Annotated in this window: 36 protein-coding genes and 1 pseudogene (1 of these 37 running past the window's edge); 24 read left to right on the top strand and 13 right to left on the bottom strand. The window is 55.9% G+C overall.

Annotated elements, in window-relative coordinates; translation table 11 throughout:
* Together C2E25_RS11340 and C2E25_RS11335 are read left to right on the top strand one after the other, a co-directional pair.
* A protein-coding gene (locus C2E25_RS11340) for a hypothetical protein (protein WP_103115849.1) crosses the window boundary here: on the top strand, positions 1-2,600 show its 3' portion. It extends 874 nt beyond the left edge of the window; 2,600 of the gene's 3,474 nt are visible here — the last part of the coding sequence; its start codon lies off the left edge, out of view; the stop codon is at positions 2,598-2,600.
* Positions 2,587-8,475, top strand: a complete 5,889-nt coding sequence (locus C2E25_RS11335) for a DEAD/DEAH box helicase (protein WP_103115848.1) — start codon at positions 2,587-2,589, stop codon at positions 8,473-8,475. The genes C2E25_RS11340 and C2E25_RS11335 overlap by 14 nt, the downstream gene beginning before the upstream one ends.
* 105 nt (positions 8,476-8,580) lie before the next feature.
* Here C2E25_RS11335 and C2E25_RS11330 read toward each other — a convergent pair whose 3' ends face one another.
* Positions 8,581-9,279: a helix-turn-helix transcriptional regulator gene (locus C2E25_RS11330; protein ID WP_103115847.1), complete on the bottom strand. Its 699-nt coding sequence runs from the start codon at positions 9,277-9,279 to the stop codon at positions 8,581-8,583.
* A 132-nt stretch (positions 9,280-9,411) separates the two neighbouring features.
* On the opposite strand from C2E25_RS11330, the gene C2E25_RS11325 reads away from it, so the two are divergent.
* Complete coding sequence (locus C2E25_RS11325; RefSeq protein WP_103115846.1) at positions 9,412-10,233, top strand: hypothetical protein; 822 nt, start codon at positions 9,412-9,414, stop codon at positions 10,231-10,233.
* Between the two features lie 3 nt (positions 10,234-10,236).
* On the opposite strand, the gene C2E25_RS11320 is transcribed toward C2E25_RS11325, so the two are convergent.
* From C2E25_RS11320 to C2E25_RS17700, 8 genes are all read right to left on the bottom strand, one after another.
* Positions 10,237-13,269 (bottom strand): site-specific integrase, encoded by a 3,033-nt coding sequence (locus tag C2E25_RS11320; protein WP_103115845.1) that lies wholly within the window; start codon positions 13,267-13,269, stop codon positions 10,237-10,239.
* On the bottom strand, positions 13,269-15,635 hold the full coding sequence (locus tag C2E25_RS11315) for a hypothetical protein (RefSeq protein ID WP_103115844.1): 2,367 nt from the start codon (positions 15,633-15,635) through the stop codon (positions 13,269-13,271). Before C2E25_RS11315 ends, C2E25_RS11320 begins: the two co-directional genes overlap by 1 nt.
* Positions 15,636-15,667: 32 nt before the next feature.
* On the bottom strand, positions 15,668-16,165 hold the full coding sequence (locus C2E25_RS11310; RefSeq protein WP_103115843.1) for a hypothetical protein: 498 nt from the start codon (positions 16,163-16,165) through the stop codon (positions 15,668-15,670).
* Between the two features lie 239 nt (positions 16,166-16,404).
* Positions 16,405-17,277, bottom strand: coding sequence for a DMT family transporter (locus C2E25_RS11305; RefSeq protein ID WP_269845111.1), 873 nt, complete (start codon positions 17,275-17,277; stop codon positions 16,405-16,407).
* Positions 17,278-17,449: 172 nt separating this feature from the next.
* Positions 17,450-18,184: an amino acid ABC transporter ATP-binding protein gene (locus tag C2E25_RS11300; RefSeq protein ID WP_103115841.1), complete on the bottom strand. Its 735-nt coding sequence runs from the start codon at positions 18,182-18,184 to the stop codon at positions 17,450-17,452.
* Positions 18,177-19,136, bottom strand: coding sequence for an amino acid ABC transporter permease (locus C2E25_RS11295; RefSeq protein ID WP_233189412.1), 960 nt, complete (start codon positions 19,134-19,136; stop codon positions 18,177-18,179). The genes C2E25_RS11300 and C2E25_RS11295 overlap by 8 nt, the downstream gene beginning before the upstream one ends.
* A gap of 10 nt (positions 19,137-19,146) precedes the next feature.
* A complete protein-coding gene (locus C2E25_RS11290; protein WP_103115840.1) occupies positions 19,147-19,941 on the bottom strand; it encodes a transporter substrate-binding domain-containing protein in 795 nt (264 codons plus the stop codon).
* Positions 19,942-19,981: 40 nt separating this feature from the next.
* Entirely contained in the window at positions 19,982-20,137 is a 156-nt protein-coding gene (locus C2E25_RS17700) for a hypothetical protein (RefSeq protein WP_199177419.1), read from the bottom strand.
* A gap of 190 nt (positions 20,138-20,327) precedes the next feature.
* Here C2E25_RS17700 and C2E25_RS11285 point away from each other — a divergent pair, with 190 nt between their 5' ends.
* The 9 genes from C2E25_RS11285 (at position 20,328) to C2E25_RS11245 (ending at position 31,014) form a co-directional block, all read left to right on the top strand.
* Positions 20,328-21,206: a DMT family transporter gene (locus tag C2E25_RS11285; protein ID WP_158247226.1), complete on the top strand. Its 879-nt coding sequence runs from the start codon at positions 20,328-20,330 to the stop codon at positions 21,204-21,206.
* 203 nt (positions 21,207-21,409) lie between these two features.
* Positions 21,410-22,519, top strand: coding sequence for a branched-chain amino acid ABC transporter substrate-binding protein (locus C2E25_RS11280; RefSeq protein ID WP_103115838.1), 1,110 nt, complete (start codon positions 21,410-21,412; stop codon positions 22,517-22,519).
* Between the two features lie 103 nt (positions 22,520-22,622).
* The gene (locus C2E25_RS11275) at positions 22,623-23,531 is read left to right on the top strand and encodes a branched-chain amino acid ABC transporter permease (protein WP_085010393.1); all 909 of its coding nucleotides are present in this window, start codon (positions 22,623-22,625) and stop codon (positions 23,529-23,531) included.
* A gap of 21 nt (positions 23,532-23,552) precedes the next feature.
* A complete protein-coding gene (locus C2E25_RS11270) occupies positions 23,553-24,773 on the top strand; it encodes an ABC transporter permease subunit (RefSeq protein WP_103115852.1) in 1,221 nt (406 codons plus the stop codon).
* Positions 24,766-25,569 (top strand): ABC transporter ATP-binding protein, encoded by an 804-nt coding sequence (locus tag C2E25_RS11265; protein ID WP_085010394.1) that lies wholly within the window; start codon positions 24,766-24,768, stop codon positions 25,567-25,569. Before C2E25_RS11270 ends, C2E25_RS11265 begins: the two co-directional genes overlap by 8 nt.
* Complete coding sequence (locus tag C2E25_RS11260; protein ID WP_103115837.1) at positions 25,562-26,269, top strand: ABC transporter ATP-binding protein; 708 nt, start codon at positions 25,562-25,564, stop codon at positions 26,267-26,269. The genes C2E25_RS11265 and C2E25_RS11260 overlap by 8 nt, the downstream gene beginning before the upstream one ends.
* 194 nt (positions 26,270-26,463) lie before the next feature.
* On the top strand, positions 26,464-27,750 hold the full coding sequence (locus C2E25_RS11255) for a GGDEF domain-containing protein (RefSeq protein WP_103115836.1): 1,287 nt from the start codon (positions 26,464-26,466) through the stop codon (positions 27,748-27,750).
* Between the two features lie 135 nt (positions 27,751-27,885).
* Positions 27,886-28,134 carry a hypothetical protein gene (locus tag C2E25_RS11250; protein ID WP_103115835.1) on the top strand — a complete coding sequence of 83 codons (249 nt, stop codon included), beginning with the start codon at positions 27,886-27,888 and terminating at the stop codon, positions 28,132-28,134.
* Positions 28,135-28,455: 321 nt separating this feature from the next.
* On the top strand, positions 28,456-31,014 hold the full coding sequence (locus C2E25_RS11245) for an ATP-binding protein (RefSeq protein ID WP_158247225.1): 2,559 nt from the start codon (positions 28,456-28,458) through the stop codon (positions 31,012-31,014).
* A gap of 106 nt (positions 31,015-31,120) precedes the next feature.
* On the opposite strand, the gene nikR is transcribed toward C2E25_RS11245, so the two are convergent.
* Complete coding sequence (nikR, locus tag C2E25_RS11240; RefSeq protein WP_103115833.1) at positions 31,121-31,540, bottom strand: nickel-responsive transcriptional regulator NikR; 420 nt, start codon at positions 31,538-31,540, stop codon at positions 31,121-31,123.
* 316 nt (positions 31,541-31,856) lie between these two features.
* Here nikR and C2E25_RS11235 point away from each other — a divergent pair, with 316 nt between their 5' ends.
* The 3 genes and pseudogenes from C2E25_RS11235 to C2E25_RS11230 all read left to right on the top strand — a co-directional run bounded on the left by C2E25_RS11235 (position 31,857) and on the right by C2E25_RS11230 (position 34,805).
* Entirely contained in the window at positions 31,857-33,848 is a 1,992-nt protein-coding gene (locus tag C2E25_RS11235; protein ID WP_103115832.1) for a ribonucleoside triphosphate reductase, read from the top strand.
* A gap of 124 nt (positions 33,849-33,972) precedes the next feature.
* A pseudogene (gene nrdD, locus C2E25_RS17325) lies at positions 33,973-34,095 on the top strand (anaerobic ribonucleoside-triphosphate reductase); the annotation flags it as partial.
* 14 nt (positions 34,096-34,109) lie between these two features.
* The gene (locus C2E25_RS11230) at positions 34,110-34,805 is read left to right on the top strand and encodes an anaerobic ribonucleoside-triphosphate reductase activating protein (RefSeq protein ID WP_103115831.1); all 696 of its coding nucleotides are present in this window, start codon (positions 34,110-34,112) and stop codon (positions 34,803-34,805) included.
* Between the two features lie 637 nt (positions 34,806-35,442).
* Here C2E25_RS11230 and C2E25_RS11225 read toward each other — a convergent pair.
* The 3 genes from C2E25_RS11225 to C2E25_RS11215 are packed head-to-tail and all read right to left on the bottom strand — an operon-like array spanning position 35,443 to position 37,086.
* Positions 35,443-35,709: a cytochrome c gene (locus tag C2E25_RS11225; RefSeq protein WP_103115830.1), complete on the bottom strand. Its 267-nt coding sequence runs from the start codon at positions 35,707-35,709 to the stop codon at positions 35,443-35,445.
* A 55-nt stretch (positions 35,710-35,764) separates the two neighbouring features.
* Positions 35,765-36,739, bottom strand: coding sequence for a 2-hydroxyacyl-CoA dehydratase family protein (locus tag C2E25_RS11220; protein WP_103115829.1), 975 nt, complete (start codon positions 36,737-36,739; stop codon positions 35,765-35,767).
* A 20-nt stretch (positions 36,740-36,759) separates the two neighbouring features.
* Positions 36,760-37,086: a hypothetical protein gene (locus C2E25_RS11215; protein WP_085010404.1), complete on the bottom strand. Its 327-nt coding sequence runs from the start codon at positions 37,084-37,086 to the stop codon at positions 36,760-36,762.
* A gap of 233 nt (positions 37,087-37,319) precedes the next feature.
* On the opposite strand from C2E25_RS11215, the gene murI reads away from it, so the two are divergent.
* The 9 genes from murI to C2E25_RS11170 form a co-directional block, all read left to right on the top strand.
* Positions 37,320-38,180 carry a glutamate racemase gene (murI, locus tag C2E25_RS11210; RefSeq protein ID WP_103115828.1) on the top strand — a complete coding sequence of 287 codons (861 nt, stop codon included), beginning with the start codon at positions 37,320-37,322 and terminating at the stop codon, positions 38,178-38,180.
* On the top strand, positions 38,180-38,803 hold the full coding sequence (locus C2E25_RS11205) for a GerMN domain-containing protein (RefSeq protein ID WP_103115827.1): 624 nt from the start codon (positions 38,180-38,182) through the stop codon (positions 38,801-38,803). The genes murI and C2E25_RS11205 overlap by 1 nt, the downstream gene beginning before the upstream one ends.
* A 103-nt stretch (positions 38,804-38,906) precedes the next feature.
* A complete protein-coding gene (locus C2E25_RS11200; protein WP_103115826.1) occupies positions 38,907-39,461 on the top strand; it encodes a hypothetical protein in 555 nt (184 codons plus the stop codon).
* Between the two features lie 78 nt (positions 39,462-39,539).
* Entirely contained in the window at positions 39,540-41,045 is a 1,506-nt protein-coding gene (locus C2E25_RS11195; protein ID WP_103115825.1) for a sensor histidine kinase, read from the top strand.
* Positions 41,032-42,402 (top strand): sigma-54-dependent transcriptional regulator, encoded by a 1,371-nt coding sequence (locus C2E25_RS11190; protein ID WP_103115824.1) that lies wholly within the window; start codon positions 41,032-41,034, stop codon positions 42,400-42,402. The genes C2E25_RS11195 and C2E25_RS11190 overlap by 14 nt, the downstream gene beginning before the upstream one ends.
* 227 nt (positions 42,403-42,629) lie before the next feature.
* Positions 42,630-45,671, top strand: a complete 3,042-nt coding sequence (locus tag C2E25_RS11185; RefSeq protein WP_103115823.1) for a PEGA domain-containing protein — start codon at positions 42,630-42,632, stop codon at positions 45,669-45,671.
* A 48-nt stretch (positions 45,672-45,719) separates the two neighbouring features.
* Positions 45,720-46,502: a cytochrome c3 family protein gene (locus tag C2E25_RS11180; protein ID WP_103115822.1), complete on the top strand. Its 783-nt coding sequence runs from the start codon at positions 45,720-45,722 to the stop codon at positions 46,500-46,502.
* A 230-nt stretch (positions 46,503-46,732) separates the two neighbouring features.
* Positions 46,733-54,772 (top strand): CxxxxCH/CxxCH domain c-type cytochrome, encoded by an 8,040-nt coding sequence (locus C2E25_RS11175; RefSeq protein ID WP_158247224.1) that lies wholly within the window; start codon positions 46,733-46,735, stop codon positions 54,770-54,772.
* Positions 54,773-55,540: 768 nt separating this feature from the next.
* Positions 55,541-57,671: hypothetical protein (locus C2E25_RS11170; RefSeq protein ID WP_158247223.1), on the top strand; the 2,131-nt coding region annotated here is incomplete at its 3' end.

Below are 57,671 nucleotides of genomic sequence, written 5' to 3'. Positions count from 1 at the left end.
TTGTTCCGTTCAGTGAATCACTACCGGGGAAAGTTGCGGTTTCTGACCTGCACAGCGGCAAGCAGACCTCGGCCGAGCTTTGGGAAGATGATCGAAATAACCGTTTTCTTGTTTTCTCAGAAAACGGTGATCTTAAGGGCAGGGGGCGTTTGGGGCAGGAAGAAGCCCTTCTTCTTGAGCCTGGCGAGTACGATTTGCTGTTACGATTCGAACCGTCAAACCTGGATGACCAACTCGAGTGTCTTGCAGACGAGCACGAACTCTTTGTTTATCGCATGAGCCTGGACCCAGCTGGGTCGTTCGAGATCCAACGTGGTCCCGCGAGGGCTTGCTTCAAGGCAGATACAAAGCCCGCATTGGTTTGGACTGGACAGAAATATCGCGGGGTCCAGGGAAATGAGTTGTTTGCTTCACATGGTCTTTGTCTTGATGTCAAGGTTCCGGAAGAACTCTTTGTTGATGCAGACACCCGGTATGTATTGAAGCTTCAACCGGGGACTCTGGGTCCCGCGGTGGAGGTGCCCGTATGTTTTGAAGATGGAGGGCGCTTTCGGATTGATATGGAAGACTATTGCACTCAATGGTCTCCTGGGCTGACAAGACTCCTGGTTGAATTAAAGCGCGAGGGGTTTCAGCGTGCGGAAACCCGTTCGGCGATCAACGTGTGGAACGGGTTGAAAGGGGTCAGAAACAGGACGCAATTTATTTGTACGAAGTTACCCCCTGAAACGAACCTTTTGTTCCCTGAATGCGACAATGTCAAGGTGGATCACGACAATGGCCTGATTACATTCCGAAACGAAGATCAGCGCCTTTTCCGGATGGTTTTTCAGGTCACGGACCGTCGCAAACAACCTTTCACATGGTCTGTTCCCGGTGTTTTTATGCAACTGCTCGACTACCAGGACCAGGGAACGATCGAAAGGCCCTTAAAGAAAGGATCGACCCTTTCAGTTTCAGTCCGATCCCGTGAAGTATTGGAAATTTTCTCCAGCAGCAATGGTGTCTTCCAGCTCGGGAAGTATCGTAAGCCTGCTGATTTCGACCGGGTCGGTAGGGTGCGTATTCCGCTAGCAGGCCTGGTTGACTTTCTTGGCCCAGGTGCCGATACGCTCATTTTCATCGACCACAACTCCCAGGTACACGAAGACCTGCTTCGGCTTGTCGCCCCTCATCAGATTCTTGATTTCCGTACATCGCAACACGTGGATAAGTATGTTCTACGTTTTAGTACAAGAGATGAAGTGGAAGAGGTCAGTCTCATAATCAAGGACATGATTACCGGCTGGAAAAAGGAGTTGTCAGTTAGGTGTAATGCATCCAAGGTCCAAGGTGATGGCAGCTTTTCGGTCTGGCTGTCCTGTTCATCGAGCCGGCAGGACATGACGCATGAACACGAGCTGGAGTTTTTTCTCGAGAATTGGCCGAATGGCGCCTGGATTATTTCCTTGAGTGGAAAAATCAATGGACGGTGGGGACGTTTTTCAAATGTTCGTAATGACCATTATGCGGTTGGTCTGCCAGTTGTTGGAAACCAGATATATAAATCCGCTGAGGTGAACTGGAGCTACATCAAGGACCTGTCGACCGCGGAAAAAGAAAACATTCTCAAACGCATACATCGGAGACTTTTAGATTGCTACGCCCCCGAGGCATGGAGAGAGATCGAGTGGCTCGGATTTCTGTGGGCCAGGCTCACCGATGAATTTGCTGATGAAGAAACGCCCCGCCTGCGGATCATTACTCTGGCGGAAGAAGTTCATGATGATTCCAGTGACCCGAGTTGGGTGCCGTTGTTTTCCCTGGTGTCAAAATTCCCCAAACTTTATTCACAGCTAGGCAAGACCTACCGAAACCTGCCCAACCGACGCCAGTTGATGAGCCTCAAATGTCTCATGGTGCTGGGCGAGATGAAGTACGGGGTGTTGCCTTTGCTTCAGAATGGGACCCTCAACAATATGGCTGCCTTCGGGTTTTCCAATCCGAGGGAAATGCAACTTGGAAGACCCCCGAAAAAATTCTCCTTATCCGGGTTTGAAGAGGCGCTGAAAATGGAGGATCTGTCGGAAAGGCTCAGGTTGTTAAGGCAACACGAATGGCAGCCTGGTGAGGGTGACTACCTTGGCGCACTGCACTATCGGTTCGCGTCAGAAAAGTTAACTCAGAACTATCGCGCTTCCATGACGGGCAACGAGTATCGGCGTGGAAAGGCACTCTCCCTTTGTCGAAATCTGAGGACCATCTCTCTGCAAGGAGCCCCGAGTCATCTGACCTCAGGCCCAGGATTCCTCAATCTTTCCACGGCTATCTATGACGAAGAGGCTCAGATTTCAGTTGAAGAAGACCACATTGAACATATCACGCGGTTTCTTTCCCATTATGCGCGGGCTTGTCGCTGGGAGATCCGATGCCCGGGAACTTTGGAAACAGTGCAGCAAAAGGCCATCGAGCACCTTGGTTCCAAAGAGGATTTCGACCTTGTTCTCGGGTACCTGCTCGTTCTCGGAAAGGATTTGTTCATGTTTTATCTGATGATGTGGGAGGCTGCCTTCAAGGCCGATGTCGATCATCAAGAAGGAGTGATCTATGTCAGACAGTAATCCGCTCGTTCTCTTTGAAACGCTCCGGGAAACTCTGCGGCGTTACATCCCGACGACGTTGCCTATCAGTCGGCGCTATCCCTCTCTTCAGGAAGAATTCCGCTCCCTGCTCAATGATCAGACTCTCGTGAAAGGGCCGTATGTTGAGGCCTTGCCTGATTTCGAGAAAGGGCAATCGATCGCGGATTTTCTTGATGCCGGCTATTTGCATGAAGGTTTTCGGGCCTTGCCCGAGGAATGGCTTGAACGGCCCTTGCATAAACACCAGGAAGAGGCTCTGAAGCTCGCCTGCCGCGACCGAGAAAGTCTGATGGTCGCCACCGGTACCGGCAGCGGTAAAACAGAATCGTTTCTGTTTCCAATTGCCGACCGGCTTTTGCGGGACGGGAATCTGGAAAGTCCGGGGGTCCGCTGTCTGATTGTTTATCCGATGAATTCGCTGGCGAATGATCAGCTCTACTACCGGATAGCACCTTTATTCGGAAATTTTTTAGCAGCCCATGGAATCCGTTTTGGGCGGTTTACCTCTCATGTCAAGGCCAATACCCCGCGTCGGGATGTTGAGAGCCAGCTCAAGAAGAATGACAAATTGATGGCGGCCCTTCAGAGTCGCTCGGTCCCGTCGAATTGGCTTCTGACACGGGAGGAAATGCTGGAAGCTCCGCCGCATATTCTGATTACGAATTATGCGATGCTTGAACATCTGTTGCTCCTGCCACGCAATGCGCCCCTTTTTGCACAAAATACACTGAACATGATCGTGCTGGATGAGATCCACACGTATGGCGGGGCCCAGGCCACGGAGGTTGCTTATCTCCTTCGCAAACTCAAAAATCGCCTCGGCTGTACCGAACCACTTCAGGTTTTTGGTACCAGCGCAAGTTTGCCCGAAGGGCAGGATGCGGATGAGAAGATTTGCCGTTTTGCGTCAGACCTGTTCGGAGAAAAGGTCGGTCATGTTGTTCGGGGTAAGCGCATTCCGCATGAACATATTCGTTCCCAAAAGGCGTCGTTCAGTCTGGATGTCGACACCTGGATCGCTATTGGAAAAATCCTGCAGGGGATGGTTGATAGCGGAAAGCTTGATGTCAGGACATGGGAAGACCATCTAGCCGAAAATGCACTGACGGAAAAGCTTCCGAGTCTGAACTCAGCCAATTCATTAGGTGTCGAGCTTCTTAACATTTTTGCGGCTAATGCAGAGATCCATCGCGTATCGCAATTTCTTCAGAAGAATGGTGTGAGCCATTTTCTCGATGTCGCAAGGTCTGTTTTCGGTGAACAGGACGTGCCCCGGCAGAACTCTGCCGCATTGAGCGCCGTGCTTCACGTTGGGATGCTTGCCAGGAAAGATGACCAATCTTTCCCGCTTCTCCCCTGCCGTTATCATCTGGCTGCCAACAGTATTGAAGGGGTTTGTGTCTCTCTTTCGGAAAGCTCCTCTGAAGGGTGGGGGAGTCTTAAGGCTTTTCGACATTACCAAGATGCTGACGGGAAACCGTTTTTCCCGATGCTTGTTTGTCGAAAGTGTGGTCAGCCCTATTTCGAAGGCTTTGAAGCCGGTGGGCAATTGCACCCCCGGTTACCCGGTGATGGTTCCACTGCTTTTCGAAGAGTTTTTTGGTTGGGGAGTCCCCCGGAAAACCCGACTGCGGATGAAATTGATGACTTGAGTGAAGAGCCAGAAGCAGAGCTGGACTTGGCGGGTAACAAGGTGATTAATCCACTCTCTGGCGAGCTGGACCCCGCAGAGGGACCCAAAATGAAGATCTTCGAGGTGCCAACAGTTCGCAACGAGGATGATGAGGGCGATTATGTTAGAAAATGCCTGGCTTGCGGGGGCTCAACGGGCCTGACGGACATGGAAGTTGTGACCAGGATGCATCCTGGCAACGAGGCCTTTGGTTCCGTCATTGTTCAAAAGGTTCTGGAGGCCTTACCTCCTTCCCAACATGATCGGCCCATGAAGGGAAGAAGTCTCCTTACCTTTTCCGACAATCGTCAGGATGCGGCTTTTTTTGCCCCGTATTTCGAAAGAACGGGTGGCGATTTTGCCTTGAGAACAGCGATCCACCAAGTCTTGATGGCTGCTGATCCCGATGACGATCCCATGGATCTTGAATTGCTGGCTGATAAAGTTTTCCGTTATTGGCACAAGCATGGCCAACCGGGGATGATTGTCGATGACGGCCGATTTGTTTCAGACCGCCGCAAGATCAAGCCGTTGCTGATGGGGCGCATTGCTGCAGAGTTCTGTACTCCAACAGGACGAAGAAACTCCCTGGAGGCAATGGGCCTGGTCCAGGTGACCTATCCCAAGCGAAGCATGCAACGCTTGATAAAGACGCTTCAGGAAAACACGCCGGCAGAATTCCACGACCAAATTGACAGCCTGGCACATCTTTTTCTCGAAACAATTCGACGTGAAAAAGCCATTGGCAATCTGTTTGACGTAGATTTGCGCGATCCATTCATCTGGGGTGATGTCTTTGCCCATAGCAAGGCATTTCAATTCAAGAAAACAGATCCGCGCATCAAACACACGTGGAGCCCACCCGAAGGCGATAAGGTCCACAATAGAAGGAGTTGGTATCTTGTCGAACAGCTTGGTTGGTCATGGTCTGAGGCAAGAGATTTTCTCGCCCTCTTCTGGGAGACGATTGACGAGCTCAATCTTTTGATCAAGCTTGACAGGGGCTTTGGCCTTGACGGAGAAAAACTGCAGTTTTTATCGGCAAGTCAGACACCTCTCCACATTTGCAACAGCTGCGGTTTGCTGCAAAGGCATGTCGTCAATTCCCGTTGCTCGGCTTTCAGGTGCAAGGGGCAAACCCATCAATTCACCGGTGAGGAACGTGAAAGATTAAGAGCCCAAAATCACTATGTCTACAGCTATGAGTTTGGAAAGGGGATGATCCCTCGGGCCAAAGAGCATACTGCGGCCCTCTCCACGGATCTGCGGGAAAAAATTGAGCAGGAGTTTGCCGAGGACAAAATCAATTTATTGAGTTGCACGACAACCATGGAAATGGGGGTCGACCTAGGAGAACTGGAAGCAGTCGTTAACCTGAATATACCGCCAGGTATTGCCAACTATCAGCAACGGACCGGGCGTGCCGGGCGCCGTGCTCAGGCAGCCCCTTTCTGCGTCACGGTCGCTAAAAATTCAAACTACGATCAAAATTGTTTTCGTGAATTCCGTGCCTACCTTGAGGGAAAGGCCCCAATCCCCTTTTTCCTACTCGATAACCCGCAGCTTTTTCGCCGCCATCAGAATGGCATAGTTTTGTCCGGCTTTTTGAAACATCGCATTCAGGACATCAGCAAGAATGCTCCTTCTTTGTCCGATTTCTTTGATGACTCCTTTGGTGCCTCAGAATTTCAAGCCTTCAGTGAAGATCTCAATTTCTGGCTTGAGAGCGAGGCCGGTGCAGGCTTCCTCGAAGAGGCGGAAAATCTAATCAAACTCTTGCCCGGACATATACCTTCTTCAATTGGACTAGCGAGTTCCGAACTGAGGCAACATTTTCGCCAGAATCTGATGAGGTTTGCGCAGGAAGTTTACGAGCGCTGGGATCGCTATCATGAAAAGTTATTGGAATGTGACAAAGATGAAGCTGCGGCAGTGACCATAAATGAAAGACAGAGGGCTGTCGGATCAAAACGGCACTGGTTGAACATGCAGAGTCAATTTATGGGGCAATTTCTAGTCGGACAGTTATCTCAAAGAGGGTTGATACCGACCTATAGTTTTCCGGTTCACAGTTTGAGCCTGGAGGTGGTTAAGGAAAAGGAGCAGTCCTTCGGTTTTGGTGAGGGAGAAGTTGTCTTGAGTCGTGATGCGGCCTTGGGGATCAGTGAGTATGCACCGTCCTCAGAGGTTGTTGCCAATGGTCGTATCTGGAGAAGTTCAGGGTTGGCTTATTACCCCAAAATGTTCATGCCGACTGAGTACTATGTTGCATGCTCGGAGTGCCATCATGTTGATGTAGCAATCGCTCGCGAGGATGTTCCTGCCATATGCAGCAACTGTGGATCCAAAAAACAAAGAAATATTCGTTCCTATATTGAGCCCAAGGGGTTTGTAACACACTATGACGAAAGGATCGGCAAAGATCCCGGTATGCACCGTCGTCGCCCCAAAAAGGCAGACGAGGCCAGGTTGATTACAATCCCACGGGATGAGTTGTTTACAACGACGGATCACCCGTCTGTTCGCCGGGCAGTTTTGAGGGCTGTGCCTGTGGATGAGGGGCAACAGGAGGGTAGGCTGGTCATTCTTAATCGGGGCCCAAGGAAGTATGGTTATCATATTTGTCCGCGGTGCAACTATGGCGAACCTGCCTCAAAACCTGGTGGCGTGACCCGGGAGCATCGGGATCCGATTGGGGGAAGGCCCTGTAAAAATACCAAACTTAACTACACATTGGACCTTGCCCACACTTTTGAAACAGATGTCCTTTTGCTGAGACTGAATCGGGAGATTCCGACGCTTGGTGAGGGGGTAAAGGCTCAACAGAGCCAGGAAGCTTTCGCTCGTACCCTGGCTGAAGCGATGAGGTTTGCTGCTGCGACTCTGCTCGACATTCGAGCTGAGGAATTAAGGGCGACATATCGAAGGTCCGGCCGCTACATTGAAGTCATTCTTTATGATGCCATCGCTGGTGGTGCGGGGTATTGCATCAAACTTTCCGAATCGGTGTCCTTGCAGGATTTGTTGAAGTCTGCTCTGAATGTCTTGGATTGTAGACGAGACTGCAGTTCGGCTTGTACATCGTGTCTGTGTGATTATTCCAATCAGCTTTCGTGGGATCTCTTCGATCGACATGCAGTCATTCCCTGGCTGGAATCCTTCACGACCGAAGAGCTTCCGGGGCCCTATGAAGAAATGGGTTGCTCCCTTTGGGAAAAGCCGAGCTTGGGAATGTTGGGAGAGCAGCTGTCCGGCATGCAGCATGTCACCCTGTTGGGTTATTCTCCCCCTTCTGACGAATCTTGTGACGCCAAAACGAGGCAATGGCTTGTGGATTGGTTAAATCAGGGGAATACTGCCACCATGTTGTTTCGGGATAAGCCTGTACTTTCCGCTGGGAAAGTGCCTGCGAAATTCAGGGAAGTTTTGCGCTATTTGTACCCGTTTGCCAAAGACAGCCGTTTTCATGTCGGCTGGCTGGATTTAAAGGAGCTTTCTGACGCGGAGCTTCTTCCCCGACTCTTTGCAGGGGATGAAAAGAGCTGTTTTTCAGTTTTTTCCGACCGGCCGGCTGTTTCGATTCTTGGTCCATTGCTGCCCGACCCCTGCTACACAAAAAAAGCAGGGGGCAACCTGGCTGCTCGAATGATGTCGCTCAAAAACGCGACGAAATATTTCTCTCCGGAGGAGCTGTCGGAGCACGCACCGGTTCTGCGCTGGGGCTTAAAGAAGGGAGCGCCCCGAGAATATGCTCAAATTTTTGATCCTATTAAAGAGCAATATGTGCAGAATCTTACAATTCGAGACCCATATTGTGGAATCGTTGGGTTTCAACGGGAAGCTCTTATAAGGTTTTTGGCAACGATCATTGAGATTGCTGAAACGGTTGAGAAGGTCACGGTTTTTTGCAAAGAGCAGCATTTCAAACATGAACGGTATCAACAGTCGTTTATTCTTCAAAAGGAACTGTCTGGGCAGCTAAAAGACAGGTTTCCCTCCATCAAGAAATTTGTTGTGAATGTCATACCTTTCACCCACGCGAAAGGGTTTCATGATCGTTTCATGGAATTCGAAGTTGTTTCCGCCGATGGATGTACTGACAAGCATTTTTTTGATATGTCAGGCGGCCTTGACCACCTGTTCGATCCTCGTCGAGATACGACTGTTTACTATTACAAATGATCTCTGGAATATGAAGTGATTTTGTATTGCTGCCATGGGGATGTTCCATGAGCCGAGGGGAAGGCAGGCGGATTGCCCGGGAGGGGGGACCGGTCTAAATTTTTCTTACATTAACAATTTCAGAATGCTTTTGATCTTGTCTTGCTCAATTGCGCCGATTTTTGAAAATTCACCGAACAGATAAGCTATGGCTTTCCCCTTGTCGCTATGACTTAAGGAAGATCCACTGCTCTGCAATTCTTCCTCAAGCGCAGTGACAGTATCGGCCAGCAGTTGCATACCGTATTTTTCTCCCCCTCCTGCCAGGAACCAGTCAACCGTCTTGTTTGTCTCTCTTGATGCCTGGATGAGATATTTGTAGGGGACGGATTCCGTTTTCTTCCATTTCCAGAGCACCCCCCTTTTTATATTCATCTTTTCCGTGAGTTCACCTTCATTCTTAGCCTGGTAGGCATCCAACAAGCGCATGATTACGGTAGCTGCTCCTACACCGGCAGCGACCGTCCCCGCAACGGCCGGAAGCACCGGAGCCGTCACGCAGGCCGCCAAGACCAGGTGTGAAAATGCCTTTCTGGAACGATCTTCCAGGGTTCTTTTAGGAGGGGTGTCGCCCAGTCCCAGAACCTCTGGGTCGATTCCAAATTCATGCACCGCTAGTTTTAAAAGAGTTTTTGTCGGCTCACAGCGTTTCTTTTCAATCGCAGAAACCTGCTGGGCGCTGATGCCTAAAATGTCTCCCCACTCTCCCTGGGTCATGCCGAGGGTTTGCCGGGTCGCTATTAGTATGTCTCGAGGATCAGTCATTATTGAATTAATAAAAAAAGTGAAAAAGGTTGAAAAATATTACGGCCTGTGTAGTATCTCTCATATGTGAAGTTATTTCAAGTTGGTTGGTAGCCGCTAGTGGTGGCTAGCTCAAGGGAGGTTGCTAGGGCAATGGATGGCATCCGGGTCACAATGGATTTGGGCAATGGGAAGAATCCGGAAATAATCGTGGGTGCCAGCAGTGCGTTACTCAAAGGTTTTGACCAGCTGGTAAAAATGCTTCCTATCGAAGCAGCAGCGCTTGTTGCGCCTGAGGTTGACGTTCTTCAGGCTCAAGGAGGGGTCATAAAATTAGTCATTCAGGTCAATGAATTTCGTTCCAGTGATGTTGTTCCAATTAAAAAACATTTCAATAGCGAAGTGTCATGCGAGTATGTTGTGAAATTGCTTGAATGCTATATTCAACATCAGACAGTTTCCTTGGATTTGCTGAAAATTGACCCAAAAGAATTTGAACCAGCTCTAGAGGAAATTAGCAAAGAATATCTTGAAGAAATACGTAATTTTTTCATGCGGTTACATAAACATGTAGGGCATGTCCCGATTCGGATATCTGCTAACGATATTTATTGCGACATCCCGCAAGGAACTAGCCCGTTCTGGAAGAAGATTGAGAAGATCGAGCCTCATATGACTTTGGCTGAGTTGGAGCGTCAAGCGGATGTGTTTGATGTCTGTTTGCGAGTTGTTGACGCTGGCAACAGGAAATGTTGGACAGGCACTGTCAATGATGACAAAATCTGGAAACTCGAGTTCACTGGAAAAGCTCTTGCAGTTCACCTTGCAGCCATATCTGACACAAAACTTGAGATTTGGGGAGTTTTTAGGCGAGGGAAGCTTTTGATTCTCGACATTTTAGATATTAAGTACCCGGAGGGGATGGATGTTGATTCCCCAGAGGCCGCTCAGCTCGCCTTGGAGTTTGAGCAGTAACTGTCAGAGGTGTTTTTTTTGGGGGGGGATTTGATGGTTTACAAGTGCCAGCACAAATCGCCAGCCGCCTGAAGCAATGGCTTCCCGGTCCCCTCTTACACTTTGTCGTTCCTGCATAACTTTTAGAACCACCAATCCTTTGCCCGGACCGAAATCCTTTTGTTTGACCTGTTCCTTGGGGACTCTGAGGGCCTCACTCCAAGTTTCAATGATCCTGTCTCTCTCCTCCACTGTTTGTGATCTGGAAACGCGATAATGGGCCTCAAGGCGAATGCTTGAGAGATTCAACATTTCAAGAAGTTTCCGAAGTTCCTGCGCCTGCTTGAGGCTGTCTGTTACCAACCCACTGTGATCCACATCGTAGGTTTCGGCAAATTTCGGAATAACTCTTCTCGCAAACATCATGCGACGACTTTTAAGGTCTCTCAGTCTTTCGTACATCAATTTAGCCATGGTCGCATCCGTTCCGGAGGGTGGTGACATAAGATCTGAGTTGTTTTGAGCCGCTTTGAGGTACTCTCCAAGAGCCATCGCCCAGGGAGGCAGCCAGAAAATATCCTCAGCAGTTTTCTCATGCATGATCGGCGTGGGTGTGATGCTGTCCAATTTCAGTTTCCACTGACTCCCCCAACGTTGAACCTTGTTGTGGAGTTGGTTCTGAAACATTGCCGAACGAGAAGGATTCTCGCGTTTGCATTTGAAAACGCCTTGTTCGGAAAGTCCTGCAAGTTGGCCTAACGCCTTGTTCGATACCATTGGCAGGCAAATGTCTTGTCGTTTGAATACGGCAAGGAGCCAGTCGGTCAGGTGAATGTAACTACGGAAACTCATCCCGTACTCAGCGTGGCCAAGGAGCATGGCAATGGCGTGAAGTTTTCGTACCCCTTGCTGTTGGTTGTCAAGCAGGTCTTGTGCGAGCCTGGTACGGGCGTCGAGGCTGAACGACTCGTCCCGGAGTCCCGCCGGAAGGTTTTTTACGTTTAGATCTTTCGGCCAAACAAGTTTTAGCAGAGTGAACGTAGCAAAGGCGTGACGGAACGAATGGAATGAGAGAGTCGTATCTTTCGTGACGGAGCGCAGGGCATGCACCACCGGGTCGAACAGGCGATGGGGCGGGATTAGACAGTCTCCGGTCTCCGGATGCTGGAGAAGTGGTTGGGTGCGGTCCAGTTCCTCGCACTGCCGTTTCTTCAGCCAGTTACTGACAATTTTCAGCTCATTTGCAGGAAGCAGAGCGTAAAGGGGAATACGCCGGTTGCCAGTGACTGATTTCGGGTCGCGAAAGCGGCCCGGTCTGATCCGTATCTCGGCCCGCACCAGGTCCTTGATGTCTGCAATCTGCAAACCGTGGATCTCGCTTCGCCTGAGACCGCAACGGAATGCCAGGATCAGAATTACAAGGTAGATTTCTTCCCAGCGTCCCCGTCGGGAGCGATCAAAACCGAAGGATTTAAGGAGGGCGCGATACTCCGCGAAGGTGATAATGTTGGCCTTGACACGTTTCGACGGTAGCCCGTAGCAAGCGAATATCTCATTGAAATCGACCTCGCTGATGTCGCCAAATTTGGCCGTTAGAAATCCATGGAACTGTTGCAGCCGCTCCGCCATGCGGATCTTCTGGGCGGTAGTGTGCGGGTAGGAGAGAACAGTTTCGTAGAGGATTTCGAATTCAAGTCCGGTGAGGTCACGCAGCTCATCCGTGTCGATATTTTCCAGTACTCCGGTGGAGATGAGGGATAAATAGGTCGCGATTGAAGAAGGGGCGAGGGGTGAACCTTTCCGCAGTTCGAGGGGAGAGCTCGCCTTTTCGCAAAGACTGATACCCCATTCGAGGAGGAGGCGTGCCGCGGGCGTGAGATAGGGACGGCCGTGTCTGAGCACCGAATTGATGGCTTTGAGGGTTTTCGCGGTGGTGATTTTCTCCCAAGGGGACTGGTTGCTTTCTGAAAGTCCTGCAATGGCGCGGGCTGATTGACTGCGGTGTCTGATGAAGGACGTCAAACCGTCGATCAAGCGGATTGATTTTTCGACGTTCGCAGACGGTTGGGTCTCTTCTGCAATTCTTTTGTGTTTTCGCTGGCGGGCTGTTGTATGCGGCAAGAAGGTCAACTCTTCGCGCGGTACCTCGCCGGTGAAAAACCTCTGTAGCGAACTTGGCGGCAGGGATGTGCAGGGAAGGTGCCCGGACTGGTATTCGACGAGAAAACCGGGCAGGACATCGATGTCGCGACTGGAGGCTATCCCGGATAGAGAGTGCACCAGCTGTTTGCCAGGCGGCTTTTCCCAGCCAATGTATTCAACTGCGGCCTTGAGGATGTCTTCAGGGGATTCGCCTTTGATTTTTTCGTGTTCGTTCGGAAAGTGCTGGCGCCAGTTAAGTATCAGCAGTTCGGTGACCGGGTCCGCGACCCAGGTCCGGTTGAGATTCCAGCTTGTCATGCGGTGCGAGCGTTTTCGCTTGGGGGCGTCCTGTGGACGCCACTCCAGGTGGAGCCACAGCCAGTCTCCCCATATGTTGGGGGCCTTGGCCAACGAGCGCAGCCATGCGTTCAGCCAGCGTTTTTGATGGAGTCCGCCGTAAAGAATCGCGGATAGCAGAAGAACTCCAATGCGCTGGGTTGTTGAACTCCCTTCCCAGAGAGACTTCAGTCGGCTTAGGAATAAATCTTCTATTTTTTGGAACTGTTGTGCAGTTTCGACCGAGTCAGGGGTATATAGAGAAGGGGTGTCGCGGATATTGTGGTGATGGTCGGGGATTGGAACATCCCAGCCCAGGGACCTTATCCCAGTAGTGAAACCGTCCGCCAGAATATTCATGGCTTTTCGAAACTGGCGGGGAAGTTCCCTCTTTATCGCTGCTTCGATTGTGGAAAATTCATTTTCCGAGATTGCCTGATCTCGCTGCCCATCCCATATCGCGGGGACTCGCTCGGTAAGGACTTTTTCGATAACTGCCCAGAGGTGCTTGTGGCCAGTTTTTCCTTTACCTGGTTTGGGGGCTGATTTTTGATACAGACTCTTCCAGGGGGGCTTCATTAATCCCTCCCGAGACCGCGGACACTCGTCCATCCATCTTCTGTCATAAGGGTTACGAGAAAGTCTTCCATCGTTCTCTGGTAGTCCGAGGGGTTAAAGGCCGATGATTTTGACCATGGAGCCTGGCCTGCTTCTGCATGGCCAAGGAGGGCATCGACCGACTCGACTGGGCAGCCGGCTTCCAGGAGATTCGATCGCAAATAGGGACGGGGCCAGTTGCCACGCACCTGGTAGCCAGTGATCTGGAAAATCTCGTTCCGTAAATCCTTAGGAGCCAGGAGGTGGGCATTCAGGTTGTCTGCAAGTGTAATATGTCTGGTTGAGTCGCCAGGAAGGTGACGGCCGAATGCTTTGATAAGTGTGGGCGATTTTGGGACGAGTTCGTTGTAGAGCAGGCGAACATGTTCAACCAGAAATTGTATCTGTTCCATCACGAAGGGAGGCAGCCAGGCGCGCCGGCTCGTAGAGTAGCTCCCCCCATCCTTGTCGCAGATGACGGCGAATGAGGTTGCGGCATTGATGCGCTGCCACGGCAGGGCGCAGTCTTTGACCGCACGCATGGCAACCGCCATGTTGATCATGCTTGATGAATAGGTGAGAAAGGTGCGGTGAAACTGTGGCAGCGTTGTCGGGTCTTCCAGGTACGCCTGGTAATCTTCTTCAATGCGGTTTTTCAGTTTTCCGATTATGTCTCTCACCACCTCTCTTCGTAACCGAAACGGTGTACCGAGATAGGTGCTTTGCTCCTCTTGTGTCGGATGGAATTTGAAGTTGGTGGGCGGGTCGCACGAGAGCCAGATGGCCTCAATCTGGCGGACTGCGTCGAGGTACTTTGCCTGCAGTGAGGCGACGGTAAAACTGCTGTAATGAAGCACAATGTCGGTCCGCTCTTCATGCTCGGAATCATCCGAAGAGTCTTGCTCTGGGGCCTTGGGGGCAGTCATTTCACCCAGTGCCAGTTGGGCCTGAGCCCTGTCCGAGCTGGGCAGTCGTTCGATCTGGAACGCCAGGTAGCGACTCAGGTTTGTAAGTGTGATTTCCGTGTCGTGCGTTTTTTTTAGTGTGTCGAGAAACTGTTGGCAGGCCGCCTTGGCTTGTGAAGGGGATAGTGTAAACATCTGTTGGGGCCCGTCCTGCCCGGAGAGCCGTTCCTCGACATAAGGGGAAAGTGTTTCGGATGTATGTAATGTGAGCGGAAGCCTGATCCATTTAATGGTTCGACAATATTGATGAAGGGTCTCCACGGCGGGAGGCATGATCGTTGGTCCAGGGGAAGGGAGATACCAGTACTTCTCTTCTTCATCCCAATAAAGGAACGCCTGGCCCCTGCCCACGTGAAGGGGACGGGTACGGGTGATGATGAAGTTTGTTGTTTCCTGCAAGGTGTTTCCGGTCAGCAATATGGTCAGGAGGAGCGCCTTGATTTCAGTGTCGGTTGGCAAGCGTGAGTCCTCGGATTTGCCGAGGAGAGAGTCAAGGAGAACGTAGAGATCGTTTTGGCTGATCTCGTTCAGGTCGATTGGGAGTCTTGCATTTCGCCTGATGATGGCGTTGCGTTTTCCTTTGGCCCTCTGCCTGCTCTTTTCAAGTTCAAATCTGTTGATGCGGTTTTTTCTGCGTTTGTTACCTCTTGCACTGGGCGCACGGGGCGGAAATTCCTCTGTCGGTTCAGTTGTCTCGATTTCATCTTCGCCCTCAGGGATGTCGTCCTTGGGGAGATGTCTTTCCCGGGGTTTCTTTATTTCAAGTGAAACTCGAAAAAATTGAAGCAGTTTGGGGAAGGATGGAATCTTGATGTCCGGTGAAAGTCCCTCGAGGAAGTGTAAATATTCCTTTGTTGGAATCGGTTCGGCGGGAAGCCGTAAGAGGGAATCAAGATGTTGAAGTTCTGAAAGTTCCCTGATTGCGCGGCAGGCACCCTCAATAGTCGATTCCCCAATTCGATGGTGCCTCCTGTCTCGTTGGAGGTGGCAGGTCAGGAATTGTGCAAGTAGAACCCGATATCTACTATGAGAGTTCGGCGTGGGGTCTTTGGGCTTGTGCCCAAGGGCAGAATAAACCGGACACTTTTCATATATGCCCTCCAGGTTGGAGTCAAGTGCCCTGGGGAAATTCGTGTAATAGGTGTCCAGTTCCTGTTTGGAGGTGTTTGACAGGTTGGGGGCTTCTTCGACGATCCGTTTCAGTAATTTGAGAACGGGTTGGCTGAATTGGCCGTCGGGAATTTTTACTGTGAGAGGAAGTATGAAAGAAAGATTCGCCAAAACATAGACAAGGCCGTGCAGGAGGTCCGGGTTCTGAAACAGCCATAAAAAAATCTGGAATTCTTTGGCCGAAATGCTTGTGGTCCTCTCCAGCCTTCTCATGAAACTTCTGGTTGTCGGAGAGATTTGAGGTCTCATGTCTTCTGCCTGTGTTTTTGCAGGGTGCGTTCCGCAATTTTAAGGTGTCGCGAGATGGTCCGCTGTGATTTGCCAAACAATGGGATGAGGTTTTCCAGGTTGAATCTTTTGACAAGGCTGAACGCTGTCGGGATAGGCGAGGCTACGGAACCCTGCACCAGGTTGATAATCTCAATTTGACGGGCAAAGGAAATGACGTCCTCAAGGGATGTTTTGGTCGGCAATACCCCTACTTGAATTTTGATGTCTTCAAGGCTGTTATTGCAGCACGCGCAGTATGTCCGCAATCCTGCAATTGCCATTTTTTTCCAGGTAAAGATAGGGTGGCTGTGGGCCAATAAGATGGCCGCCTCCGGGCTGAGTAAGTGCCCTTCTGTGGTGACTGACGGAAGCTGATATCGAATTGAGGACAGGTCGAGCTTGTCCAGGTACTCGGCTGGGGGAGGGAGGATGTCGCCAAGGCGAATCTGAGTGTATGAGATCAGAATGGCCATGCATCAGCATAGCCCAAAACAGCCTAGTGTGCAAACATCAGTTCGTAGATTACTTTACTCTGTGCCCATCTAGATAAAAACAAAAATAAAAAATGCCTTTGTCATTGAGGCTGGAAAGGCTTTGCTAGGTCAGTTTTTATGCGGTTTTTGTCAGATATTGTGGGGAGGTGATTCGGGGAAGCATGAGACAGATCGGCCAGGCGGCGGCGAGGCCTTCGCGGAGGATGGAGTGCTTTTGCTCAGCCGGCATGGCAGGACTCCCGTGCCCTGGTCCGCTGGCCCCTGCCGGCAAGGATCACACCACCGAGAATCAGTCCGCCGCCGGAAAAGAGCGTCGGGGTGACCGGTTCATTAAGGGCCAGGACACCGGTGACGACACCGACCAGCGGCAACAGGTAGAGCAGGTTGTTGACCGCGCTGGGACCGAGATTCGGGACCGCGCGGTTCCAGAAGTCGTAGCCGACAACCGAGCAGATGACGGTCAGGTAGGCAAAGCCGATCCAGGCGCCTGCGGTCGGAAATATATAGGGTGTACGGGCCAGTTCCCAGACCATGCCGGGCAGTAGGGTGAGGGCGCCGTAGAACATGATCTGCCGGGTGAGCAGTAGGCCGGGATAACGTCCGGCGAACCGGTTCACCCCGAAGGTATAGGCGATCCAGCTGGCAACGGCCCCCAGCATCAGCAGATCTCCTTCGGGGTCGGCGACACCGTCCTGCTGTCCGACCAGGAGAGCCACACCGGTCAGCGCCAGTACTGTTCCGAGCCAGGTGGCGGCGGTCGGCAGCCGTCTTTTCTGCAGGGCGGTGACGATTTCGGTGCCGAGGGGGATCAGGGCGATCAGCAGGGCGCCATGGGAGGCGGAGGTCAGTTTCAGACCGTGGTTTTCGAAACCGAAATAGAGGGTGATGCCGGCCAGGGCCAGGCCGCAGATAGCAAAGTGGTGCTTCAGCGGCATCCGCCGCGCGCCGAAGCGTCCGCGGGTCAGGGGCCAGAGCAGCAGGGCGCCGAACAGGTGTCGCAGGCAGGCGAGGGTCAGCGGCGGGATCTGCTGGACCGTTTCTCGGATCACTGCGTAGGATATCCCCCAGACCAGGACGCAGAATAGCGCCATGGCCAGAGGGATCAACTTGTTGTTGGTGGCGTGCGGCATGGTTTGGGGGCGGCGAAGGGGTTGATATGAAGGGCGGCCAAGGGCTAAGGGCTAAGGGCTAAGGTGTTGCGTGGTTCTTGTTTCTGCCTTCTTGGCGTTCCTTTAACCTTTCGCCCTTGGCCGCTTTTTTCTCTTACAATATCTGGCTCAGAAAGAGCTGGGTCCGCTCGTGTCGGGGATTGCTGAAGATCTGCTCGGGGGCGCCTTCTTCGACCAGTTTGCCGGCATCCATGAACAGCACCCGGTCGGCAACCTCGCGGGCGAAACCCATCTCGTGGGTGACCACGACCATGGTCATTCCTTCTTTGGCCAGTTGTTTCATGACGTCAAGCACCTCGCCGACCATTTCCGGGTCGAGAGCGCTGGTCGGTTCGTCGAACAGCATCACCTTCGGATCCATGGCCAGGGCGCGGGCGATGGCGACGCGTTGCTGCTGGCCGCCGGAGAGGCGACTGGGGTACTCGGACTCTTTCTCGCCGATGCCGACCTTGACCAGCAGTTGGCGGGCTTTTTCCTCCGCTTCTTTCAGCGTCCGTTTGCGGACGATTTTCTGCGCCAGGGTGATGTTGTGCAGCACCGTCTTGTGGGGGAAGAGGTTGAACTGCTGGAAGACCATGCCGACCTCGCGGCGGACCTTGTTGATGTCGGTCTTCTTGTCCGCCAGATCGACACCGTCGATGACGATATGGCCGTCACTGAACTGTTCCAGCCCATTCAGGCAGCGCAGGAAGGTCGATTTTCCTGACCCCGAGGGGCCGATGATGACCACCACTTCGCCGGGGGCGATTTCGGCACTGACACCGTCGACGGCGCGGACCACCTGCCCGCGGCCGGTGAATATCTTGGTAACGTTGCTGGCTTTAATCACTGACCGCGAGCCTCCGTTCCATCCAGGCGATCACCTGGGACAAGATCCCCGTGAGAATCAGGTAAAGGGCCGCGACCGTGAACCAGATTTCAAAGGTGGCGAAGGTGGAGGTGATAACCTCGCGACCGCTCTTGGTCAGGTCGGTGATGGCGATGACCGAGACCAGCGAGGAGTCCTTGATCAGGCTGATGAACTGTCCGGCCAGTGGCGGCAGGGTGCGTTTAAAGGCCTGCGGCAGGACGATGTGGATCATGTTCTGGGTCGCGGTCATGCCGAGCGAACGGGCCGCCTCGGTCTGTCCTTTGGGAATCGACTGGATACCGGCGCGGATGATTTCGGCGACATAGGCGCCGGCGAAGATGGCCAGGGCGGCGATGCCGGCGACGATCCGGTCGAGGTTCAGGACGGTGCCGACAAAAAAGTAGAAGATGAAGATCTGTACCAGCAGCGGGGTACCGCGTACTAACTCAACATAGGTGACGGCCAGTCCGCGCAGGGTTGCGTTGCGGGAGATGCGGCAGAGTCCGGTAATCAGCCCGAGGACCATGCCGATGATGCCGGCGAAGAAGGAGATCCAGAGGGTGGTCCAGAGCCCGAGGGTGAGCGGTCCGAGCCGCCACTGGTGGGTCGCGCCGAGAGTGTCGCCTTCGAACAGCAGATCGTCTTCGCTGACCTCGACGGCATCGGCGTCGACGGTGACGCGGTCCTTTTCTCCGGCATCGCCGATCAGTTCGATGACGGCGGTTTCTCCCTGCCTGGTGATTTTGCCGACCCGGCCGTCAAAGGGTGCCTTGTGCAACTCTTCGTTCTTGTAAACGAAATATTGCGGCACCCGGTTCCAGCGCCAGGTGTAGTCGATTTTCAGAGTGGCGCCATAAAGGCCGGCGGCCATCCCGAAGAGGATGACCGCCAGCAACAGTTTGGCGCGCCAGGTTTTATTATCCGGGTTCACCTTGGGTCCTTTACTGCAGTTCCCGCATCCACTTTTTGCCCTTGATCCACTTGTTGTAGATCTTGTCGTAGGTGCCGTCGTTTTTCACCTGGTTGAGGAAGTTGTTGAGCCAGTTGAGGAAATCGGGGTCGCCCTTGCGCACGCCCCAAGCCAGCGGCTCATAGGTGAAGGGTTTGTCGAGGAATTCAAGTTTGCCTTCGCCTTTCTGGGCGTTGGCGACGGCGCAGAAGGGAAGGTCGTAGACGAAGGCGTCGGCCTTGCCGTTGACGACATCAATAACGCCTTCCTGCTCGGTTTCGAAGGAGATGTAGGTCGCCTTGGGGATCAGGCGCTTGACCGCCTGCTCGCCGGTGGTTCCCAGCTTGGAGATGACCTTGTATTTCGGGTTGTTGAGATCCTTGTAGGATTTGATGATGCCGGAGAGTTCCTTGCGGATCAGGATGGTCTGGCCGACAACGATGTACGGGTCGGCGAAGTTGATGCTCAGATTGCGCTGCTGGGTGACGGTCATGCCGGACATGATGATATCGAACTTCTTGGTCATCAGGGCGGGGATGATGCCGTCCCAGGCGGTGCTGACCAACTCCAGCTTGACGCCCATTGCTTTTGCCATGCGCTTGGCCATGTCGACATCGAAGCCTATGATCTGGCCTTTCTTGTTGGTCATTTCAAAGGGCATATAGGCCGGTTCGAGACCGACCCTGAGAGTGCCGCGTTTCTGGATATCGTCGAGAGCACCGGCACTGGCGATCAGCGGCAGGGTCAGAAAAAGCAGTGTCAGGATACCGGCAAACAGTTTTTTCATTGTTTCCTCCTTGAAAGAATGGGTCATGGGGTGAGTATTCTCAATAGGATTTACCTTCGTCAAGCAGTTCCTTGATGTGCATGCGGATGTCGCAGTGGGGGCACTTGGGCAGGTCGTCGCAGGGCAGGTAGGCGATCTCAGTATAACGGCATCTCGGGCAACTGACCTCAATGGGTTCCTTTTGGCCTCGCTCCATGATAGACTCCCCCGGTTTTTTCTGTTTTGTGAAACAACAATTTGGCCGCAATGAAGGAGCTTATAGCACAGCCCGGGAAAAAGCATCAAGAATTTCCCGGTCGCGCGTGACTTCAGTTCCGGCGATTGACCCTTGGCCCTGTGATTCCATGACTCCTGTGGTAGAAACAAACGGGCCGGTTTCCCGGCCGTTGGCTGAATTCCTGCTGGTCACGGTCACCCTTTTCTGGGGGGGCACCTTTCCCCTGGTCAAGATGGCTCTGGACGAGATTCCGGTGATGGCCTTCCTCTGGATTCGGTTCGCCCTCGCCGCGCTTCTGCTGGCGGTTTTCGCCGGGCGCGGTTGGAAGAGTCTTGACCGGCGCGGTGTCGGATTGGGGATTGCCCTGGGCGTGTTGCTGTTTCTTTCCTACCTGTTTCAGACCCTCGGGCTGGAGCGGACCAGTTCCAGCAATACCGGATTCCTGACCGGACTGAACGTGGTCTGGGTGCCGCTGCTGGCCGGCCCCCTGTTGCGCAAGGCTCCCGCGCCGGGAGCCCGGATCGGCGTCGGCATGGCGCTGGCCGGGTTGCTGCTGCTGACCTGGCAGTGGCCCTGGCGTTTAAATCCCGGTGACGCCCTGGTCTTTGTCGCCTCGGTTTTTATCGCCCTGCATATTCTCGGCCTCGATGCCTGGACGGCGGGGTATGATGGGCGGGCGCTGGCCTGTGTGCAGATTACGACCATGGCGGTTCTCAGCCTTTGCGGCAACCTGGTTTTCGAGCCGCGTCTCTGGCCGCATCACTGGAGTGGTCTGCTTCTTGCGTCATTATTCATCTGTGCCGTGCTGGCGACGGTCTACGCGTTCTGGATCATGACCGCTTTTCAGCGCCTGACGACGCCGACCCGTGCCGCCCTGATCTACACCCTCGAACCGGTCTGGGCGGCCCTCTTTTCGATCCTGCTGCTTGGCGAACGCCTTTCAGTCCTGAACTGGGTCGGAGGTGTCTGCATTATCCTGGGGATGGTTTTCGCGGAGCTGGCCCCATTGGCGAGGAAAAGCAAACCCTGTTCTGAAAATGCCGGCTGATGGTGAATATTGGCCGCAATGGGTCGAAATTGGTCAATTTTGCGGAGTAATTGACTGTGTTTGGGCATATTAAAAATATTTTTACTGCAAATCGACGCTTTTAGCTTGACGCCCTTTGTGGTTTTTTCTTATACGGAATAGAATTGTGTCTTACTCAACTGCCATTCCGGCGAACTTGTGCAACAAAAAGAGGAGGAGAATCGATGCGTACCCTGAAAGTTCTGGCCACGGCCGCCCTGGTGGCTGCCCTTGCAGTCCCGGTCTTTGCGGCCGACACCATCAAGATCGGCGTCGCCGGTCCCCACACCGGTGACCTCGCCCCCTACGGCATCCCGACCAAGGAAGCCGCGCTCATGGTTGCCGAGCAGGTCAATGCCGCCGGCGGCATCCTCGGCAAGAAGGTTGAAGTCCTGCCGATGGATGACCAGTGCAAGCCCGAGATTGCCACCAACGCGGCGACCAAGCTGGTTTCCGAAGGCGTGACCATGGTGATCGGCCATGTCTGCTCCGGGGCCACCAAGGCCGCCATGGGCATCTACAAGGAAGCCGGCGTGATCGCCATCTCGCCATCGGCCACCAATCCGCCGCTGACCCAGAGCGGCGACTACCCCAACTTCTTCCGCACTATTGCTTCGGATGACATGCAGGGCAAGCTGGCGGCCGATTTCGTGACCGGCAAGCTGGGCGCCAAGAAAATCGCCATCATTCATGACAAGGGTGACTACGGCAAGGGTTTTGCCGATTTTGCCAAGAAGTTCATCGAAGAGGGCGGCAAGGCCAAGGTGGTGATGTACGAAGGCATCACCCCGGGCGCCATGGACTACTCGGCGGTTATCCAGAAGGTTCGTCGCGAGGGGGCCGACGCGGTCATCTTCGGCGGCTACCATCCGGAAGCGTCCAAGCTGGTTTCCCAGCTGAAGAAGAAGCATGTCAAGGCCGCTTTCCTCGGCCCCGACGGCATCAAGGGTGATGGTTTCCTCGAGATCGCCGGCAAGAAGGCCGAGGGCGTCTACGCCACCGGTCCGATGGATGTCACCAAGTACGCTGACAACCAGAAGGCCCGTGCCGCCTACCAGCAGAAGTACGGCAAGGAGCCGGGGACCTTTTTCGACCAGGGCTATGCTGCCATGGAGGCTGCTCTGAACGCCATCAAGGTTGCCGGCGGGACCGATTACGCCAAAGTCGAAAAGGCGTTGCGCAGCAGCTATGTCGACACGACCGTCGGCAAGATCAAGTTTGACAACAAGGGGGATGCCGTCGGTGTCGGCTTCTCCGTTTACCAGGTCCAGAACGGCAAGTTTGTCGAGCAGTAGGCCGATCTGGCGAACAAACCCGCAGCGGGGGACAGGCAGCGCAGCTCCTGTCCCCCGTCGTTTGTCCTTCATAAAGCAGATTTCTCACAACGGCTGAAACACGATGGATTATTTTCTCGAACTGGTCTGCAGCGGCCTGGTCCGCGGCAGCATCTATGCCCTGATCGCCCTCGGCTATACCATGGTCTACGGCATCATCCAGCTGATCAACTTCGCCCATGGCGAAATCTACATGATCGGCGCCTTTGTCGCCCTGATCGTTTCCGGGGTGTTGACCATTTACGGCTTCTCCGGGGTCTCGATCCTGGTGCTGGCGGCTCTGATCGCCGCCATCTATGCCGCTGCCTACGGTTACACCCTGGAGAAGATCGCCTACCGGCCGCTGCGTACCGCGCCGCGCCTCTCGCCCCTGATCAGCGCCATCGGCGCCTCGCTGTTCCTGCAGAACTATGTACTGCTGGCGCAGACGCCCGATTATCTACCGTTTCCGGAGCTGATCCCTGAATTCGCATTCATGGACCCGATTGCCCAGCGCACCGGGCTGGGATCTGCCGAACTGGTGATCCTGGTGACAAGCGCCGTGACCATGATCGGTCTGACGGTCCTTATCAAATACACCCGTATCGGCAAGGCGATGCGGGCCACCCAGCAGGACATGACCATGGCCAGGCTGGTCGGCGTCAATGTCGACCGGGTGATCTCGATGACCTTCGTCATCGGCTCGGTGCTGGCCGCCATCGGCGGGGTGCTGGTTGGTTCTTCTATCGGCCAGATCAATTTCTACATCGGCTTCATGGCCGGGGTTAAGGCCTTCACCGCCGCGGTGCTGGGCGGCATCGGCAATATCCCCGGGGCCGCCCTCGGCGGCCTGGTGCTGGGGCTGGCCGAGTCGCTGGCAGCCGGTTACGTGTCGAGCGCCTACGAGGATGTCTTCGCCTTCGGGGTGCTGGTTATCATTCTGATTCTGCGCCCGGAGGGCCTGCTCGGCAAGGCCGTCAAGCAGAAGGTCTGACGGGAGGGATCGAGAATCATGTTGAAAAATATCAAACAATCGTTGTTGATTGCCGCCTGGTTTGTGTTCCTGACCTTTCCGTTGATGGTGGTCAAGGTCAATACCCTCAAACATCTGGTCGAGTGGCGCTGGCTGAATATGCTCTGGGTCGCGCTCGGCGCCTTTTTCCTCAGCTTCATCTGGCGCTGGGCCATGGAGCGCAAGCAGTTGCGCAGCAAGGCCGATGAGGAAAGCGGCGGTGAGGACGGTACCGGTCTCGGGCATCGTCTGCTGCACGATCCGAAGCTGTTCCGTCCGGCCCTGGTCGGTTTGGCCGCCGCGGCACTGCTGTTCCCCTGGGTGCTCGACGTCTACCAGGTCAACATCATGGTGCTGGCGCTGATTTTCGTCGTCCTCGGTCTCGGCCTCAATATTACCGTCGGACTCGCCGGCCTGCTCGACCTCGGTTACGTCGCCTTTTTTGCCGTCGGTGCTTATTCCTATGCCCTGATCAACCAGTATTACGGCCTCGGCTTCTGGACCTGCCTGCCGGTCGGCGGGATTATCGGCGCCTTTCTCGGGGTGGTACTTGGCTTTCCGATCCTGCGGCTGCGCGGCGATTACCTGGCCATCGTCACCCTCGGTTTCGGCTCGATCGCCAAGATCGTGATCGAAAACTGGGAGGACTTCACTAACGGCGCCAAGGGGGTGGCCAATATTCCCCGCCCGGGACTGTTCGGGATGGAGATGAATATCGACGCGGCCACCACCTACACCTATTACCTGATGTTGTTGATGGTGTTGTTCACCATCTTCGTCACCAACCGGCTCAAGGATTCACGCATCGGCCGGGCCTGGATGGCGTTGCGCGAGGATGAGATCGCCTGCGTGGCGATGGGCGTCGACATGGCCCGCACCAAGCTTTCGGCCTATGCCTTCGGCGCCTTTTGGGCCGGAGCGGTCGGCGTCATCTTTGCTGCTCGCAACACCTACATCAACCCCAACAGCTTCACGTTCATGGAATCGGCCATCGTCCTCTCCATTGTCGTCCTCGGCGGCATGGGCTCGATTGTCGGCGTGATCATCGCCGCGCTGGTGCTGATCCTGATGCCGGAATATCTCCGCGCCTTCGCCGACTATCGCATGCTGGTGTTCGGGGCGGTAATGGTGCTGATGATGATCTTCCGACCCCAGGGGCTGATTGCCAATGTCCGGAAAACCTACGCCCACCGCAAGCCTGCGGCGGAGGAGAACAATGGCTGAAACTGCTGAAAAACTTCTTGAAGTTCGCGAATTGACAATGGATTTCGGCGGGCTGCGGGCCGTCGACAGCGTCACCCTTGAGGTCGCCGCCGGAGAGATCGTCGCCCTGATCGGTCCCAACGGTGCCGGCAAAACCACTTTCTTCAATTGTGTCACCGGGATCTACAAACCGACGCGTGGTGAAATCCTGGTCAACCCTCCGGGGCGGAAGAAGCAGAAGATCAACGGCTACAAGCCGAACCGGGTGACTGGTATCGGTATGGCGCGGACCTTCCAGAACATTCGTCTGTTCCAGAACATGACGGTGCTGGAGAATGTCATGATCGGTCGTCATTGCCGGACCACCACCAGTATCGTCGGCGCCATTTTGCGGGGCCCCGCGACCAAGCGCCAGGAGCGGGAGACGATCGATCGCAGTTATGAACTGCTGGAGAAGGTCGGTCTGGTCGAGTTCGCCGACGAATTCGCCAAGAACCTTCCCTACGGTGCTCAGCGAAGACTGGAGATCGCCCGGGCGATGGCGACCGACCCGTTCCTGTTGCTGCTTGACGAACCGGCCGCGGGCATGAACCCGCAGGAAACCAGGGAACTTGACGAACTGATCGTCAAGATCAGCAAAGATGAAGAGATTTCCATCCTGTTGATCGAACACGACATGAAACTGGTGATGAATATCTCTGATCGGATCTACGTCATGGAGTATGGCAAGAAGATCGCCAAGGGATCTCCCCAGGAGATCCGCAGCAATCCGAAGGTCATCGAGGCCTACCTCGGAGAGGGAGGTGACGATGCTTAAGGTTCAGAATATCAATACCTTCTACGGCAATATCCAGGCCCTGAAGGGGGTCAGCCTGAAGGTCCACGAGGGTGAGATCGTCACCCTGATCGGTGCCAACGGCGCCGGCAAGACCACCACCCTGATGTCCCTCAGCGGCATCGTGCCGCCCCGCAGTGGCGAGATCGAGTTTCAGGGCAAGTCAATCCGGGGTGTTTCCGGCGACAAGCTGGTCGAGATGGGGATCATCCAGGTTCCGGAGGGGCGACGGATTTTCCCCAACATGACGGTGGTTGAGAATCTCGAAATGGGGGCCTACCTGCGCACCAACAAATTGCTGATCAAGCAGGATCTGAATATGGTCATGGACCTGTTTCCGATTCTCGCCCAGCGTCGCGGCCAGCTCGGAGGCACCCTCTCCGGCGGTGAACAGCAGATGCTGGCGATTTCCCGGGCCCTGATGGCGCGGCCGCGGCTGCTGCTGCTTGACGAGCCTTCCCTGGGTCTGGCGCCGATCATTATCCAGCAGATTTTTGACATCATCCGCAAGATCAACAAGGAGAACAACACCACGATTTTCCTCGTCGAGCAGAACGCCAACCAGGCGTTGAAGCTCGCCGATCGCGGCTACGTGATGGAGAATGGTGCCATCTCGCTGGCTGACAGTGCAGCCAACCTGCTGGCCAACGAAGAAGTGAAAACCGCTTATCTGGGTATTTGATCCGCCGGGATACGGGGATGACAAAGGTTAAATGATGAATTCTGTGGGCGCGAATGATCGCGCCCTTTCTTTTACCTGAATCAATCCGTTGGATTGCAATCCCTGATTTGCTTGTCCCCGGCCGTTGGCATGCTTTTCCTCGTTCGGGATGGTAGAATGATGAAGAATTTCTTCCGAGGAAGGTTGATTCTCACGTGCCTAAACCCCGGTTCAGCCTGAAAACCCGTTTTGTCTTCGGCCTGGGGCTGATGCTTCTGCCGTTGCTGGTGGTGATCGGTGTCAGTTTTTCCGCCATGGATCACCTGTCCGGAATCCTGGACCGTCTCGCGAAAGAGTCTGTTGCTGAAATCGGCCCCGTGTCCGAGCTTCAGGAACGTCTCCGCCAGGTTGAAGACGCGATGCGTCAGGAGCGGGTTCATCGGGAGCGGGCGACTGTGGCAAGCCTGACGCCATTAATCGACCAGGCCTATGACAAGATTATTTCCAGCAACCCGTTTTCTCAACGGGAAGAAAAAAACGCTGTCCTCGGTTCCCGGCATGCCTGGAGACAGGTCGTCAACCTCTGGAACCAGGGAGCGGGCGGCACGGTGGAGATCGACAAGCAGCTGCACCTGGCCGAACAGTTGCTGGGGCAGGCGCGGAATATCGCGTTGAATGAAATCAACCTGCTGCATACCCGGCAACGCAACAGCCGCTGGGCCGCGGATATTCTTCTGGGCGCCGTCCTGCTGCTCGGAGTCGGGTTGTCGGTTTTGATTGGTGTGGTCTTCTCCCGGGCGGTGCTCGGGCCGGTGCGGGAGTTGGAGGCAGGAGTGCGGCAGTTTGGTGATGGTGAACTGTCGGCGCGGGTTGCTGAACTCAGTCAGGACGAATTGGGTGACCTGGCGCGGACCTTCAACCAGATGGCCCGTAAGCTGGAGCAAAATCATCAGGAACTGGCCAGCCTGTCGACGGTCGATTTTCTTACCGGGCTGCATAACGTGCGGGAATTTTATCGCCTGTTTCACGACGAAACCCGCCGGGTTGACCGCTATGGGCATTGTTTTTCGCTGTTGCTCATTGATATCGACCGTTTCAAGGAGATCAATGATACCTTCGGTCACCAACTGGGGGATTACGTGCTGCAGGAAGTCGCCCGCAAACTGGGTGAGCTGATTCGGGCCAGTGACCATGCCGCCAGGATCGGCGGCGATGAATTCGCCGTGCTGCTGTCGGAGACGGACATGGATGATGCCCGGGATTTCGGCGAACGCATCCGCGGCTATTTTGCCGGACATGCGATTGCCCAGGTCGACCACCCGGATGAGGAGATCCGTATCAGCGTCAGTATCGGCCTGGCGAGTTATCCCGAGACGGCCCGTAATGCCAATGAACTGTTTGCCGCCGCTGATGCCGCCCTTTATCGGGCCAAGCAGGGAGGACGCAACCTGTTGTGTCAGGCCGGTTTGAACGCTGACCCGGATTCCCGGTCGGAAGGGTGAGTCTGAACGATGACGAAGCCGGTGATTCGGGTAAATTTTATCGTCTGTTCCGCCGAAAAGGGAAGCAGGCAGGCTGTTGCCTGAAGTCTGAACAGCGAATGGTTCAGGCTGAATCTTGCCACCTGGAGACGAATGATGACTGGACCCAAGGAACACCCGAGCGACAAGTATTGTCCACGTTTCGGTCACCTGGCCGTGGAAATGGGCTATGTGACACCTCAGCAGCTTAAAGAGGCGCTCAGTGAGCAGGTTGATGACAACCTTTCCGGGCGCCAACATCGTATCCTCGGGGCGATCTTCTTCGATCGCGGCTGGATGACACCCGGGCAGATCGATGAAGTTCTCAATCGGCTGTTTCGTTCGATCAAGGACGAGGCGTCCTGACTGCCCGTCAGCATGCATGCCGATGTTGACTTGACGTACGAAACGGTGGCCGGACTGTCTTATCTTTGGATGGTCATTTCGCTACCAGTTGTGGTATGTAAGGTCAGGCGTTGATTATTGACCCGGATCCGTCGTCTCGGTTGCCGACGGCCCAGTGCAGGTGTTTGTCTGCTTTCTCCATCCGCCACGGGATGGCTGACCCGGGTTCATGTGTCCACAGGCGAGGGTCATCCTGTCTTTCCCATTTCAGTCACATGACCGGTGCCTGGTCGGAGTCGCTTTGCGAAAACGACGCACGATTCCGCTGTTATGGAGTTCTGCATGACCCGACAGCCGACATTGCGTACCGCACTTCTCTGGCGTTTTCTGCTGCTTGCCCTGCTGCCGTTGGTCCTGATCGGCCTGCTGACCTTTCGTACCGTCACTCATACCATCACTGACAGTCTTGAAGCCAAGAACCTGCTGCTGGCGACATCCCTGGCCAGGGAAGTCGAGGAAACCTTGCGCGAGCCGCAGACGGTCCTGCGCCAACTGGCGTCGGTCATGCTTGATTACAATATGGCCAGGGGCACGGTGGTCGATGGTCTGCTCGACAATGCGGTCAGCAATGCCAGCTATTTCGAGGCGATTCTGCTTGTTGATCCCTCGGGTAAAGTGTTGCATGTGGGACTGCCGGACAGTTTGGCAGACCGACGAAATGATTATCTCGGGATGGATTTGTCGCAGATGGAACCGGTTCGTCGGGCCGGCCGAACCGGGCAGGTTCTCTGGTCGGACGCTCTTCTTTCTCCTCCGGGAAATCACCAGTACCTGTGCCTGGTTTATCCTTTCGGCAATCGGCTGCTGGTTGGAAACCTGAATATCGCTTATCTAGGTCAGCTCAGCAACCGTGAGCGTGCTGAGTCCAGCCTCAGTTTTACCATCCTCGATCACACCGGGACCCTGATTCTGCACTCCCGCCTGATGCCGGAGGGCCGGCGTGCCAATCTCAGCCGGCTGAAACCGGTTCGAGAGGGGCTGGCCGGGCATCAGGGTACTTTTCCCTTCACCTGGCAGGGGCGCGACCTGGTCGGTACCGTCGTCAGTATCCCGACCACCGGCTGGCTGGTCCTGGTTTCCCAGGATGTGGATGTCGCCTACGCCGCCAGTTTTCAGGTCCGGAATTCCTTTTTCATCGGTTGTCTTCTGGCGCTGGGATTGGCATTGGGGGTCGCGCTGGCGTTCAGTAACCGGCTGGTACAGCCATTGCGGACCCTGGCGCGTGAAGCTCAGGATATTGCCATCGGCGATTACCAGGTCGGCATAGCACCGCAACTGCACCAGGAGACAGAAGAACTGGCCGCCAGTTTTCGGGGCATGGCGGCCGAAATCAACCTGCGGGAGAATGAGCTGCTTGAGAGCCGGGAACATTACCTGCGGCTGTTCAATTGCGGCAATGATGCGGTGTTGGTTTTTGAACTGGAGGAGGACGGGACGCCGGGGCGGTTCGTCGAGGTCAATGACATCGCCTGCGAAGCTCTTGGTTTTCTCCGGACCGAGTTGCTGACCATGCGGCCGCGGCAGGTGCTGAATGTTTTTGCGGAAGCCTCGGAACAGGCGGATGAGGTGGTCTCTCGCGGACGGCGGCAGGGGCATGTGTTGTTCGAAACAGATCTGATCACCCGCACTGGTGAACGACTGCCGGTGGAACTCAACGTACGTTTTTTTGATCGTGAGGGAAAAGCAACCGCCCTGGCCGTGGCACGGGATATTCGAGAACGCCGTGAAGCCGAACAGGCTCTGCGACAAAGTGAAAAAGAGCATCGGTTGCTGGCGCAGCAACTCCGGACACTGTTTGACGGGATACCTGACAGCCTGGTGCTTTACGATGAACAAATGCGGATTCTGTGGGCCAATCGCGGAGCCGCGGAACTGCTGCGCTGTTCTGAACAGGACCTGGTCGGGCAATGTTGTCACCAGGTCCTGTATGATCGCCGGCAGTCCTGTGGTGATTGCGCGGTGGCCAGGGCGCTGGCCAGCGGTCAGCTGGAAATGGGGCAGTGGGAGCGGGCCGAAGGGCGACTTCTGGAAGTGCGGGCTTTTCCGGTTGTCAATGACCAGGGTGCCGTCATACGGGTCATCGAACTGGCTCAGGATGTCACGGAAAAATTACGCGCGCAGCGGGAGACGATTCGAACCGGACAATTGGTCGCCATCGGTGAATTGGCGGCCGGGGTCGCCCACGAGATCAACAACCCGATCAACGGCATCATCAACTACGCGCAGATCCTTGCCAACCATGCCGAGCGTGGCGGCGATTCTCCGGACCTGCCGAACCGGATCATCAAGGAAGGGAATCGGATCGCGGCGATTGTCAGCAGTCTGCTCAACTTCTCCCGCAGCAAGAAAGAGGAGATCATGCCTGTCCCGCTGCACGAGATGGTCAATGATGCTCTTACGCTGATGAAAACCCTGTTGCGCAAGGATGGTATCGAGGTTGACGTGCGGCTTCCCCCGGACCTGCCGCCGGTCGCCGGTCGTTATCAGCAGCTGGAACAGGTCCTGATCAATCTGCTCAGCAATGCCCGTCATGCTCTCAACAGTCGGTATGACGGGCACCATGAAGAAAAACGGTTGGAAATATCGGCGCTTGAACATGATTCCGGCATGGTCAGGATCATGGTATGGGACCATGGTGTCGGCATCCCTGAGCCGCTCGTCGAGCGGATTCTCAATCCGTTCTTTACCACCAAGCCGGCCGGGGAGGGGACCGGTCTCGGCCTTTCCATCTCCCACGGCATCATCCGTGAGCATGGCGGACGCATCGATTTTGAAAGCAAAGAGGGGGAATATACCCGGGTGCTGATTGATCTGCCGGTTTACAGCCGGAAGGACGCCTGAATCATCCCGTGCATTCCGGTAACGGGGTCACGAATTCGGCTGGTCCAGGTTTCGGTTTGACGAATGTCGGAGATTGGTGACCCGGTCCGTGGATCGACCCCGGGGGTCAGAAGAGACTGGCCCCTGTTGTCGTCATGGTCAGTTTGCCGTGCTTGACCCCCTTGGTTCCGATCAGTTCATCAGCCAGTCGTTTCACTTTGCGGCTGGCCCCCCGGACGACAACCACTTCCAGACAATGGTGGGCGTCGAGGTGAACATGCAGCGCCGAGACGATGGCATCATGGTGCGAGTGCTGGTGGTCGGTCAGTTTGTCCGCCAGGTCGCGGGTATGGTGATCGTAGACCAGGGTGACGGTGCCGACGGTTTCGCTGTCATCCTGGCGCCATTCCTGTTCAACCAGGGCGGCCCGGATCAGGTCCCGTATGGCCTCGGATCGGTTCGCATAGCCCTTGTCCCCGATCATCCGGTCAAAACGGCTCAGCAGTTCCTGGTCGATAGAGATGCCGAAGCGGGTCAGGTCGGTCATGTTCGCTCCTCCGGTACGTACCTGATTGTAAACGGCGTTGAGCGCGGTCGATGAGGATCACATCGGGAGACGTCGGCCGGTCAACATCGCCCGGATACTTTGTCACAGCCTCCTGGAAGGGTCAAGGATCTTGCCTTCTTAGCCGTTGCTGTCCCCTTTTTATCCACAGGTTTCCCACGCTTCATCCACAAGATGTTGGGTGATGGTGCAGGGAAAATCCCAAGATGTAGTGTTTTTCCCCTTGACTCCCCCACCCCTTGTGCTAGATTGAAACCGTTTCCGTCTGTTGATGCTGTTTTGCTGGAGGGAGGGCCCCATGCTGGAATTCATTCGCAAACGTGATGGCCGGTTGGCCGCTTTCGAACCCGACAAAATTATCGAGGCGATCCGCAAGGCAGTGCAGGCGGTCGGGGGAAGTGACCTCGAAAAGCCGAAACAGATTACCGCCCAGGTTTCCGGGATTCTTGAAATCATCTACAAGGACGGTCGGGTTCCGACCGTGGAGAATGTTCAGGACCTGGTTGAAAAATGCCTGATCGAAAATGGCCACGCCCGGGTTGCCAAGGCCTATATTCTGTACCGGCAGCAGCACGCCTCGCTGCGTCGCACCCAGCAGTTCATGCAGGAGGCCGCCGAGTCGGTTGATTCCTATCTCACTCAGGAGGACTGGCGGGTTAACGAAAACGCCAACATGGGGTATTCCCTGCAGGGGCTGAATAACCACATCGCCGCCAACATCACCAGTAATTACTGGCTGAGCAAGATCTATCCGGGGTACATCGCCGACGCTCATCGCAACGGCGATTTTCACATCCACGATCTCGGCATGCTGTCGGTCTACTGTTGTGGCTGGGATCTTAAGGATCTGCTGCTCAAGGGGTTCACCGGGGCCTACGGCAAGGTTCAGAGCGGTCCGGCCCGGCATTTTCGCACCGCTCTCGGTCAGGCCGTCAACTTTTTCTACACCCTTCAGGGCGAAGCGGCGGGGGCCCAGGCCTTTGCCAGCTTCGACACCCTGCTGGCGCCCTTCATCCGCTACGACGGGCTTACCTACGCCGAGGTGAAGCAGGCGATGCAGGAGTTCATTTTCAATATGAACGTGCCGACCCGGGTCGGCTTCCAGACGCCGTTCACCAACATCACCATGGACCTGGTACCACCCTCCGGGCTCGGTGCCGAAGGCGTTGTGATCGGTGGTGAAATCCAGGAGGCGACCTACGGCGAGTTCCAGGTCGAGATGGATCTCTTCAACCGTGCCTTCTGCGAGGTGATGATGGAAGGCGACAGCTCCGGCAGGATCTTCTCCTTTCCGATTCCGACCTACAACATTACCCGCGATATCGACTGGGACAGTGAGCGGCTCAAGCCGGTCTGGGAGATGACCGCCAAGTACGGAATCCCCTATTTTTCCAATTTTATCAACTCCGATATGGATCCGGAGGATGCCCGTTCCATGTGTTGTCGGCTGCGTCTCGACAATCGTGAATTGCGTCGTCGTGGCGGCGGGTTGTTCGGTTCCAATCCGCTCACCGGATCGATCGGCGTGGTCACCGTCAACCTGCCGCGTGCCGCCTACCTGGCCGACAGCATGACCAGCTTTTACGCCCGCATCTCGGAACTGATGCGCTTCGCCTTCGAATCGCTGGAGATCAAGCGTAAGCAGTTGGAGCGGTTTACCGCCGAGGGCCTCTATCCCTACAGCCGTTTCTACCTCTCGGGGGTCAAGGAGCGTTCGGGGCGCTTCTGGGACAACCATTTCTCCACAGTCGGTCTGCTCGGCATGAATGAGGCGGCCCTGAACCTGCTCGGTTGCAGTATTGACAGCGAGGAGGGCAAGTCCTTTGCCGAGGGAACTCTCAAGTTCATGCGCCAGCAGCTGGAGAGCTATCAGGAGGAAACCGGCCATCTCTACAACCTGGAGGCCACCCCCGCCGAGGGGACCAGCTACCGGCTGGCCCGCCTCGACCGTGAACGTTACCCGGATATCCTGGCCGCCGGTGAAGAACAGCCCTATTACACCAATTCGAGCCAGTTGCCGGTTGGCTGTACCGAGGATATTTTCTGGGCGCTCAAACATCAGGATGACCTGCAGACCCTGTATACCGGCGGAACCGTTTTTCATGGTTTCCTCGGTGAACGGCTTGAAGACTGGCGATCGGCCCGTCTGCTGGTCAGGCGAATTGCCGAGAATTTTCACCTGCCCTATTTCACCATCAGCCCGACCTTCACCATCTGTCCGGTGCATGGCTATATTTCCGGCGAACATTTCGCCTGTCCCCATCATCGTAACGAAGGCGCGGCGGCCTGACGAGGTTGAATCATGTCCGATTGGCAAGGACTTTACTGGAGCGCGGTCGCATTGACACAGTCACAGAACGGTGTGTACCCGCTCGCATCCAGAGGAGGATCAGATGGCGACCAAGTGCGATGCAAGAACGGAGGTTTACTCAAGGGTGTGCGGGTTCTTCCGCCCGGTTCAGCAGTGGAACAAGGGGAAGAAGGAAGAGTTCAAGGACCGTGCTGAATACCTGGTGGCCCAGAAGAGCAAGGACTGATACCGGGACTGATTATGGCGATTAAAGGTTTTCAGGGAACAAGCCTGCTGGATTATCCCGGCAGGATTGCTTCCCTGGTTTTTTTTTCCGGCTGCAACCTGACCTGCCCCTTCTGCCACAATCCTTCCCTGGTCCTTGCCCCGGAAACCCTCGACGATTATCCGCTAGAGGCGGTGCTGGAGGACCTGGAATCCAGGCGCGAATTTATTGACGGAGTGGTGATGACCGGCGGTGAGCCGACTCTGGCGCCGGAGCTTGACTGCCTGGTCGAGCAGGTCAAGGATCTTGGCCTGCTGGTCAAAATCGACACCAACGGGTTGGCGCCCCAGGTCCTGGAATCACTGCTTCAGAGGCGATGGCTTGATTTTATCGCGCTGGACCTGAAAACCTCCCCGCAACGTTATGGGGAGCTTCATCGTGGGCCGGTCAGTCTCGGCGTGTTGCGGCGTACCGTCGAGCTGTTGCTGCGGGACGGGGTGGAATACGAGCTACGCACCACCTGTGTTCCCGGTCTCGTTGAGGAGCGTGATATCGAGGCTCTCGGCAAACTGGTGAGCGGGGCTTCGCGCTGGGTGCTGCAGCAGTTTGTGCCGGAGCATGCTCTTGATGATGGCTGCAGTGCTTTGCAGCCACATTCTCCCGAAGCCATGGAAGATCTGCGGTCTGTTGCTGCCGGCTATGTGGATGAGGCGGTGTTGCGGGGACTCTGATCCGGATTTTCAGGGGGCAGGAATCACACAGAAAAGCCGCGGCCCGAAAGGTCGCGGCTTTTCTGTGTCAGTGACAACAAAGACATGGCTGGGTGGACGTGGTCAGGAATTCAGCCACAGCAGCAGGGAAAAGAACAATACCACCAGGACGCTTCCGGCCAGGGTGTAAAGCAGATAGTTGACAATGTTGCGATCCCGATTCGATGGTGCCATGGGTCCCCCTGGAATTAGGTTTTCCTTAAAATGCAACAAGGATGCCATTTGCTGGAGGTGGCTCAGTTGCAGGTCAAACATGCCGTTATAATTGAGAAAAATAACAGTTCCTTAGAGAAACCACGAGGCTGTCGGGGGAGGGCTGTTACGGTAAAATGTCGAAATTGGTTATTTGGCCGGACAATCAGTGTCGGTGATTTCGTCAAGATAAATACAGATGGGGGGGGACGTCGCACAACAACGAGGTGCGGGCTCTCTGCGTTGCCGGCACATGAATCAGTGGGTTCATGCCGGCTGAAGAGGGTGATTGCCTGGATTGAAATGCGACTTTCCAAAAAACTTGCGGCGTCCCCGCAGGTTCGCCGCAGTTTTTGGAAAGCGCAGGGAGGTCAATGACTTGCACTCTTCGCCGGTGCTGAGCTTATCAGCGTTCAGTGAGCTTGTGGCAGAAGAGACAGCGAAATTTGGGCGGATGCTTGGGTGGGAAAGGAATCTTCTCTTCGGTGTGGCATTCTTTGCAGAATTTTTCCCCCGCTTTTTTCCCTTCGTTGCGGATGATGGGGTAATACTTCTGGTGAATGTTGTCAAAGGGTACTCTGGTAGTTTTTTCCTGTCCCGAGATCAGGAAAAAAGTACCGAGAACGGCAATCATAATAGCAACAAAAATCAGATCACGTTTTTGCAAGGCCATGATTTCATAAACCCTTCGTTCCAGCTCTCACGTTCGTCTGGTTGAGGTGATGACGTTAATCCCCGCTACGCAGGGTGTCGAGGAAGCCTTCCAGCTTCATCCTGTTGGCGGCGTCGAGTTCCCCCGGTCGCTGGTTGAACAGCGTCAGCAACGGATACCTGAGCTGCTGACGAATGAGCATTTCTCCAATCTGCTGCACGGGTGCACTGTTGCTGAACAGCAGGATGCCGTCTGTCGGGGTGTGATCAAGATCATTCCGGCAGAAACTTATCCGGGTGAAGATGTCATACGGCAGGGTGAATTGACGGTACTGTTCGACCAGGGAATCACTTTCGAAAGGCATGGCGGCCTGTCGACCCTGCTCGCAGTAAATGATGGCCGCACCCTGTTCCTCAAGGGTTTCATAAAGGTTGCTGCAAAGGGGGATCTCACCGATACAGGCAAGTTGCAGTTGTTGCGGACGTCGCGGTTGATGCTCCAGTTCGGTGAGCCGGCTGTCAACCTGATCCGCAAAGGCCTGCGGATCACCCTGCATGTCACAGGTCGCCAGCAGCAGTTCGATGACCTGCCTGCTTGAACCGCGTTGCTGTTCGCGAAACAGGCGATCGATCCGGTTGATTTTGCCGCGAATCCGGTTCAACTGCTGCCGGGCCTGGTCGATGTCGGCCGGTGCGGCGCCGAGATGTCGTGCCAGTTTCTTTATCTCCAGGGCCAGACTTTCCGCCGAGCGGTCTGCCGGATAGGTGAAGGGAAAGACTCTGACATCGTGCAGGCTGAGCAGGGAGGCCAGTTCGCCGATCCCGGGCTGGTTATTGGTGACTACGATGACTTCCCGGATGCCATGACGCAGAATGCAGCTGTAAAAGCCTTTGAGCCAGGGGTCGCAATGGACCGGGAAGCCTGCCAGTTCGGCCTCGTCGATCAGCTCGCCGGGATTTTCGGCCGCCAGAAAGAGCTGCCGCAGATCAACCGGTTGCCTGCCTGCGGCGATCAGGATTTCAAGCGGAATCGTAGCGGTAAAGCCAATCATGCGGTGGTCTTCCTTTCGACTCAGTCGGACTTGATGAACAGCAGGTAGATCATCAGCCCGATGATGACGACCCCGCCGCCGATGAAGACCAGCAGCGTCGAATTGGATCCCCCCTGCAGGTCGGTTCCCTGCTGCAGGGTATATGAGATCAGCCAGACGAAGCCGGTCAGGCCCATCACCGATCCCAGGAACCCGTACCAGCGTTTGAAAAGGCAGAGAGCTGCGATGATGCCCATGGACCCGAGAAAGGCCGGATTTTGAACAAGTTCGGCGAGGTTCATCTGCCGCAGCAGTTCCACCAGGTGTTCGGTCTGCAGACTTTGGAAAAACTCCTTGAGAGCTTCCATCTTGGTCCCCTTTGCTGTGGTCGGCAGTCAGTGAATCAAAATTGAGCAATGGTAAATCATTGCCATCGCAACCGCAAGTCTCTGTCGTGAGAGGTCCCGGCTGTGAGTGCGCGGAAGGGATCGCGGTTGACATTTTACAAGGGGCACACTAGCATCATACATTCGCCCTCAGGGTCCCGTCTCTTTCTTCGGGCCCCTTTTCCCAGGTCCTGTCGGAAGAGATAACTGGCACGATGGTACAACAACCCATAGGTATTTTTGATTCGGGTATCGGTGGCCTGACGGTTCTCAAGGAGGCGATGCGGCTGTTGCCGGGAGAAACATTTGTCTACCTCGGTGATACCGCGCGCGTGCCGTATGGAACCAAGAGTCCGGCGACTGTCATAGGCTATGCCGAGCAGGCGGCCGGATTTCTGGTTTCCCGGGGGGTCAAACTGTTGGTGGTGGCCTGCAACACCGCCTCTGCCGTAGCCCTGCCTCATCTGGCCGCCTGTTTTCAACTGCCGGTTGTCGGCGTGATCGAGCCCGGAGCCCGTCAGGCCGTACTGGCTTCATCGCGTGGGCGGATCGGGGTGGTTGGAACCGAGGGGACGGTGCGCAGCATGGCTTACAACAAAGCGATTTTGCGGGTCGATCCGCTCGCCAGGGTGGTGAGTGCCGCCTGTCCGCTGTTTGTTCCCCTGGCCGAAGAAGGCTGGGCCGGACATCGGGTGGCACGGATTGCCGCTGAAGAATACCTGGAACCCCTTCGTCGGGAAGGGATCGACACCCTGGTACTCGGCTGTACTCACTACCCGTTGCTCAAGCCGGTTCTGTCGGAACTGCTGGGCACGGAAACAGTCCTGGTCGACTCGGCGGCGGCAACCGCCGTTGCGGTGCGGGACCTGCTCAGAGAGCGGAATCTCTTCTGTCGGAGGGGCAGGGGGGGAGTACGTTTCCATGTAACCGATCTGCCCGATCGTTTCTGTCGCGTCGGCAGTGCGTTTCTCGGTGCCGAGCTTACGGGAGTCGAGCAGGTTGAGCTTGACGGAGGTGTTCAATCGTCCGTCGTCGGGGACGAACGCCTGATGGCTGAAGCTGGGGGAGTGGTCTGATGGGACGGCGGCTGCTGCTGATTGCTTTTCTGCTGGTTCTTGGCGTTTTGGGCGGGCTGCTGGCGCGCAGGTACCTGGTGAAGACGTCGGACCAACCCGCCCCGACGATTGCCCGACCCGTTCGGCCGACGGTCATGAGGGAAGTACTGCTGTATTTTACGACGGCTGACGGTCATCGTCTGGAAGCCGAGAACCGCCAGGTCGAGGATTGTCCGAATGACGAAGAGTGTCTTCTGGCGATCCTGCAGTCTCTGGTTGACGGCCCGAACGGTGACCGTGTTCCGGTCCTCCCCGATCGTACCCGGATTCGGTCGGTGAAAATCGAGGATGACCTGGTAACCGTTGATTTCAGCCGTGATTTTATTGTCGCCCATCCCGGCGGCAGTCATTCGGAACTGTTGACGGTCTATGCCGTTGTCGATACTCTGGCAGTTAACTTTCCCTATGTCCGGCAGGTTCGTTTTCTGGTCGAGGGAAAGGCTGTTGATACAATCAAGGGACATGTTGACCTGCGGGCCCCGGTGATCGCCGACTTTCGTTATGTCCGGTCGGATAGCCGCCTTCCTGAATTGCCGGCCGAGCTTTTCAATGCTCCGTCTGGTGAGACGCGGCGTGGTCGCTGAGGCCGGAGCATGGTCCGGGCTGGTTTGCGTCGATTCCGGTCTGCATACAGTTATTGCATTGATGGATCAGGATCTTGTCTTTTGATGTGGGTTGAGGGTTGTCATGATAGTCGGGTTTAACCACAACTTTCGTTACAAGGGTGAACTCTACCATGTCCAGACCGAGGATGGTGGGCTGAAGTCGCCGACGATTGTCACCCTGCTGTACTGTGGCGGGACCATCCTCGCGTCACAGAAAACCTCTTATGCCGATATCACCAAGGTCGACAACCTCGGGCAGGTGGTTGAAGACCTGATGAAAGAGCAGCACAAGGAGATGTTGCGGCGACTCAAGGACGGTGAGTTCGATGACCGCCTGCAGGGTCACCAGCCGATCGTCAATCCCGCGGTGGCGCCGGAATCGGAAGGGACACGGGCTCCCGACGCCGCTGTCGCGTCCGGGGGGGCACCGCAGCGGCAGGGGCGCGCCGCCGCGGCACCATCCCCCCGGAAGCAGGCGTCCGGGGCCGAGCCCCGGGTCGCCAAGGCAACAGACAAACCAGCCGTTCCGGCTGCGCAGAAGGTTCCTCCTGTCTCCCCCGGTCAGGCTGCGGAGACTGCCGAACCGGGACTTGATGACATTATCCTTTCCTATCTGGTCGGAGATGACGAAAAGTAAAGGTCCTCTTTTCCGCAACCACCCGCTGATGCCCCTGTCGGGAGTGACAACCACGCCTGTGACGCGAATGGAATCGACGTGATATTCAACAGCCTGGTCATACGGGTGATCATCCTCAATATTCTGCTGGTTGCCGTGGTTATCGGTACCTTCACCATGTTTCACATCCGGCGCGAAGAACAGCATCTCATCCAGTCGACTCGGGAAAGCGCCAAGCTTCTTCTGACCACGGTTGAAAAATCGATTTTCAATTCCATGAGGGTCGGCAACAGCTATGATGTGCAGGCTATCCTGGAAATGGTCGGCCGCAGCCACCGGCTTACCAACGTCCGCATCTTTCATCCCGACGGTACAATTCTCAAATCGGCCCGGCCGGATGAAATCGGTCGGCAGATCGACAGTTTTGATCTCAATCTCTACCAGAACAACCGCAGTGAAGGGGTGTTCAAGACCGATGGCGGTGAAGTGTTGGGGATGGTCAAGCCGATTGTCTCTGACGAGCGCTGTTTCATCTGTCACGGTTACGGCCGCAAGGTGGTCGGCGTTCTCAACCTCAATTTTTCACTCAATGAGATGACCGGGCAGATTTGGGAATCGTACCAGTTCTTCATGCTGCACATGGTGGTCTCAATTGTCATTCTCTCCGCCGGAACATCGTTCCTGCTTCTTCGTTTCGTCAAGCGCCCCATTGAAACCATGGCGGAAACCATGGCCAAGGTTGAAGAAGGGGATCTGTCGGTGCGGCTTGAGCCGAAGTATGCCGATGAGATGGGCAGCCTGGTACGCAGTTTCAATTCTATGGTAGACAATCTGCAGAAGGCTCAGGCTGAACTTGAGGAGTACCATTACCAGCAGATGCAGCGGGCCGACCGGCTGGCCTCGGTCGGTGAAATGGCAACCGGCCTGGCGCACGAAATCAAGAACCCGCTGGCCGGGATAAGCGGCGCTATTTCGGTCCTGGCCGAGGACTTTCCGGAATCCGATCCGCGTCGTGAAGTGGTTGACCAGGTCCTGGCGCAGATCGCCCGTCTGAACAAGACGGTGACTGACCTGCTTTATTTTGGACGCCCCGGAAAGCCGGAATTCTCCTGGGTCGATATCAATGGACTGATCAAGGAAACCCTCTTTTTCGTCGGCCAGCATCCCGAAGCCCGGAACATTCATCGGGTCAAGGAGTTCGCTCGTGACCTGCCGCCGGCCTGGGCCGACGTCAAGCAGATTCAACAGGTCTTCTTCAATATCATCATCAACGCGATCCAGGCGATGGAAGAGGGAGGAACCCTGACGGTCCAGACGTCGCGGGTGATCAATGCCGCGGGGACGGATGTGCTGCGCGTTGAAATCAGTGACACCGGACCGGGAATCGCCCCGTCGGCCCTGGAACGGATTTTTGTTCCCTTCTTTACCACCAAGAACCAGGGGACCGGGCTTGGTCTGCCGATCTGCAAACAACTGGTGGAACAGCACGGTGGCATGTTAAAAGTCGTAAGTAAAATTGGCGAAGGGTCGACATTCATAATAGAGATCCCCGTTCAACAACACCCTTCATTCGAATCGAAAGAGGAACCCCGTGTCGAAACATAAGATTCTTGTCGTCGATGACGAACAGTTGATCCGCTGGTCGCTGGAGCAGAACCTGAGCAAACAGGGGTACGAGGTTGTGACCGCCGCTTCGGGAGAAGATGCCCTGAAAATGGTTCAGCAGGAGGCTCCGGACCTGATGTTGCTCGATATTCAGTTGCCGGGCATGAACGGCATCGAAGTCCTGGAAAAAGTCAAGGAGCTTGAGGATGACATCATTGTCATCATGGTGACCGCTCTCGGTGTTCTTGAAACCGCGGTCAAGGCGATGCGACTCGGTGCCTTTGACTACATCAATAAGCCGTTCAATCTTGAGGAACTCGCCATTGTCATCAAGAAGGCTTTTGAAACCGGTGAACTGAAACGTGAGGTCGCTCACCTGCGATCCGAGCAGACCGGGAAGTACGGGCTCGATAAAATCATCGGTACCAGCCGGCATATGGACAACGTCAAGGCGATGATCCGCAAGATCGCCCAGTCCGATGCCAGTACGGTATTGATCCAGGGGGAAAGCGGCACCGGCAAGGAGCTGGTTGCCAAGGCGATTCATTATGAAAGCGCGCGGGCCGACAAGCCCTTCATGGCCATCAACTGCGCCGCGGTGCCGGAGGCGTTGCTTGAATCGGAACTGATGGGGCATGAAAGGGGGTCTTTTACCGACGCCAAGACCCAGAAGAAGGGGCTCTTTGAAATCGCTGACGGCGGCACCATCTTCCTTGACGAGATCGGCGACATGGAGATGGGTATGCAGGCCAAACTGCTGCGCGTCCTTGAAGAACGCAAGTTTCGGCGGGTTGGCGGAACCCGTGATATAACGGTCGATGTCCGCATCATCTCGGCAACCAACAAGGATCTCCTCAAGTCGATTGAGGAAAAAACGTTTCGTAACGATCTGTACTATCGCGTCCAGGTTATTCCGATCTATCTGCCGCCGCTGCGGGAGAGGCGTGAGGATATCATGCCGCTGGTGCAGCATTTTATTGACCATTTCAATCGTGAATTCGGCAAGTCTGTGCGGGGGATTTCCAAGATGGCGGAACGATTCCTCAGCGAGTACTCCTGGCCGGGAAATACCCGCGAGCTGAAAAATGTCATCGAGCGGGCAATTATCCTTGAAAGTGAGGAGACCCTGCTACTTGAACATCTTCCCCAGGAGATTGTTGCCCGTACCGGGACCGCCTCCAGCGGTCCGATAAGTTTCAATCTGCCCCCTGAAGGAATCGACATTGAAGATGTCGAACGGGAACTGATCCGCCAGGCCCTGGAGATATCCGAGGGCAATCAGTCCAAGGCGGCCAAAAAGCTGCACCTCGGCATCGATGCTTTCCGTTACCGGATGAAGAAGTTCGGTTTTCTCTGACCTGTTTCAGGTCTAAATTCCCCCTGTTGATAAAATCCGGAACGGGCCTGTTTTTCAGGCCCGTTTTTTTGTCGCTGCCCGTGCATCTGCACGGTCGTAACGGCGCGTTTGCGTCCTTGGTATCAAGTTTGCAAAATCTCTGAGTGACCGAAAAAACCAAAAAGGTCCTAAGCGGCTGAAAATATTAAGCAGAAGGCGTAATTTCTCGCCGATCAGGAGGCGTCCATATGAAAGGGTCCTTGAAGATCATCAGTCTAATGGCGGTTATTTCCCTGCTCCTCGGGGTTATATGGCTTCCATTGTCTTTCGCGGCGACGGTGCCGACCTTTGCCTCCCTGGGGATGTTGGGTACCAAGGGGCAGGGTGCCGCGGGTGATTATGCCAGCCCGATGGGAATCGCCATGGACGCCGCCGGAAATTTCTATGTTACTGACGGGTCTGTCATGACCCCGCCGCGGATTGCTCCGAATCAGGACCGGATCATCAAGCTTGATACTTACGGCAATAAGATCGCCGAATTTGCCTCGCTGGAATTGTCGGGACCGATCGCGGTCAAGAGTGACGGTAGTGAAATTTATGTTGCCATCGGCGCTTCTGACAATGGCCCTGGTGGTGGGCCGGGTGTTGATGGTGTGCTGGTCTATGACGGAGCAACCGGAGTTCTGAAGCGTTCGGTCGGTGCCAATAACGGTCCGGATGGTCGTGGCGAGTTTGTGGCCGTTGCCGACATCAAGCTGGACAGCAACGGTTGGCTCTATATTGCTGACGCCGGTGCCGGAGAGGTCAAGGTCTATGACCCGAGTGAGGCATATCAGTACAGCATCGGGGCGGTGTGTGTCGGGAACGGTTCGAGCAATGCCTGTGAGGCCGGTGAGTTTTCGAGCATTACCAGCATGGCTCTGGATGAGGCGAACGGCGAACTTTTTGTCGCGGACCGCAGTTCACTAGCCTACTCTCCGACTGGCACTGATACCGGCAATATCCAGGTTTTCGATCTGCAGAGCCGGACCTACAAGCGGGTCATGCTTGAAACCCAGATGGGCGGACCGATCAGTTCGACAACCTCTTTCAGCGAGTATTACGGGTTGGCTCTCGATGGCCAGGGGCGTTTTTATGTCACCTATGGCCAGTTGGGAGCTCTGCGGGCGATGGACACATCCATCGCCTATCCGGCGGATGCTTTTCTTGCCGGGTTCGATCTCGGCAGTGCGGCTTATCGTTCCGTCTATGACAGTGTCAATCGTCGCCTGGTTTTTTCCGGGGACCAGGGCCTCATTGTCGTCGGTATTGACGGTGGGTCCAATCCCGTTGCCCAGAATGATGCTCCGCCTGTACCGACTCAGGTTTCCCCTGTCGCCGATACTGTTGTTGCAACCGCGGCCCCGAGTCTCGACTTTTCTGCTGTAACCGATCCCAATGGTGACGCGGTCAGCTACCAGGTCAGTCTTGCGCAGGTCGGTCAGGCCGCGGTGGTCTACGATGTTCCCGCCGGGGCGACTTCCTATGTTGCCGGCGGTCTGGTTGAAAACGCTCAGTATGCCTGGAAGGTGCAGGCGGTTGATGCTAAAGGTGCGGTTTCGGGATGGAGTGCCGAAGGCACTTTCTGGGTGAATGCGGTCAATGAGGCGCCGTCGGTGCCGCAGTTGGTTTCGCCCTTGAACGGGGAGTTGCTGGGTCCTTACGATATGTTGAAATGGCAATTGGCGAGCGACCCTGATCCGGCGAACAAGGTCCGTTATCGTTTGAGCCTGTCGCCAACGGCGGACTTCTCAGCGTCAGTTCTGGAGGAGATCCGCTGGGGCAAGGCTGTTCCCCTGCAAAAGCTGAGTAACTATTTGAATATTGTTGCTGGGACGACCTACTTCTGGCGGTTGGAAGCTCTGGATGGAAAAGGGGGCTGGTCTCAGGTGAGTGCTTCCGGATCCTTTGTGCTTAAGGCGACGGATCTGCGAGTCGATACGAATATGCCGGGTACTCGGGTTTACCTTGCCGGCAATCGAGCAACTCATGGGCGGTATTTGGGGATGACGCCGCTTGTAGTACGCAATCCGAGGCCCCTGGGAATGAATGAACTGGTCTTCGAACGGGCTGGGTTTGAACCGCTGGTCAAGACAGTTTATGTCAAGCCGCTCGCCGCAAAGAGCTTGAGTTACTCGATGTCTCCGGCGCTGACGCCCCAGGTTGGACCGGTGTTGGGATATCGATTTTATTATCGGGGACAAAATTCCTCCGGACAGACTGTGAGCTTCTTCCTCGGAACTCAGGTTAAAGATTTGCGTAGCGCCTTTGTGGTGAATATTGACAGGCGTGGAGGCGAAGATTTGGTGTCTGTGCGGCAGGACGGTGCCGTTGTATTTTTCTCCGAGATTAAAAAGGCATCTTGGGGGGGGACTCGATATAAGGTTAATGCTTCCCAGGTTCTTCTCCCTGCTGGATCAGCCAGTTCCCTGTTTGCGGTGGATTGGAAAAATGTCGGCAGAATCGATCTGCTGGCAGGTGGCAGTGATGGTCGTCTTCGGATTTATCATAACTCTGGGCGGACAACTCCGTTGTTTGATCAGGTGCCTGAAGTTCTCCAGGTGAATGGTCAGGATCTGGTGTTTGGAAGTAATCCCGTACCTGCCGTTATCGACTGGGATGGTGATGGTCTGAATGATCTGCTGGTGGGTGATGACACTGGTAAACTCTACTTTGTTCAAAATGTAGGAACCCTAAATGCCCCGGTGTTCGTTGCCCCGGTTGTTGTTTTTCAATCAACGGTTCCTGTTGCTCCCTGTATGACGGATTGGGATGGTGATGGGGCCATGGAATTTCTTTTCGTTGATGACAAAGGTGTTTCTCTTTATGAGCAGCAGGGGGCCGGTCTGGTTTACATCGAGACTCTGCCGCTTAAGTATCAGGATGGTCGAACCTTCGATGCTAAAGTAAATACCCGAATTTTCGTGATGGATCTTGATGGTGCCGGCGGGAAAGACTTGATTATGGTTGACGGTTTGGGACGTTTCATGGTTGCGTCATCCAGCAGCAGTCAACATGTCTCCTCCTTCCAGCCAGCCCTGCTCGTCAAGACCGACCAGGTCCAAACCCTGGTAGATGCTCAGGCGCCTGCCCAGTCGAATCAGGTCGGTGCGGTCCGGGCTGCCATTCAGTCCGCTCAGAATGATGATTACACGGCTGCCAGCCTCGAAGTGGACAACCTGCTCGCCGGTCTTGACCCGGCCGGTTCCGCTTATGCGGCAGCCAGTGAATTGAAGCAGCTCCTTCAATAAATAAACGATAACGATCAGAGTTGATAAAAGGGTTCAGGGGCCGAAGTTATGAAAATAAACAAAGTGATTATACTGCTGGGATGTGTCGCCTTGGCTGTTGCTGTCTTTGCCGGGGAGGCGTTGGCGGTCAGGGGACCGCAGGGGGTGGCGAATACGTCCCACAATCTTTCCACGTCCGGGAATATCGCTCCGTCCAATAATGAGGACGAAATCTGCGTTTTCTGCCATACCCCGCATGGCAGCAGTACCGACGGCCCCTTGTGGAACCGGAACAATTCTTCTGTGGTCTACACCCATTACACCAGTTCGACTTTATCAACATTCGTGGCCAGCACCCGGACCGCCAATGTCAATCCCGAATCGATGCTTTGCCTCAGTTGCCATGACGGCAGTATTTCCATGTACACGGTTATCAATCCGACCAATGACGTCGGCCAACCGACTCCGGCTGTCGGTGACGGGACCATGCGCGATGGGTTTTTGAATATTCAGGGGCCGAAGATCGGTCAGGGGCGGAATCCCGACGGAACGGTCAACCCGGTCAGCAATGACCTGTCTGACGACCATCCGATTTCCTTCAAATACCAGGCTGTTCATGATGATACCACCAAGAACAATGCCGCGCGTCTGCACACGATTGCCGAGGCCGAGGCCGCCGGTGTCCGGTTTCTGCCGGAAAACGCCCCTGATGCGGATAAGCGGGTCGAGTGTTCCTCGTGCCATGACCCTCATGTCGATTATGGTATTTTTACCGGCGACCCCAATTACAAACCGTTTTTGATTACCCCGAATACCGGCAGTGCGCTTTGCCTGGCTTGTCATATTAAATAAGTTGAATTGTGTTGCTCGAGTTAGGGCTTAACAGGATGATAGGAGCTTTGTTCATGAGGCGGAAAACCTGGATCGGCATTTTGTTTGCTGTAGCGTGCGTTCTCGTCAGTGCGTCGTTTGCCACTGCGAACATCCGCATGCATGACTTTGACTGCAAGGAGTGTCACACCTCGACCCTGGCAGTTAACAGTGTTGACAACAACGTATGCCTTAAGTGCCACACTGGAACCTTGCCTCAGGTCAATTCGTTTGCCGACCCGGCGAGGAACGGCAGCTCCGCACACAGCGCGTTTACCGGTGGTGATACCAGCGACGCTCTGGGATCCGTAACCGCCAAGGGACTTACTCCCGGCAACCAGACCTCCCATTTCTGGGCGGGAACAGCCACCAAACCCGAGGCCGGAGCCCAGGAGCCGACGACCTTTTTCTCTGAAGCCCTGCAACGTCCCCTCAGCTATTCCCGCGGTTCGGTGACCTGTTCGCGTTGTCATGATCCCCACGGATACTATGACACCAATCCGCAGTTGCTGATGAGCACCAGTCTGTCGACCCCGACCAAGGAACCGCTCTGCCTCGATTGTCACCGTGCCTGGGACAACCAGAACAGCCACGGTATCACCACCCACCCGATGAACGTTGATCTGGCCGCCGCCGCCGCCAGTTTTCCGAACAAATACAAAGCGACTCCTGATAATACGAATGTAGCCAACGGTAATGTCACCCTGGTCAACGGCAAGGTTTCCTGTTCTTCCTGTCATGGTGTCCACGGGGTTGATTCAGATGCTTCGACGGTCGATGGCATCGGTACCAACAATGTCGGTGACGGCCTGCTGCTCAAACACAATGGCCCCGGAAAAGAAACACCCGATACGTCAATCTGTCAGTCCTGCCACAAGTACAAGGGACATGGGAATATCGCGACCGGTACTCCGCTCGGATGTCTGACCTGTCATGGCGGTCATGAATACGACCCCAATGGTCAGCCGAACGTCTATATGCTCAAGAAACAGATCACCCTCGACACCACCAAGATCAAATCGACCGGGTCGGTTAACGACACCGTTGCTCTTGATTACACCACCTATCCGCCGGCACCCAATTACGACAATGGCGGTGGAAACGGCAGCCTCTGCCTTTCCTGCCATGATTTCCCAGCCGGACATCAGGCGGGCGCTACCTGTTCCGACTGCCATTCCCACGACAATCAAAACGGTACCTTTGCTGCCAGTTGCGGTTCCTGCCACGGTTATGCTCCGTCACTCAATGCTCCGGGTGACACCAATCAGGGCGGTTACGCCAAGTCAACCCAGACGACCAATGACTACAGCGCATCCGGTGTGTTCAAGGATGAATCCGCGACCCCGCACGCAACCCACGCCAACGGTGCTGGAAATTACAGCTACGGTTGTACTGTCTGCCACGGGGATGCTTCCGGACAGCTCGGCTCAGCCGACCATGATGCCGGGACGTTCCAGCAGGTTATGGACTCCGCCGTCGGCACCCTTGACCCGCTGACCACCAACAACGGCGCGACGTCCCCGACGTACACCGCCACCGGATCCGGCACCTGTAACGCCACCTATTGCCACTCCAATGGTGCGCCGATCGGTGGCGTGGCCTTCCAGTCGGTTTCCGTTTCCTGGGCGAACGGCAAGGGAACCATCTTCACCCCGACCAATACCACTGACAACGAGTGTCAGCAGTGTCACGGCAATACCGCTGCCACCATGAACGGCAAAGACTCCGCTCTGCATCAGCAGCATCTTGGTGCCGGCACCATGCTCGGCAGGACATTCGACTGCTCGGTCTGCCATTCGACCGTTGCCGTCAGTAACACCGAACTTCAGTCGATTGCCATCGGTGGCGATCATGTCAACGGCAGCAAGGATGTTTCCTTTGACGGTAACTTCTCTCTCGGCGCCGGTACTCTCGGCGGTGGTTCCTACGGGGCCGCGACCTGTTCCGTTTACTGCCATTCGAACGGTAAAGCCGGGGGGGAAAGCTCACCGAACTGGACCAATTCCGCCAGCGGACAGTGCGGCACCTGTCACCAGGTCAATGCGACTGGCGATACCGGCGCGGCTCTGACCGGCGCCCACGCCAAGCACCTCTTCGATGCCAATGGCCCGCAGCTTTCCTGTGATGACTGTCATGGCACCAATGCCGCTGTCGGAAAACATGCCAATCATATCAACGGCGCGATTGACGCTCCGGCCCAGGCTGTCTGTGACGCCTGCCACGGCGCGACGTCCGGTCAGACCGCCGGGCCTGATCGCGAGCCGATCTGGACTGACGCCACCAGTGTTGATTGCGAGACCTGTCATACCGGCAGTGCCATCGCTGTCGTCAAAGGAAAAACTGCTCCGGCTCAGAACAGCTTCGGCACTCTCGGTCACGGCAAGGCCAGCATTGCCGGCCCCACTTGTACCGGGTGCCACGACACCACGGCCGGAAAGCATTTCGACGCCACCAGCGGAGATCCGCAGTTGACCGGTGGTTCCACCGTTGTTGCTGATGACGCCTTCTGTCAGACCTGTCATGGTCCCAAGGCGGCTCACTTCACCGCTACGGTCAGCACCAATGCCAATACCTGCTATTTCTGTCATGAGCCGCATGGCAACGGCGTCGGCGCCGGCTTCGATGCCATGCTGCTGAGCAGTGTCGGTCCGGCCGGTGCCAAGGCCCCTGCTGCCGTGACCGGATTCACAGACAAGACCCAGGCTTCGAGCTACTGGAATGCCAGCAACACCGGTATCTGCCAGGTCTGCCATGATCCGGCCGGCGGTACCGGCGGTATCAACCACTACAATCGCACCACCGCCGATGGTCACAACAGCACGACTGTCTGTACCACATGTCACAACCACAACGACGCATCGGTCGCCTTCAAGGCCAGTGCAACGACATGTGAAGGTTGTCATGCTGGCACCATTGCCAGCAACGGTCACCCGGCGCATGTCAACAAGAACGGTGGCATTATTGACGCCGACAAGAGTGACTGTGCGGCCTGCCATGGTGCCCAGGTCAATGGCGCTGACCCGTACACCCTCACCGGCGGCGGCGGCGGACTGCATCAGAATGGTACGGTTGATTTTGCGGCCGGCATCGCTGACGGCGGCACCACTCCGGCGGTGACCTGTAGCGCCGCCTGCCACAGCACCACCAGCGGCAAGGCCGCGGTCTGGAACAGCGGTACCATCGCCTGTGACGCCTGTCACGGCCAACCGCCGGCAGATGGTGGTGGCGACGGCCTCGCTCACAGTAAACATGTTGCCCTGACCGGTGTTGACTGCACAACCTGTCATGGCGCTCCGATGCCGACTGATCAGACACATGTCAGCAGTGTCGCCGGCACCGACCTGCAGATCCTGCAGGACATGGCTCAGGCTGTCGCTGATGAAGCCAATGTCGTCGTCACCACCTGGGATGACGCCAACAACACCTGCGCCAATACCGCCTGCCACAATCCTTCCGGTGACACGCATGCTGCCGACTGGGATACCAGCAACAGTACCGGCAATTGTACTCTCTGTCATGGCGGGCTGCCCGCATCCGGTGATGCCATGGCCAGTAATGCGCATGGATCACATGTTAATAATGCTGCGGAAATCGGTGACAATATTGACTGTTTCAAGTGCCATGTCGATACGACAGCTGGCGGAACCAATACCGCGCATCTGAACAATACTGTTGATATCATCGCCAACGCCGATCCGCTTATCGGTCTTGGTTATAACGGAGATACCGGAGTAGGTGCTCCTTATGGTTCCTGTAATTCCAAGGTTTGCCATACTGAAGGCGGCAATGCTCCCGGAGGACCAAACCCGGGCAGCGTGATCGCTTCTCCGGTCTGGAACGGTACCGGGTTCAACTGCAGTACCTGTCACGTGGATACCGGCAATCCTCCGGCAGCCGGAAATCCCTGGCCTGCCAGCGGTGACCATGCCGCTCACATGGGTGCCACCCGCGTCAGCAATGGGATGGCCTGTACCACCTGCCATGCCAATACCGCTGCCAGCAACAGCTCGATCAAGGCTGGTGGCAACCACCTCAACGGCAACTGGAATGATTTCGTTCCCGGCGGTAACTACAACGGTACCCCTGTCACCGTAGGAACTTACACCGCCGGAGTTCCGTCCTCCTGTAACAACGTCAGTTGTCACGCTGCCGGTGGGGTTCGAACATGGCAACCGGCCAGTGGCTGTTCTTCCTGTCATGGTGATCTGAGTTATGTCGGACCGACCCATACGGCCCATATTGATATCACCGGTTCGATTGATGCTGATGTGTCTGAATGTGTCATTTGTCACGGACCCGATGTCAATACCTACACCCCGACAGGCGGTGATGGTGGCAGCGGTACCCATCAGGACGGCACTATTCAGCTCCAGCCGGGAATTACCGCTGCTGCCAGCGGATGTGCTTCGGCCTGTCACGGTTCCAGTGCTGCGGACGGTTTCTGGACCGATACCAACGGCCTGAATTGCACTGCCTGTCACAACAACGGTACCAATGACAATAATATTGCCAATGCCGCGCCCGCGACCGGAGCCCATGCCGCCCATGTGACGACTCAGGGGCTGACCTGCGACAACTGTCACAGCGCCGGAACAACCCTGCCGACGGATACCAGCCACATCTCCGGTCTCAACGCTTCCGGTGCGGCCGGTGCCAACCAGGGTGAAACTCTTACCAACAAGGCAACCCCGGTGGCCGATAATGCCACTGTCGATGACAGCAGTTTCGATCAGGCCGGCAACACCTTTGACGATGTTAACAATACCTGTTCGAACACCTATTGTCATGATCCGTCCAACAGCACCCAGAGTGCTGACTGGGATACTGATGTAGCGTCCTGTGCACTCTGTCACGGCGACGACCAGCCCGGCACCAAGATGGCGACCGGAACCCACGGCAACCATCTCAACGCTACGGCGACTTTCGGTCTGACTGTTACCTGCGATAAGTGTCACCCCGACAATACAGGTAATTATGGTCACTTCATCAAGACCACTGCCCCGACCACCGTCAACCAGGCGGTGCAGTTCGGCGGTACGGTGATCACCGGTGCCCAGCTGAGTCCGGTCGTGGATGGCAAGTACTCGGGTGAAGTGGCCCTGCCGAATAGCGGCTACGGCTCCTGCGGCACCACCGCCTGCCACAACAACGGTCAGGGCGGTGCCCCCAACAACAGCACCTATACCTGGGGCACCACCAATATCCAGAATTGCCTGTTGTGTCACAACAACATGCCCACCACCGGTGCCCACGCGACTCACCTTGACGGCAACATCAAGTACGGGCCCTATGCCAAGGTCGGCGGGTCCACCAATTGCGGCCGTTGTCATGCCGCCAATGCCGGAAACACCAGCATGGCCGGACAGACGACCCACATCAACGGCACCATCACCTTCGCCGGCGGTGCAGAAGTTGCCAGCGGCGCTATCGGCACCGATACCACCGTTACCGTCTGCGATACCTGTCATGGTGGGACCTCGGCGGTCAACCTTGCCGCAACCGGTGCCAAGGCGACCTGGTCCGCCGGTGGGCCGGTGGCCTGCGAATCCTGTCATGGTGATTACAACCAGGCGAATGTTGACGGCGCCCTGGCCCCGGTTCGGGCCGGCACCGCCTATGACAACAATGGTCACGGCAAGACCGGAGTCGGCAAGGCCTGCGTCGATTGCCATGACCACGCCGGCGACCATATCGGGTACACCACCAACCGCCTCAATACCATCGGTGGCAAGGATTACAACGTCGACCCGAACGGTTTCTGCAACGCCTGCCACACCGGCGTGCCGAATTCCGCCGTTCACTATGCCAACACCCAGACGGCCGGTGGTACATCCAGTGATGCCTTGACCTGTGTTACCTGTCACGATCAGCATGGTCAGAACGGTGGTCAGGATGCGATGATCGCTTCCACCATCCAGACCCGCACTGTCAGTGGATTTGCTGATAAAACTCTGCGCAGTAGTTATGCCAATGCCGCCAATCAGGGGGTCTGTCAGGTCTGCCATGATCCGGCCGAGGTGCAGCACTTCAACCGCACCACCGAGCAACTGACCACGCACAACGCCGGCCAGATCTGTACTACCTGCCATAGCCACACCAGCACCCCGATCTTCAAACCGAGCGGCTGCAACGGTTGTCATGGTGGCGGTACCATCGGCACCAATGCCGCCAACTACTGGCCTGACGGCAATGACGGAGCGGCCGGTCCGGATGACGCCGGACGTCACCTCAAGCATATGAATGTTCTGGCTGAGCGGGTTTACGGCATGACGGCGGTGCAACTGCTTGACCAGCCGACCGCTGATGCCGCGCAGAAGGCGCTCTGTGAATACTGTCATGCTGCGAACACCAATGACAGCGATCATGGTTCCACTGCCAACCTGCCGGCCGAGGTCTTTGTCGACAAGGACAATGTGCGTCATGCCAAGAGCCTCTGGGGGGTTGCTGATCCTGACGCGTCCTACGCGGCCGGCAGTTGCTCCAATATCGACTGCCATAACAGCAAGGTGACCGGAACCGGAACCTACGGTTGGTACGACGCCGGCACCAGCACCTGTACCATGTGTCATACCCCGGGTGCCGCCGGAGCCAACCCGAACACCGGTCTGCACACCGTGGTCAACAACCCGACCGAGGTTCAGGTTCATGACAATACCCTCGGTACCGGCTGTACCGAATGCCATAACAGCCTGCCGGCGATTGACAACACCGGCGCTTCAACGCACATCAACGGGACCTTTGCAGCCGACAGCGCGGTCAATACTGATCGTGGTATCAGCGTCAGCGGTAATATCACCGCCTTTACCCAGGCTGCCAGCGGTACCGACGATTCCTGTGCCTCCAACTGTCACAGTGATGGCGGCACATGGCAGCGGTTGTGGAGCAAGGATGCCGATTCAACGTCTAATGCTGTCGGCGCCCCGCGCTGTAACGTCTGCCACGGTTATCTCAATAACTGGCGGGCCGGTATGACCCCGGATCACAGCACCAAGACGGCGATCAATAACGGCACCCACGGCAACTGTTCCACCTGCCATGTCCGCCCGAACGCGCCATACGATGTCGCGACCTATCACGATACCAGTTCGCCCCTCGGCAGCCCGACTGAACTCGGGACTCCCGCCCATGCGGTGGAAATGAACGATACTGTCGGCTACGACATGGCGGCCGGCAACTGCACCAATATCTGTCATACCAATGACGCAACACATACGCTCGGCACTTCGGCCCACTTCCCGGCCAATGGCCTGGCGGGCCCGGCGGCGGACTGCAACACCTGCCACCTGGCCACCGGCGGCAGCAACAACTCCAATACCGTCGGCAGCTATACCTTCAATAACCGCGTCGGGGCTCATGCCAAGCATGTCGCTTCGGCGGCCACCGCCTATGGTGACACGGTGGATCACTCAACCGCTGCCAACTATGACTTCGGTTGCGGACTCTGTCATCCGACCAACAGTGCCAACCACCAGAATGGTATCCTGGATGTGGTCCTGACGCCGTCTGATGCCCCGAGCAGCATCAAGGGCAAGAATGACGCGTCTGCCGCCTACAGCGGCGGCACCTGTTCGGCGATCTACTGTCACAGTGATGGTGTCAATGTCGCTGCCGGCAGCAGCCCGGACTTCCTGACAGGCAGTTTCACTAATCCCAACGGCGACTACTGCCAGAACTGCCACGGCAACCAGCCGACCACCAGCAGCCATCCGAAGCATGTCATCGGCATCCACAGCGATGACGTTTACAGCGGGACCACCGGCAAGCTGGCCGAAGCCGGTGCCAGCGGTGCCGGCCATGGTGATGTCGGGACCGCCCTGACCATCACCTGTGCGGTTTGTCATAACAGTACCGTCAGCCAGTGGTACAACGGCAACAACACCGCCTGCGTCAGTTGTCATGGCAGCACCGGATCAGCGACCGACAAGACCGTGATCACCAGTGCCGACTTGGACAAGTCCTTCCATGTCAACGGCACCAAGGACGTGGTCTTCGCTCCGGTCAACCCGTTGCGGTCCAAGGCCCAGGTTCGTAATTTCACTCCGGGCGAGCCGGAACTGAACAACAACTGGACGCGGACTAACGGCTACAAGGCTGGTGCCACTTCTCATGACCAGGGTGTCAAGCTCGACACCGCGACCATGTGGACCGGCACCACCAAGAACTGTACGGTCACCTGTCACAACGGTAACCCCGCTACCTGGGGGGCCACCGGGGCATCCTGTGACCTGTGTCATAACCAGCTTCCCAAGTAAGGAGTGAGACCAGTGCGCGGTCTGAAACAGCTTGGGAAGATCAGCCAGAACGCCGGCCGGGGGGCTTCGGTCCCCCGGTTCCTGGCAACTTCCCGAAGGAGAATCTGAACAATGAAGAGACGATTTCGGGACGTTTTTTTGGGCTCATGCAATCGACAAGTGAATGAAGAAACTGTGAATAAAGTAAACGATAATGAGGTGAGGACGGCTATGAAGGATGGAATCTGGAGGAAAACCGGGATGTTCAGATTTGCACACCTGGCCTTGGTGGCCGTTCTGACTATGGTTCTCTTGGGAACAACCGGCATGGTCGGGTCAGCAGAGGCCGTTTTGTATTATGAAAAACTGGCAACTGGCACCCTTAATGGTCTAGCTTGGGGACCGACTGACAGTGGCAGTGCCTGTTCTTTGACGACTCCGAGTGATTTTTACAAGGCAGAGTTGTCTACCAATTCAGGTGACCTGTGCGCAACTAGCTACCGTTTTACAAATGCAACCAGTCCAACCTACAGTGAATCGGTGCTTCCGACCCCTTATGCATCTGCGACAACTGTAACCGGTGTTACCTATACGGCAACCCCTCGACATAATATTAATAACTGGGTACAACTTTTCGCATTGGACAGCAGTGGCAATGAGGTTGCTGCTGCGTCCCAAACTGGATGGACAACCAGTTGTGCCGATGGGACACGCTGTCCGGAAGATATTGATATCTCGGCACAGTCAATCACCGTTCCGGCCGGCGGGTATCTTGGTGTTCGTGTTGGTGTGGCACTCGATGGCACGGGTGATGAAAGATTTTATCCCGGTTATGACTATACTGCTCCGAGTGGCCGTAGCGGGGGGACTTTAGAGGTTACCGAAACGGCTGCCTGCTCTGCCTCCGCCCCCACCGACCTGGCTGCCAACGCCACCAGCCCGACCCAGGTCGACCTGACCTGGACCTACGACGGTACCAACAACGACTACTACACCATCTATCGCGGTGGAACCCAGATCGCCACCAACGTCACCACTGGTTCCTATACCGACAGCACTGTCGCGGCAGGAACGGCTTACAGTTATACGGTGCGTGGTCACAACAATACCGGGGCCTGTGACAGTGCTGATTCGAATGTCGCCAATGTCACGACACCGGCCTGTACCGAGTTGACACCTTCCTCGATCAGCTTCAATGGCGTCAATACTGCGGCAGGTGATTTCAGCGGCGCGAGCATGGTCACCCCGGTAGATCTGATGAATCTCGAATTTCGCGTGACCGAAGGTACGGGTGGCGGGGCACCGTTCAGTCAGACCGATAATTTTGATGCGAACAACTTTGGGAACTGGATACCCTCAGATACCAATACCTCCAACAACTGGTTGTTGGACGCCAATACCACCCCTTCCAGCAATGTGGGGCCGAGCGGAGACCATACGGGAGGAGGGTATTACGCATACACCGAGTCAAGTAGCGGTTCCTATCCTGAAACCTACTGGCTGACCAGTAATGTCCTTGATGGTTCGACCTATGCGCTGAATCTTGACTTCTGGTGGAACATGAATACCGATACGGATCTCAGCTGCGAATTACATGTCGACGTTTCCACCGATGGCGGCACCAACTGGACCAATTCGGTCTGGTCTCGAACCAACAATCCCAATAGCGGAGATGTCTGGGTAAATCAAAACGTCGATCTGTCCGCCTATACCAGCAATAATTTGGAGGTGCGATTCCGTACAATTTCATCAAGTTGGAGATGTGACACCGCACTGGATGATATTGTGATTTCAGGTCCTGCCCGTGCCACTGAGGTTGAGCGCCTGGCCTGGAACCCCGACCCGCAGGAGGCCTCAGCCATCCTGACCAACGGCAACAGCTACAATCTCTATGCCCGTGGCACCGACCCCGAGTGCGGCACTGTTTACTATGTCGGCGGCACCACCACTCCGGGCAACAGCCAGGCGTTCACCTGGAGTTCCTGCACCGAGACCGCGACCCTCAACGCCCCGACATTTTCCCCGACCACCACGCCGATTACCGGCCCGGTTACTGTCACCGCGACAGGTACCGCTACCGGTATCCAGGTCAGCTGGAGTGAGGACGGTGGCGCGACCTGGAGTGCCTGGTTCGCCAATGGCGCCACCTACACGCCGACTTCCTGTATCACCGGCAACGTCATTTTCCGTGCCCAGGGTACCGGAACCTGCGGCACCTTGACGGCACAGTCGGCGGCGGCCGCCTTCGATACCACCGACAAGGACGTGGCGACCCTGACGACCACCAATCCGAGCCCCGCGACCGGCGTGGTCACCATCCAGACCGCAGTCGGCGTCGAGACCGCCCCGGCGACCCTGACCGGGGTGAGTGTCACCATCGGCGGCAGCAGCGCCTGTAACGTCACCGGTGCGGCGATGACCTGGAACGGCACCACCTCCCGCTGGGAATACAGCTGGGATACCAGCGCCTGCGGCACCTCGGCCGCCGAAACCACCGTCACCATTGATGTTACCGGCACCGATCCCGACTGCGGCACCGTGGTCAACGCCGTCCAGCTCACCGGGGTCACCATCGACAACACCTGTGTTGACGGCACCCCGTCGACCATCACCATCGCCCCCGGCCAGACCGTCGGCGGCACCGCGGTCGATCTGACCACCCTGTTCAGCACCACCGGCAACGTCGGCAGCTTCACCTACAAGATCAACGGCACCACCGTCACCAGCCCCTGGGATTCCAGCGCCTATGGCACCACCGGTCCGCAGGCGGTCACCTTCGAAGTGACCGGCACCGACCCCGACTGTGGCGACATCGTCGGTCCGGTGAGCAACAGCATTACCGTCAACAACGCCCTCGGCACCGATGCCGGTGTCGCCGGCGTGGCCAGTAAAAACAAGCAGCTCGATGTCACCGCCCCCT

This window comes from Geothermobacter hydrogeniphilus (genome assembly GCF_002898515.1).
Lineage (GTDB): Bacteria > Desulfobacterota > Desulfuromonadia > Desulfuromonadales > Geothermobacteraceae > Geothermobacter_A.
The sequence above is the reverse complement of the archived record's forward strand: the minus strand, read 5'-3'. Positions and strand labels throughout refer to the sequence as shown.

What these genes read in the sequence shown, in the direction of transcription:
- C2E25_RS11335 (WP_103115848.1), top strand. Translation starts at nt 2,587, where the DNA reads ATGTCAGACAGTAATCCGCTCGTTCTCTTTGAAACGCTCCGGGAAACT.
- C2E25_RS11330 (WP_103115847.1), bottom strand. Translation starts at nt 9,279, where the DNA reads ATGACTGATCCTCGAGACATACTAATAGCGACCCGGCAAACCCTCGGC.
- C2E25_RS11325 (WP_103115846.1), top strand. Translation starts at nt 9,412, where the DNA reads ATGGATGGCATCCGGGTCACAATGGATTTGGGCAATGGGAAGAATCCG.
- C2E25_RS11320 (WP_103115845.1), bottom strand. Translation starts at nt 13,269, where the DNA reads ATGAAGCCCCCCTGGAAGAGTCTGTATCAAAAATCAGCCCCCAAACCA.
- C2E25_RS11315 (WP_103115844.1), bottom strand. Translation starts at nt 15,635, where the DNA reads ATGAGAAGGCTGGAGAGGACCACAAGCATTTCGGCCAAAGAATTCCAG.
- C2E25_RS11310 (WP_103115843.1), bottom strand. Translation starts at nt 16,165, where the DNA reads ATGGCCATTCTGATCTCATACACTCAGATTCGCCTTGGCGACATCCTC.
- C2E25_RS11305 (WP_269845111.1), bottom strand. Translation starts at nt 17,277, where the DNA reads ATGGCGCTATTCTGCGTCCTGGTCTGGGGGATATCCTACGCAGTGATC.
- C2E25_RS11290 (WP_103115840.1), bottom strand. Translation starts at nt 19,941, where the DNA reads ATGAAAAAACTGTTTGCCGGTATCCTGACACTGCTTTTTCTGACCCTG.
- C2E25_RS17700 (WP_199177419.1), bottom strand. Translation starts at nt 20,137, where the DNA reads ATGGAGCGAGGCCAAAAGGAACCCATTGAGGTCAGTTGCCCGAGATGC.
- C2E25_RS11280 (WP_103115838.1), top strand. Translation starts at nt 21,410, where the DNA reads ATGCGTACCCTGAAAGTTCTGGCCACGGCCGCCCTGGTGGCTGCCCTT.
- C2E25_RS11275 (WP_085010393.1), top strand. Translation starts at nt 22,623, where the DNA reads ATGGATTATTTTCTCGAACTGGTCTGCAGCGGCCTGGTCCGCGGCAGC.
- C2E25_RS11265 (WP_085010394.1), top strand. Translation starts at nt 24,766, where the DNA reads ATGGCTGAAACTGCTGAAAAACTTCTTGAAGTTCGCGAATTGACAATG.
- C2E25_RS11260 (WP_103115837.1), top strand. Translation starts at nt 25,562, where the DNA reads ATGCTTAAGGTTCAGAATATCAATACCTTCTACGGCAATATCCAGGCC.
- C2E25_RS11250 (WP_103115835.1), top strand. Translation starts at nt 27,886, where the DNA reads ATGACTGGACCCAAGGAACACCCGAGCGACAAGTATTGTCCACGTTTC.
- C2E25_RS11245 (WP_158247225.1), top strand. Translation starts at nt 28,456, where the DNA reads ATGACCCGACAGCCGACATTGCGTACCGCACTTCTCTGGCGTTTTCTG.
- nikR (WP_103115833.1), bottom strand. Translation starts at nt 31,540, where the DNA reads ATGACCGACCTGACCCGCTTCGGCATCTCTATCGACCAGGAACTGCTG.
- C2E25_RS11235 (WP_103115832.1), top strand. Translation starts at nt 31,857, where the DNA reads ATGCTGGAATTCATTCGCAAACGTGATGGCCGGTTGGCCGCTTTCGAA.
- C2E25_RS11230 (WP_103115831.1), top strand. Translation starts at nt 34,110, where the DNA reads ATGGCGATTAAAGGTTTTCAGGGAACAAGCCTGCTGGATTATCCCGGC.
- C2E25_RS11225 (WP_103115830.1), bottom strand. Translation starts at nt 35,709, where the DNA reads ATGGCCTTGCAAAAACGTGATCTGATTTTTGTTGCTATTATGATTGCC.
- C2E25_RS11220 (WP_103115829.1), bottom strand. Translation starts at nt 36,739, where the DNA reads ATGATTGGCTTTACCGCTACGATTCCGCTTGAAATCCTGATCGCCGCA.
- C2E25_RS11215 (WP_085010404.1), bottom strand. Translation starts at nt 37,086, where the DNA reads ATGGAAGCTCTCAAGGAGTTTTTCCAAAGTCTGCAGACCGAACACCTG.
- murI (WP_103115828.1), top strand. Translation starts at nt 37,320, where the DNA reads ATGGTACAACAACCCATAGGTATTTTTGATTCGGGTATCGGTGGCCTG.
- C2E25_RS11205 (WP_103115827.1), top strand. Translation starts at nt 38,180, where the DNA reads ATGGGACGGCGGCTGCTGCTGATTGCTTTTCTGCTGGTTCTTGGCGTT.
- C2E25_RS11200 (WP_103115826.1), top strand. Translation starts at nt 38,907, where the DNA reads ATGATAGTCGGGTTTAACCACAACTTTCGTTACAAGGGTGAACTCTAC.
- C2E25_RS11185 (WP_103115823.1), top strand. Translation starts at nt 42,630, where the DNA reads ATGAAAGGGTCCTTGAAGATCATCAGTCTAATGGCGGTTATTTCCCTG.
- C2E25_RS11180 (WP_103115822.1), top strand. Translation starts at nt 45,720, where the DNA reads ATGAAAATAAACAAAGTGATTATACTGCTGGGATGTGTCGCCTTGGCT.